The following is a 56468-nucleotide window of genomic DNA, read 5'->3' as shown; positions in this document are numbered from 1 at the left end:
CATGGTCGACCCCGGCGGGGCTTCGGCGACGCTCGCCCGGGTGAGCGAGCGCGGCCGCACCGTGTGGAAGGGCGCGGCCGGCACCGCCGTCCTCGGCACCGGAGCCCCGGTGAACCCCGACGGCCTGTTCCGGATCGGCAGCGTGACCAAGACCTTCGTCTCCACCGTCGTCCTGCAACTGGTCGGCGAGGGGCGGCTGCGGCTGGACGACCCGGTGGAGAAGCTGCTGCCGGGCGCGGTGCCGAACGGCCGGAACATCACCCTGCGCCAGTTGCTCGACCACACCAGCGGCCTGTTCAACTACACCGAGGACGACCTCTTCGGCTACCAGGAGGACCCCGTCAGGTTCCGGGAGTGGCTGGAGACCGGTCGTTTCACCAGGTACACCCCGCAGCAGCTGATCGCCGTCGCCAACGCCCACCCGCCGTACTTCGAGCCGGGCCGGGGCGCGCACTACTCCAACACCAACTATCTGGTGGTCGGGCAGATCGTCGAACGGGTCACCGGGCACAGCTGGCAGCAGGAGGTGGAGCGGCGGATCGTCCGCCGGCTGGGCCTGACCCGCACCTCGATGCCGGACCACTCGACGACGATCCCCGGCCCGCACGCGCACGGCTACTACGACCTGCCCGCCGGGCCCGCGGACACCACCGAGCTGGACCCGAGCATGGCGGGGGCGGCCGGAGCGGGGATCTCGACCACCGCCGACCTGACCACGTTCGTCACCGCGCTGATCGGCGGGCGACTGCTGCCCCGGCCGCTGCTCGCCGAGATGATGACCGTCACCCCGCAGAGCGGCAAGGACACGTACGGTCTGGGCCTCCAGCGCCTGTCGACGCCCTGCGGCCCGGTCTGGGGGCACGCGGGCGGCATCCCCGGCTACAGCACCTTCGTCTACACCGACGGTGACACCCGTCGGCAGTTCGCCGCCTCCGTGAACGCCTTCGACATGTCGGACCCGGCGGCCACCGACGCGGCCTTCGAGAAGCTGCTCGCCACCGGTACGTGCGGAGGCCCGCCGCCGCCCACCGCGGCCGTTCCGATTCCGGTTCCGGCTCCGATCGCCGACCCGGTCGGCTGACGGCGCCGAGCGGGGTGCCATCATGGCCCGCACCTGATGGGCAGTCGTCACAAGGAGGACGAGAGATGGCAGAGCCGCTGATCGCCGAGGTCGGGGGCCGGGTCCCGGCGGTCGACCCGACCGCCTTCGTGGCGCCCAACGCGGTCGTCGTCGGCAGCGTGACCGTCGGCGCCGGGGCGAGCGTCTGGTACGGCGCGGTGCTGCGCGGCGACGCCGAGACGATCACGGTCGGCGCGGGCAGCAACGTCCAGGACAACTGCACCCTGCACGCGGACCTCGGTTTCCCGCTGGTGCTGGGGGAGCGGATCTCGGTCGGGCACAACGCCGTGCTGCACGGTTGCACGGTCGAGGACGACGTCCTGGTCGGGATGAACGCCACGGTGCTGAACGGCGCCCGGATCGGGGCCGGGTCGCTGGTCGCGGCCGGCGCCGTGGTGCCGCAGGGCATGGTGGTCCCGCCCGGTTCGCTGGTCGCCGGGGTGCCGGCCAAGGTGCGCCGCGAGTTGACGGAGGAGGAGCGGTCAGGCATCAAGTTCAACGCGGAGGGCTACGCGCTGCTGGCCGACGGTCACCGCGGGCTCCGGCCGGTTCCGTTCCGGGCCGCCGCGTCCGGCCCGGAGGCCGACACCGTCTGACGGGCCCGCCCGGTGGTTCAGCGGAGGGTCGTGCTCCCCGCGCCGATCCGGTCGTCCGGGGCCGGCGCGGGGGCCGGCACCGCCGTCGAGGCCGAGGCCGAGGTCGAGCCGGCGGTCGGGGCGGCGTCCGGGGTCGGGCCCGCGCCCGCGACCGTGCTCGGGAGGTCCGGTGCCCCGGCGCCCCGCCGGGCGGCGGCCCAGGCCGCGACCGCGATCACCGCACCGGAGGCGGCCAGGCCCGAACCGACCAGCGGCGGCGAGGTCCAGCCCAGCCCGGCGTCCAGCGCCAGCCCGCCGAAGTACGCGCCCTGGGCGTTGGCCAGGTTGAACGCGCCCTGCACGGTCGCCGAGGCCAGCGTCGGCGCGCCCCGGGCCTCGCGCATCACCAGCGTCTGCACGGCCGGCACGATCGCGAACCCGAACAGCCCCACCAGCACCACCGTCGCCGCCGCCGACCACTGGGCCCGCGCGGTCACGGCGAACAGCGCCAGCACGGCGGCGAGCAGCAGGAACGCGACGCACACGGTCGGCCGCAGCGCGCGGTCGGCCGCGTAGCCGCCGATCACGTTGCCGATCGTCATCCCGACCCCGAACAGCGCCAGTACCAGCGTCACCGACCCGGTCGCGAAGCCGGACACCTCGGTGAGCAAAGGGGTGATGTAGGAGTAGCAGGCGAAGAAGCCGCCGCAGCCGAAGACCACGGTGGCCAGCGCCAGCCACAGCTGTCCGCTGCGGAACGCGCGCAGCTCGTGCCGCAGACCCGACTGGGCGGGGGACGGCAGCGCCGGGACCAGCCGGGCGATCGCCACGGCCCCCGCCGCGCCGATCACGACCACCACCAGCATCGTCGCCCGCCATCCCAGGTGCTGCCCGAGCAGGGTCGCGCCCGGCACGCCGACGACATTGGCGAGGGTCAGCCCGGAGAACATCACCGCGACCGCGCGGGCCCGCCGGTCCGGGGCGACGAGTTCGGCCGCCGCGACCGCCCCGGCGCCGAAGAAGGCCCCGTGCGGGAGGCCGGTGACCAGCCGGGCGGCGGCCAGCGTCCAGAAGTCCGGGGCGAGCGCGCAGAGCAGGTTCCCGGCGGCGAAGAACCCGGCCAGGGCGACCAGCACCGCCTTCCGGGGCCGTCCCGCCGCGAACGCGGTGAGCAGCGGTGCTCCGATCACCACGCCGAGCGCGTAGGCGGAGATCAACCAGCCGGCCTGTGGGATCGAGACGTCCAGGTCGCCCGCGACCTGGGGCAGCAACCCCATGGCGGCGAACTCGGTGGTTCCGATGGCGAAGGCGGTGACGGCCAGGGCGACCAGCGCGAGAGGCAAGGGGGTGCTCCGGAAGAACGGACAGGGGAGGTCAGGATTGTTCGGGCCAAATCCTAATCCGATCGGATGACGGCGCTGTGTGGAGCACAAGGCGGTCCCGTGACGGACGGGAGTCGCCCGCCGGGCGTCCGCGCGCGAGACTGGTGACATGTGCCGCAGTATCAAGACGCTGAGACCACCGGTGACGCCCGACGCCACCGAGGAGGACTACCGAGCGGCCGCGCTCCAGTACGTGCGGAAGGTGTCCGGGTTCCGGGCCCCGGCCGCGCACAACCGGGAGGCGTTCGACCGGGCCGTGGACGCGGTGGCCGAGGCCACCGCGCACCTGCTCGGCGAGCTGGAGGTACGCGGTGCGCCCGCCCGTCCGGCCGGGGCCACCGCCTGAGGCCGAACACCGGGAAGTCGCGGACCGGGAGGTCGCGGACCGGGCAAGGCCGCGGGCCGGGCAAGGCAGCTGTCCGGTCGAGCCCGCGGGCCGGTCGAGTTCGCGGGTGGGCCATGTCGTGGGCCAGGCACGTCTTGGGCCGGGCACGTCGAATGCCGGGCACGTCGAACAGGGAGCAGGAGGTCGGTGATATGAGCCCCGTCACCCGCTACGCACTCACCTTCCCGGGCACCCCCGGCACCCAGGCCCCGCAGGACGTGGTCGTGGTCGAGCGCACCAGCGCCGCCGGGCCCGGCGGCCATCCGGTTTACGAGGACGCCAGCGGCATCGTCCGGGCCGAGATCAGCGACGCGGGGGAGGTCCGGATGCTCGCGACCGGCGGTCACCAGAACCCGCACGTCCCCGTCCACGCCGAGCCGCTGCCCTGATCCGCTCCCTGTTTCGGATCGTCGCGTTCGGACCGGCACGCGTTCGGACCGGCACACCCGGTGGCCGGTTCGCGACGTCGAGCCTGCGCCCCCGCGCCGGGTCGGGCAGACTGCCGCCATGACCACAGCACGCTGGCAGGGCACGGTCGTCGCCGAGAGCGAGGACACCGTCGTCGTCGAGGGCAACCACTACTTTCCGGCCGACTCCGTCCGCCCGGAGTACCTGCGCCCCTCCGACACCACCACCGTCTGCGGATGGAAGGGCACGGCCGAGTACTACTCGCTGGACGTCGACGGCCGCACCAACCCGGACGCGGCCTGGTTCTACGCCGCCCCCGAGCCCGCGGCGGAGCACATCCGCGGCCGGGTGGCGTTCTGGCGGGGAGTCGAGATCACCGACTGACGGGTACGGCGGCCGGAACGGCCGAGTGCCCGAGTGCCGGCGTGGCGCGGCGGTCGGTCGGGTGCCCGGGCGGGCCGCCGGGACTGTCGGGCCGGACGCCCGTGACGCCGCCGATCGGCCGTAGGGACGAGGCCGTGGCCCCCCTGTCGCAGGACCGGGACACCTGCGGCGCGTACCGCCGCGCCGTGCCGGGTACGGCCACAGCATGGCAATCTTCAGGAAACCGGGGCGCTCCGGACAGCCCGAGCCGACCCCGGACCGCGTCGCCGACGAGCTGGCGGGCCTGGTCGAGGAACTCGAACCGGCTGCTCCCGGTGCGCCCCCCGAGGGCGAGGCCGGGGAACTCGCCGAGTACCGGGAAGGCGTCGAGCGCGGCCGGCGGCGAGGCTCCCAGCTGGTCACCGACATCTCCCGCCGGCTCGGCAGCGGCAGCCGGGCGGCGGCCAAGGGGGCCGCGTTCGGCGGCCGCGCGCTGGCCGACCAGCTGCTCCAGGCCGCCCCGCGCATCCCCGTCCGCGACCTCGCGACCCTGCGCGCCCAGCACCCCGGCGCCACCGACCCGGAGCAGCTCGCCGATCTGCTGGTCACCGGCGCCGGCCGGGCCTCCAGCGCGCTCGGCGCCGGTGTGGGCGCCGCCGCGATGCTCCCGGTACCGCCCGCGATGCCGGTGGAGATCGCCGCCGAGACGCTCGCCGTGGCGGCCGTCGAGGTCAAACTGATCGCCGAGCTGCACGAGGTCTACGGCCTCCCCGCCCAGGGAACGGCCACCCAGAAGGCGAGCGCCTACGTCACGGCCTGGGCCAACCGGCGCGGTATCGACGGCTCGCTGCTCGTCAAACCGGCCGGTCTGGCGGCGATGGCGCTCGGCAGCGAGGTCCGCCAGCAGGTCCGCCGCCGGCTCACCCGCAGTTCGCTGCGTCGGCTGCCCTCGCTGACCCCGTTGCTGGTCGGCGCGGGCATCGGGGCCACGGTCAACCTGCGGGACACCCGCAAGGTGGCGCGCGAGGTCCGCGAGGACCTGCGCGGCCGTCGGCCGGTCGACCCCGGGTACTGGGCGGCCGCCGCGCCGGCCCCGCGCCCGACGGAGAAGGAAGCCGGCGAGGGCGGCGGCAGGGGGATCGGCAGGGGCACCGGGAACGGCCTCGGGAAGGCGTTGGGGAAGGGCCTGGGCAAGGGGCCCGGGAGGGGGCTCGGGAAGGGCGGCGGGGCGGAGTCGGACGAGCGGCCGTGACGCCGTCCGCGGTTCGCCGCCGCTACCCGCTGTGACGCGAAGCGCCCGCCCCGGACGACGCAGTGCCCGTGCCGGACGACGCAGTGCCCGCCCCGGACGACGGGGCGGGCACTGCGGTCGGGGCCGGGTCAGGCGGTCGGGGCCGCCGGGGCGCGGGAGCCCTTCCCGGTCTTGACGGCGTTCACCATCGCCTGGTGCACCGCCCGCGCGGTGGTCTCGTCGGCCGCCGCGACCGGGCTGCCGGCCACCGAGTACCAGTCCAGCGCGCCGGTGTACTGGACGGTGAGCCGTGCCTCGCCGTCCACCCAGGTGGTGTGCACGGTGAGGTCGCCGGAGATCGGACCGACCTCGACCGTGGTCACTCCGCCCGGTCCGCTGATGATCGACTGGGTGGTCCAGGTGGCCCAGGAGGCCCGGGGGTCGACCGGCGGCTCCACCGGCCCAGCCGACCGGCCGGCCGCCGTGCCCTGCTGCTGTTCGGTCATGCGCCCATCCTCTCCGGCCGGTCCGTCGCCGTACGGGCGGTGGGACCGGCGGTCGCGGAGGCCGCCCGCAGATCGGGCGGCCTCGTGGCAACGTCTCGGTTACTCGCTGGCGGCTCTTCGCAAACCTGTCGGTGCGGACGGATCAGCCGCTCGCCCCCGGTTCATCCTCCGATTCGCCCTCCGCCTGGGAGGTGTCCTGCGCGTGCAGGTTCTGCATCGAGGTGATGCCCTCCTCGGGGTCGGCCGCGCGGACGTCCTCGTCCCGGTCGACGCTCACCTCGGAGCGTGCGCTCATATCGGTCATCGCGGGCTCCGTCTCCTCGGCCGGCCGGGGCGTCCGGGCCCGCCGCGCTACGCCGAGGTGGCGGGCGGCCGCCGGGCCGGTGCTCTGTTTCGCACCTCCAGCCTGCCTCCGCGCCCCGGCGAGGGCCAACCGGACCCGGTCGGCCCCCGCCGCCGCTGGGCGTCCGGCCGCCGTCGCCGGCGCCCGGACAACGCCGTTCGGAGCCCGGCGGCGCCGTCGCTCGCCGCCGGAACAGTGCTCACCACCGGAACAGCGCTCCGCCGGAACAGTGCTCACCACCGGACCGGCAGCGAGCCCAGCCCGTAGATCAGCGCCTCGGTGCGGAACTCCAGCTCCTCCTCCGGCACCGCCAGCCGCAGCCCCGGCAGCCGCCGGAACAGGGTGGCCAGCGCGATCTGCAGCTCCGCCCGGGCCAGCGGCTGCCCCAGGCACTGGTGCACCCCGAAGCCGAAGGAGACGTGCCGACGGGCCTCGCGGCCGAGGTCGACCTCGTCGACGCCCGGGTGACCCTCGGTGGCGAAGAGCCCGTCGTCCCGGTTGGCGGTCGACAGCATCGCCATCACGCCGTCCCCGGCCCGGATCAGCGTGCCGCCGAGCTCGACGTCCTCCACCGCCAGCCGGGGGACCCCGGTGTGCACGATGGTGAGCAGCCGCAGCAGCTCCTCCACCGCGCCGGGCACCGCCGCCGGATCGGCCAGCCGGGCCACCTGCTCCGGGTGGCGCAGCAGCAGGGCGGTGGAGAGCCCGATCATGTTGGCGGTGGTCTCGTGCCCGGCGACCAGCAGCAGCACCCCGGTCGAGGCGATCTCGCGCAGGGTGAGGTCCTCGCGGGCCACCAGTCGGCTCAGGATGTCGTCCCCGGGCTCGGTCCGCTTGCGTTCGGCGAGCCCGCTCAGGTAGTCCAGCAGCTCCTCCTGCGCCCGGGTCACGTCCCGGTCGTCGGCCTCGGTGCTGAGCAGCAGCCGGCTGTTCGCCTGGAACGCCTCGCGGTCCTCGTACGGGACGCCCAGCAGCAGGCAGATGACGAGGGAGGGCACCGGCAGGGCGAAGTCGGCGACCAGGTCGGCGGGCCCGGCCGGGCCGCTCCGGGCGGTCATCCGGTCCAGCGCCTCGTCGACGATCTGCTGGATGCCGGGGCGCATCTCCTCCACCCGCTTGACCAGGAAGTCGCCGGTGACCATGCGGCGCAGCCGGGCGTGCTCGGGGTCGTCGAGGCGGAGGAAGGAGGGGTTGGCGGCGACGAGTTCGCGCCGCCCCTCGGTGAGGAAGGGAAACGCGGGCAGGCGGGCGTCGGCGCTGAACCGGCGGTCCGAGAGCACCGTCCGGACCTCCTGGTAGCCGGTGACCAGCCAGCAGGGGGAGCCGTCCGGGAGTTCCGCGCGGCTGACCGGGCCGGTGCCGGCGGCCTCGGTGTAGGCGGGCGGCGGCGCGTACGGGCAGCCCGAGTCGTGCCGGGCCGGGATCAGGGTGACGGGGGCGGTGGGAGTGCTCAAGGTGGTCTCCTCGCGTGACAGGTGGATCCGTGGCAGGCGGTGGGAGACGGCGGGCCGAGGGCGGGCCGACGGTGGCCGCACCGGGCGGTTGTCGTCGGGCGTCCGTCGGGCGCGTCCGTCGAGCGGCCGACGAGCGGTCGCTAGGCGGCGGTACCGGCTCCGTCGTCCTCGGTGACGGTGATGGCGCCGCCGGGGCACAGCTCGGCGGCGAGGCGCACGTCGGCGAACCGCGGCGCGGGTACGGGGCTCAGCAGGACTCTCACCAGGCCGTCCTGGTCGTCCTGTTCGAAGATCTCCGGCACGGTCATGACGCACTGTCCCGAGCTGCAGCAGCGATCCCGTTCGACGTTCACGTGCATCGCGGACATCCCTCCTGGTGTGGCACCGGATCCTCCGGGCCGTGCCGCCCCCGCTGTCGTCGTCAAACTAACCCCGCCTCCCGTCGCACACGAAGAGAGCGTGGCCGTCCCGCGCAGAATGGCCGATTTGCCTCTGCTCGTGAACGAGTGTGGGGAAGAAGAAGTTTGATCAGCCGTCAGACGGGTTGTCCCGATCCGGGGTCCCCTCGGTGGCCGCACCGGGAAACGCTCCGGTGGCCGCCATCCCCTCCGGGGCCACCGTCCCCTCGGCGGCCGCGATCTCCCGGACGGTCGCGACGGTGTCGGCCTCGGCCGCGCTCTTGTCCGGCCGGTAGCGCACCACCCGGGCGAACCGCAGCGCCAGTCCGGCCGGATACCGGGGGCTGCGCTGGACCCCGTCGAAGGCGATCTCCACGACCAGCTCCGGCCGCACCCGCACCGTCCGGGCGTCCCGCTCGACCTCGCGGGCCAGCAGGGCCTCGGTCTGCCGGGCCAGGGTCTCGTCGGTCAGGCCCTTGAAGGTCTTCCCGAGCATCACCCACGGGCCGAGGCCCGGCTCGCCGCCGGCCCGCGCCCCCAGGTGCAGATTGCTGAGGAAGCCCTGCCGCCGACCGCTGCCCCACTCGGCGGCCAGCACCACCAGGTCCAGGGTGTGCCGGGGCTTGACCTTGATCCAGCCCGCGCCGCGCCGGCCCGCCCGGTAGCCCGCCGCCGGGTCCTTCACCAGCACCCCTTCGTGGCCGCGTGCCAGGGTGGCGCGGAAGAACGCGAGGGCCTCCTCCCGGTCCCCGGTCTCGGTGCGGGCCACCCGCAGTCCGGCCGGGACGGCCCCGGCAAGGGCGGTCCAGCGCTCCCGGCCGGGCCGGTCCACCAGATCCTCGCCGTCCCGGTGCAGCAGGTCGAAGAAGTGCGGGCTGAGCGGGACTTCGGCGCGCAGCCGCTCCGGGTCCCGGCGGGCCGCGGTGCGGGCGGCGGTCTCCTGGAAGGGGCGCGGGCGGCCGTCCGGGCCGAGGGCGATCGCCTCGCCGTCCAGGACCGCCGACCGCACCGGCAGCGCCAACGCGGCCTCCACCACCTCGGGCACCCGGGCGGTGATGTCGTCCAGTGACCGGGTGAAGACCCCGACGTCCCCGACGTCCCGGTGCACCTGGACCCGGATCCCGTCCAGTTTCCACTCCAGCGCGGCCGGTCCGGGGAGGTGGTCCAGCGCCGCGCCGACGTCCGGCGCCGAGGCCGCCAGCATCGGCCGCACCGGACGGCCCACTTCCAGCCGGAAGGCGGTCAGCGCCGGTTCCCCGCCGGTCAGCGCCGCCTCGGCGACCGCCCGCGCCGAACCCCGGAACATCAGCGCCCGCCGCACCGTCGTCGCCGCCACTCCGGCGGCCCGGGCGACGGCGTCGGCGACCACCGCGTCCAGGGCCCCCTGCCGGAGGTCGCCGATCAGGACGGCGCGCAGGAAGGACTGCTCGACCTCGGTGGCGCGCTCGAACAGCCCGGCCAGCAGCCGGTGCCGCTCGGCCCGGGCGCCCGTCCCGTGCACGGCCGCGATGGCCTCCAGGACGCGTTCCGTCTCGCGCACCCCCAGCTCCGGGGCGGCGGCGGGCGGCGGCAGCTCGCGCAGGGCCGCCGGGCCGAGGCCGGTGCGCAGCCGCTGCGACTCGCCCGAGAGCAGGGCGACGGCCGAGGGCGCCTCGTCCGGGCCCAGCTCGCGCAGGCAGTCGGCCAGCAGCTCGGTCTTGGCCCGGCGTCCCGGCTCGGCGGCCACGGCGCGCGAGGTGAGAGCCAGACGGCGGAGCAGCATCGGGGGGCCTCCTCGACGGGCGCACGGCGCGAACGCGGTGAGCGGGCGCCCCCGGGGAACGGCGGGCGGGCGTCCAGGATCGGTGATCCGGCCCGCCCGCGCGCGGCGGGGGCGTCGGGGCGTCGGGCGTCGGGACAGCGGGAGGCCGGGGTACCGGGACGTCGTGGCATCGGGACGCCGGGCCGCTGGGGCCTCCGCCCGGGGAGACTGCCACTCCGTAGCGGAGCGGGCGCGCACTTGGCCGTGTTGTCGATCGGCGCGGGTCCGACGGGGCGTCATGCTGGCCGGCGTTCACCTGTGCGCGCACGGAACCGACCGAGCCGCTGACCGAGCCGCCGGCCACCCGCCGGACCACCCACGAGGAGCGCCCCATGCCGCCGACCAGGACCACGCGGACCTCCGAGGGCCGGACCGCCGAGGGCTTGAGCGTGAGCGCCCCGACGGGCGCCGACTTCGCCGCCTGGCGTGAGCTGTTCCGGGGCTACTGCGGGTTCTACGGGGTGCCCATGCCGCCGGAGAAGGCCGAACTGGTCTGGTCGTGGCTCACCGATCCGGCGCACGAACTGGACGGCCTGCTGGTGCGCGACGCCGACGGCATCCCGGTCGGGCTGGCGCACTACCGGCCGTTCGTCCGCCCGCTGCACGGTGCGGTGGCCGGCTTCCTCGACGACCTGTTCGTGGCCCCCGCCGCGCGCGGCACCGGAGCGGTCGACCTCCTCCTCGCCCGGCTGCGCGCGATCGCGGCGGAGCGCGGCTGGAACACCGTCCGCTGGATCACCGCCGACGACAACCACCGGGCCCGCGGCAAGTACGACCAGGTCGCGACCCGGACCATGTTCGTCACCTACGACATGCCCCCGGCCGGTGCCTGACCGGCCCAGGGCCTGACCGGGCCGGTCCCGCCCCCGGTGGCATTCCCGGTGGCACTCCCGCTGACGGGCCCGGCCGTGGGCGCGGGACCACGGCCCACCGTCGACCGGCCGGTTCGTTCGGAAATCAGTTCGCACTTTTCTGTTATCCGCCCGCCGCTCCGTGGTCTCCCAGGTGTCGGCGGTCGTCCGACCGAACCGACGGACCAGAACATCAGGAAGCGTGCGCAGGTGAACAGCGAAGACCGGACCACCATCCTCCCCGTGACCGGGCGCCCCGACGGGCCCGACGGCGCCGACGGGCGGTCCGCGCGGCGTGCCGCCGAACGGCGGCGCGGCCACGGCCGGCGCCGCCGCCGCGGCGCGATGGGACCGGTGGTGGCCGTGGTCGCGGCCGTCGCCGGCACGAGCGTGATCGCCGCGCTGACCGGCGCCGGGTACGCGGTGTTCCGCGGCGAGGAAGGCAGCGACAACGGCTCCCGGGCGGTGGCGTACGAGCCGCTGATCGCCGCCGAGGCCGGGGACGTGAACGGCATCCAGGTGCCCGGCGCGGGCGGCGCGCCGGCTCCGGACCCGGCCGCGACCGACCAGGCCCGCGCGGCCACGGCCACCCCTCCGCCCAGCACCGGCCCGGCGACGCCCGCCCCCTCGGCCGGCACCCCGGGGTCCACCTCCTCCACGGCCCCGGCCACCGCGTCCGGGACGCCGCGCCACCCGAGCACCGGCCCGAGCGCCGGTACCACCCCCGGCGGCACGGCCGGTGCCCCCGACCCCGGGAAGCCGACCGCCGCTCCCACCACCGCCCCGACGACGGCCCCCACCACGGTCAAGCCCTCGCCGACCGCTCCGCGTCCGACCGCCACCACCGCGCCGGGCGGTTCGTCCAACAGCTCCTTCGCCCAGCAGGTGGCTGACCTGGTCAACGCCCAGCGTTCGCAGGCCGGCTGCGGACCGCTCACGGTGGACCCCAAGCTCACCACCGCCGCCCAGTTCCACAGCGACGACATGGCGGACCGCAACTTCTTCGACCACGTCAGCCCCGAGGGCTACCACGCGGACCACCGCATCGAGGCGGCCGGCTACCGCTGGAGCAGCTGGGGCGAGAACATCGCCCGCGGGCAGAAGGACCCGGCGGCGGTGATGGAGTCGTGGATGAACAGCCCCGGCCACCGCGCCAACATCCTCAACTGCTCGTTCAAGCAGATCGGTGTCGGCGTCCGGACCGGTTCGGGTGGGCCGTGGTGGACCCAGGTCTTCGCCTCGCCGTCCTGAGCCTCCCCTCGTTCTGAGCCTCTCCTCGTTCTGAGCGTTCCGACGTCCTGAGCGTTCCGACGTCCTGAGCGTTCCGATCTCCTCCGAGGAGTCACCGTTCGGGCCCGCACGGGCCCGGCCGGTGGCCCCTCCGTCGGACGATTTTCCGAATCCGCGCGAATTGTTGTTATCTGAGCACTCCCCAGCGGTCTCCGAGGAGGCAGTGGCGGACGGACGACAGCCGGACGGAGTGCGGACCCATGAACGTTGACGTGCAGAGCAGGGCCGGGACGACCCTCGTGCGCGCGGCCCAGGCGGGCGACCCGCAGGCACGCGAGGCGCTGGTCGCGGCCTGGTTCCCGTTGGTCTACAACGTCGCCGGCCGGGCGTTGAACGGCCACGCCGACGTGGACGACATCGCGCAGGAGACCATGATCCGGGCCCTCGACGGCCTGGAGGGTCTGCGCGACCCGGCAGCGTTCCGGTCCTGGCTGGTCGCGATCACCATGAACCAGGTCCGCAGCCGGTCGACCGGCCAGCAGCAGGCCGTCGTCGGCGGTCTGGACGAGAGCTGGGAGCTGGCCGACCCGCGCGCGGACTTCACCGACCTGACCATCCTCAGGCTCGGTCTCTCCGGCCAGCGCCGGGAGGTCGCCGAGGCCACCCGCTGGCTGGACCCGGACGACAAGGAACTGCTCGCCCTCTGGTGGCTGGAGGCATCCGGCGAACTCACCCGGGTCGAACTCGCCGAGGCACTCGACCTGACCCCGCAGCACACCGCGGTCCGCGTCCAGCGGATGAAGAAGCAACTGGAGGCCGGCCGGGTGGTGGTCCGGGCGCTCACCGCCTACCCCCGTTGCCCGGAGCTGGCCGAGGTGATGACCGGCTGGGACGGCACGCCGAACTCGGTCTGGCGCAAGCGCATAGCCCGGCACATCCGCGGCTGTCAGAGCTGCGACGGCCTGGGACGCGACCTGTTCCCGGCGGAGGGGCTGCTGGCCGGGCTGGCACTGGTCCCGGTGCCGATGGACGCGCCGAGCGGGCTCGCGTTCCAGGCCGCCGGAGCCACGGCCGGGACGCCGCCCACCGGTGCCGGCGGGGTCCCGGGCGACGGCGGTACCGGCGGTGCCGGTGCCGGCACCGGTACTCCGCCCACCGACCCGGCCGGCGGACCGGGCGGCTGGACGGACCTGGCCCGCCGCAAGGGCGTGCTGGCGGGCGGGGCGGCGGTGGTGGTCGCGGCGGCGACGCTCGCGATGGTGTGGCCCCGGCCGGCGCAGCCGGTCGCGCCCGCGCCGGAACCGACCGCCCCGGCCAGCGCTCCGGACGCCCCGGCGCCGCAGGCCGCGACTCCCGTCCCCCCGACACCGGAGACCGCGCCGCCCACTCCGGTCACGGCCGCCCCGGTCGAGGTGCCGCCCGTGCCGAGCAGCCCGGCGGCCGTCACCCCGACCGCGACCCCGGCCGTCGCCCGGCCGACCACGACCCCGCCGAGCCTGGAGCGGCAGTTGGTCGACCTGGTCAACGCGGAGCGCGGCCGACGCGGCTGCGGCCCGCTGCGGATCGATCCCAAGCTGCACGCGGCCGCCCAGAAGCACTCGGACGACATGGTGGCCCGGAACTTCTTCGACCACCTGGCGCCCGACGGCACCCGAGCGGACGCCAGGATCAACGCGGCCGGTTACCGCTGGTCGCAGTGGGGCGAGAACCTGGACCGCGGCCCGAGCGCCCCGGCGGTGGTCTTCTCCCGCTGGATGGACGGGGGCATCCACCAGTCCAACATGCTGGACTGCGCGTTCAAGGACGTCGGGATCGGTGTCACCACCGGTCCGGCCGGGCTCTACTGGACCCAGGACCTCGGCGCCCCGCTCGGGTGACGGGGTGGGCCGTGCCGCTCACCGGACGGCCGACCGTCGGACCCGTTGGGCCCCGTTCGACCTGCCGGACCTGTCCGAGCAGTCGGACCTGCCGGACGCGTCCGACGGGTCGGCGCGGTCGGACCGTCAGGACGGGAGGCCGACCAGCCCCGGGGCCTCGCCCGTGACGTGGCCGGTCGCCTGGCCGACCACACCGCCGGCGTCACCGACCTGCCCCGGGAGCGCGTCCGAGGCCGAGGCGAGCGGCCCGCCCTGGAGCGGTCCGGTCAGATCGCCCTGGCCACCGAGAGCGGAGGCGTGGGCGGCGGGAGCGGTCAGGGAGGCCACGACGCCGACGGCGAGCGAGGCGACGGCCAGCATGCTGCGCTTCTTCATGCCCTGTCCAACGAGACTCCGCCACCCGGGTTACGGGAGCCGGTCAGCCCGTCGAGGTGATCGCGCTGTTCGTGGCCGGGCCGAACAGGCGCACCGAGGTGGCGAACCGGTCCACCGCGGCGAGGGTGTCCTGGGTCGGGTGCCGCAGACAGACCGACAGGTCGATCACCTCCGGCTGCCCGTTCGGGACGATCACCTGCTGCGCGGTGAGCTGGCGGCTGCCGCCCTGGGTCGCGCACTCCTTGTCGACCCCGGTCTCCCGGACCAGCACCGACCGGCCCACGGCCTCGGAGACCGCCTTCTCGCCGCGGACCACCCGGACCGAGACGAGCACGGAGTCGTCGAGCAGCCCCCCCGCGGCGAGGCAGACCGGGTCCTGCTTGCCCTCGCGGATCTGGCAGCCGGGCTCCCGGGTCAGTGCCTGGGAGGAGACGTAGCCGGCGCCGTCCGACTGTCCGGCGGCGGGGGCCAGGGTGAGGTCGAACCAGGAATCCGGGACGTCGACGATCACCCCGTCCAGCACGGTGAACCTGGTCGCCCTGACGGGGAACGACCCGTCACCCGTCGGGTCCCCCACCGCGGCGGAGGCGTTGGACGAGGGGCTCGCCGTGGGGGCGGTGGACGACGGCTCGGACGGGGCGGCCGCCGAGGTCTCGGGGACGGCGGCGGCCGGCGAACCGGCGGGAGGGATCGCGCCGAGGGTCGGTCCGGACGCGGCGGGACCCAGCCCGGTGCTCGCCGGACCGGGCGCGAGCGCCGGGGCGGCGGCCAGTACCGCCGCGGTCAGGCCGACGGCGAGGCCGGCCGCGAGCGCGGTCCGCCGACGGCGCCGCCGGGCCAGGGCGGCCCGCGCCAGCACCCGGTCCATCCGGTCCGCGGGCGCAGGCAGGTGGGGCGCGGCCAGCTGGAGCAGGACCCGCAGCTCGTCCGCCACCTCGTGGTCGTCGGCCACCGGGTCGTCCAGGGCCGTGTCGCGGTCGAGGGCGGTCTCGCGTTCCCACGCGGCGAAGTCATGCTCCGTCACGACGACCCCCGTCCAGCAGCAGTTCCCTGGTCGGAAGCTTGCCGCGCAGCGACTGCAGGGCGCGGTGCGTCTGGCTCTTGACGGTGCCCGTGCTGCAGCCCAGCGCCTCGGCGGTGTCCTCCACGCTGAGGTCCTCGAAGAACCTCAGGACCACCACGGCGCGCTGCCGCGCCGGGAGCGCCCGCACCGCGGCGGCGACCACCTGGCTGGTCACCACCTCCTCGAACGGGTCCGCGACCGTCGGTGGTTCCGGCAACCGGTCGTGCGGCAGCTCGCCCTGCCAGCGGCGGCGCCACCAGGAGACGTGCGAGTTCACCAGGACCCTGCGGACGTACGCCTCGGGCCGGTCGATCGCGACCTGCTCCCAGCGTGGCCAGACCTTGGCCAGGGCCGTCTGGAGCAGGTCCTCGGCCAGGTAGGGGTCTCCGGTCAGCAGCCAGGCCATCCGGAGCAGCCTGGGGCTGCGTGCGGCGACGAACTCCTCGAAGTCCGGTCTCGCTTCGCTCATCCCGCCGCCCCCGCCATGCCGCTCCCGCCGCCGTCTCCGTCATCCGCGCCGCCACGTCCGTGGCGGCGGTCCCACCGGTCGGCCGTGGCCGCCTGGTCCTCGCTCTCGTTCTCACGGCTGCTGAACGCGCTGGGGTCGGCGCCGGGTTGCCTGTCCGACCGGGCCATTTTCGCGGGTGGCCAGGTCGGGGCCCACAGCGGGGTCGGTCGGGGCGGTCCGCGCCGATGCCACCGGCTCGCCGCGAAGGCGGGCCAGGGGCGGGCGCGGGGGCGTCGCCGGGGTGGCACGAGGGCGGCACAGGTCGGGCACGAACGCTGGACGGCCCGCGAGCCGGCCGGGACTCGGCCGGGCGGCGAGCGGGCCGTGGTCACCACGATCCGCCCGCCACCGGTACCCGCCAAGGGCGCGCGAAGGGCGCCCGGGCGCACCGGCCGGGCGCGCCGGGTGCGACCCGGCTCCGACCCCGCGCCGGTTCGCGACCGGCCCGGTCTCCGGTCGACCTCGGGACCGTGGCGTGGCTGGTCACCGGCCCCCGGCCGCCGGATTTCGCCCGGCGTCTGCCGTCTGCCGCCTGCCGCCTGCCGTCAGAGCGTTCCCGACCCCTGCGGCACACCTCCCGTCCGCCGTGCGGCGCCGGGAACGACCGGATCCACCGTCCAGTCGGGGTGCCCCGGCATGGGTGGCGTCCGCTCGCCGTAGAGCCAGTCGTGCAGGAAGCCCCCGAGGGCCTGCCCGGACACCTCCTCCGCCGTGCGCACGAAGTCCGCGGTGGTGGCGGAGCTGTTCCGGTGCCGTCGCAGGAAGGACTGCTCGATCCGGTCGAACACCTCGGTCCCGACCCGCTCCCGCAGCGCGAACAGCACCAGCGCGCCGCCGGTGTACCGCTGGCTGTCGAACAGTGTGGCGGCGGTCGGCGCGGCCACCGGCCCGGAGTCGTGGCGCCACTGGTCGCCCTGGGCGTAGACGCTCCGCATCCGGTCGGCGAGGGTGGTGAAGCCGCCGGAGTCCGGCCAGCCGCGCTCGTAGCGGTACATCAGTCCGTAGAAGTCGGCGTGGCCCTCGTTCAGCCAGAGGTCGGCCCAGGTGTCCGGGGTGACGCTGTTCCCGAACCACGAGTGGACCAGCTCGTGCATCATGTGCGAGCCGATCTGCCGCTCGGGCTGGCGCAGGAAGTTCGGTTTGTAGAGCGTGAGCGTCTGCGTCTCCAGCCCGGTGAAGTCGAACGCCGCCGGGTCGTCGGTGTCGGCGGGCAGCAGCCCGTACGTCTCGAACGGGAACGGTCCGAGGTGCCGCGTGGCCCAGTCCAGCTGGCCGGGGGTCAGGGCGAGGGCGGGCTCCAGGTCGGCGGCCCGCGCGGTGGGCACGACGTCGCGCAGCGGCAGCCCGTCGGGGCCCCGGCGCTCCCGGACCGTGTAGCGGCCCACCGAAGCCTGGAGCAGCTCCGTGGCCATCGGTTCGCGCGACCGGTAGCGCCGGGTGGTGGTGCCGTCGGCGTGCGGCTCGGTGGCGGTCGGCAGGCCGTTGGCCACGCCGAACAGCTCGTCCGGCGCCGTGACGGCGACGGTGAAGCGGGCCTTGTCGCCCGGCCGGTCGTTGCACGGGAAGACGGTGTGCGCGCCGTTCGGCTGGCCGGCCACCGCGAAGCCGTCGGGCGTCACCACCCAGCCCGTGTGGGGCAGCGCGGCCCGCGGGTCGGCGGTGTACTCGACCTCGACCCGCAGCGCGGCACCGGCCCGGACCGGCCGGGCCGGGACCACGGTCAGCTTCTCGTCGTGCGTCCGGAAGCCGGCCGGGCGCCCGTCGACCCGGACGGTGTGCACGTCCAGGCCGAGCGCGTCCAGCTCCAGGCTCGGCAGCTCGGTGTGCGCGCGGGCGGTCATCGCCATGGTGGCGTCGACCGTCCTGGTCGTGGGGCGGTAGGTGAACGCGAGATCGTAGGCGCGGGCGTCGTAGTCGGTGGTGCCGAGCGCGGGGAAGACCGGGTCCCCGGTCCCCGGCTGACCCGCGCCCGGGCTGTCCGCGCCCGGGCTCTCCGCGGCCGCCGGGGCCAGGCCGAGCGGTACCGCCGCGAGCGCGAGCGCGGCGGCGAGGACGGAACGGTGCCAGGACAAGGTGATCACCTCTCTCGTGTCTCTCATGTCTCTCGTGTCGGAGGGTCCCGGGCCGGCCCCGGGCGGGTCCGGTTCCGGTGAGCGACCTTCCGGGCACGGAACGTAGCAGAGCCCTCCGACAATCCCCGCCCCCATGGCGCCGACCTGCCCGGACCGCCCCGGACCCGCGCGTCCCGGAGGCGGCGACACGCGCCCGTCCCCCGGACGGACCACCATGGTGGCCGAGTGGCTGCGGAGTGTCATACCTTCGAAGAGCCCCACCCCCTGACGGGCGGGGCCACGGCCGTCGGAGAACCTGGCCAGGTCCGGCGGCCGTACTCATGCCCGCGTGCGGAGCCCGTACTCCTTGCATCCGCTCCGCACGCGCGCAGGGCTTTCTGTCGCGCTGCTGTTCCGTCGCGCTGCTGTCCGGTCCTGCTGTCGTTCCGCCGCTCGTACCGTTCCTCCCCGCTCCGTCGGCCACCTCGTAGGCTGGGCACCCGTGCCGGTCGCCCGCAGCCCCGCCGGCGCACCGGACCGGCAGGAGCAGCCCCGTGACCAGCCCGCACTTCGTGGTGATCGGCGAGTGCGTCGCCGATGTCGTCCGCACCGACGGCGCGGCCGACGTCGTCCACCCCGGTGGCAGCCCGGCCAATGTCGCCTACGGGCTGGCCCGGTTGGGCGAGCCGGTCGCGCTGCTCACCCAGCTCGCCGACGACCCGTACGGTCGGCTGATCCGCGCGCACCTGGAATCCGTCGGAGTCACCCTGCTGCCCGGGGCGGCGGCGGAGGCAGCGGAGTCGGCGGAGGTGTCGGGGGCGGCCGGCGCCGTGCGGACCCCCTCGGCGGTGGTGCGGCTGGACGAACAGGGGCGGGCGCACTACGCCTTCGACATCGGCTGGACCCTCCCGCCGGTCGAACTGCCCTTTGCGCCGGGGCACTTGCACATCGGTTCGATCGCCGCCGTCACCGCGCCGGGGGCGGCGGCGGTGCTGGCTCTGGTCGAGCGTTGGCACGGCCGGACCAGCGTGAGCTACGACCCGAACGTGCGGCCCGCGCTGATGGGCGAGCACGGCGAGGCCGTCCGTCGGGTGGAGCGCTGTGTGGCGCTCAGCGACCTGGTCAAGGCCAGCGACGAGGACCTCGCCTGGCTCTACCCCGGCCGGGATGCTGAAGAGGTGGCCCGGCACTGGCTCGGCCTCGGTCCGGCCGCCGTCGCGGTGACCCGTGGACCGGCCGGTGCCTTCGCGCTCACCGCCGACGGTCGCCGCGCCGAGGCTCCCGCCCGCGCGGTCGAGGTCGCCGACACCGTGGGCGCGGGCGACGCCTTCACCGCCGCCCTCCTGCACGCCCGCCACGTCGGCGCGAGCCTCGACGCCGCCCTCACCCGCGCCACGGCCGCCGCCACCCTGACCGTCACCCGCCCCGGCGCCACCCCGCCCGACGCGGCCGAACTGGCCGCAGCCCTCGCCTGAGCACTTATTGGCGCAATGTCCAATAAGCCCTCCTTGGCCAATTGACCAATAAGGGAGTGTTTCACGTGTTCGCCTCTGCCAGCTTCTTGAAGCAGGTCGGAGTCGCTGCGAGTCCGAGGAGGGCGGCGAAGTGGTAGCTGATGCGTTTGTGGTGGATGGCAAGTCGGCGGTAGCCGAAAAGCCAGGTGGTCGAGCGTTCGGTTTCCCAGTGGTGGTGGTTGGGGCGTTCTGGGGTGTCGATTCGCGGGCGGGCGATCCTCGGGATGATGCCGCGGTCGCGCAGCCACGCGAGGCGCTCGCTGGAGTGTGATGGGACGGCTGGGGCCGGCGGGACAGTTCGGACATCGGAGGGGAGATGGAGCCCGCCGCCCGGTTTGGCCCGTCGACCGGATCCGGAGCGGCCGACGGGCCTCCCTTTGCGCGCTCACGCCAGCGGCGCCCACGACGGCTGAAGTCCAGTCGGCTTCCCCCCGCGAGCCGAGTTCATCCAGAACGGCTCGGCGCAAGCGCCGCCATCGGCCGGCCTTCGCCCTTGCCGCGAACCGGCGATCCGCCGCCGCCGCCAGCACGACGCCGAACGAAGGCAGCAGGTGGCCGATGGCGGCATGTGCGTGTCGAACGGTGAGGGCGAGCTGATCGCCGTCCATCTTTTCAGTCGCCCACGTACCCCGCCCACTTGTACCGGCTGGGCGATGACCGGGACGGGGTTTCCGCCGACCACGGCCGACCGCAGGATCGTCCGCCGGTAGCGCGCCGAAATGGTACCGCCCCGGCGCACGACCCTCTGTAATTGCTGACCTCTTTGGTCCGTGAGCCTGCAGCCCCTTTGACCAGCTCTGCCATCGCACCTCTTCCCGTTCGGACGTCTCTCGACATCCAACCGGTCCAGGCACTGTCACTGCCAAGCTGATGAACCTATGCGGTCACAGCACTAGAGGACGGATATCCAGCCGCTGCAGAACCAGAAGGCAGGCCCCCCGGGCTGTTCAGAACAGACCTGGTAGGCGGAGACGATCTCGGGGGTCCACACCTGGCCGGAGCCGCCACCGTTGCCGTCAGGGTCCTTGATGAAGTCGACGACTCCGTTGATCATCCGGTAGTTCGTCCGGAATCCGGCATCATCGGAACGCTGGTCGTAGGCGAAGACCCTCCTGTTGTTGTCGCCAACGCCTCCATGGCCACAATTCTCGGTGCGCAGGATGCCACACCTGTTGACGTGGGTGTTGCCGTCCCATGCGTTGGCTGCTGGAGCCTGGGCCACGCCCACTCCTGCCATCATGGTGATTCCTCCGAGAACTGCGGCAAGCCGCGCGCTCGTCTTGATCATCATTCTCGCCCTTCCACTGATGGCGCTGGAAGTCGCATGGTTATGGGCGACTTCTCCCCTTGGAGGGGAGCCTACGGGACGGTTCGGATTCCAAGTAGAGAGAAGGCATCGGTTGTCGGCCAACTTCTGACGCGCCGGTGGGAGAGTGACGGATTATGTCAAGAGTGCAATTTGTGGAACCTTTGATGGCGAATTGATCCTCTTGGGGACCTGTCTTATGTGGTGCCGGGATGGCCTGGGACATGATCGACTCTTATGGGGGTGATTTGTCGCAGAATCTGGCTCCTGATGACCTGTGGACGTTGGTCCAGCCGTTGATGCCGTCGTTCATGCTGTGCCAACAGGGTGGTGGGCCGGCGCCGTTGGATGAGCGTGCGGTGCTCACCTCCGTGGTCTACGTGCTGACCGGCACATGCCGCCATCCGCCACCTGCTGCCTTCGTTCGGCGTCGTGCTGGCGGCGGCGGCGGATCGCCGGTTCGCGGCAAGGGCGAAGGCCGGCCGATGGCGGCGCTTGCGCCGAGCCGTTCTGGATGAACTCGGCTCGCGGGGGGAAGCCGACTGGACTTCAGCCGTCGTGGGCGCCGCTGGCGTGAGCGCGCAAAGGGAGGCCCGTCGGCCGCTCCGGATCCGGTCGACGGGCCAAACCGGGCGGCGGGCTCCATCTCCCCTCCGATGTCCGAACTGTCCCGCCGGCCCCAGCCGTCCCATCAGAGGCGAACGCGCAAGGCCCTCTTGTTGGGCAATTGGCCAATTATGTGGGGCTGACTCACCGGCGGCGATCCGTCAGGGCGAGGCGTTCGCAAGGATGGCGGTCCTGTGCCGCGGTGCGCGCGAGGCGCCCCGTCGTGCGACGCCGAGGAGTCCGGGTCGCCCGCCCAGGCCGTCCGCGCATCCGGCCCGTTCAGGCCGTTCGACGGCGTAGTGGTGCTCGGTGGGGCGGCGCTGGTCACCGCGCCCACCGAGCGGGCGGCCGAGCGGTTGCGGCGGGCGGCGGCCGAGTTGCCGCCCGCCGCGCTCGGCGACCCGGAGCGGCTCGGCCGACTGGTCCCGCTCGCCCGGGTGCTCGGGCCGGCGAACCTCGCCTACCTCGACGCGGCGGCGTTCGTCCCGGTCGATCCCGCACAGGAGCCCCACGCCATGGCCGAGTCGGCACTCGACGAGCCGGCGGTCCGGGCCCTGCTCGCGCGTGCGAGCGAGGAGGACCGCGGGGAGTGCGGCCTGGCCGATGTCACCTCGCCGCTGTTCGTCGTCCGTGACGGTGACCGGACGCTCGCCGCCGCCGGTTACCGCGTCTGGCGCGGTGGCGTGGCCCATCTCTCCGTGCTGACCGACGCGGCCCACCGCTCCCGCGGCCTGGCCCGGGCGACCGCCTCGGCCGCGGTCGCACACGCCCTCGCGGCCGGACTGCTGCCGCAGTGGCGGGCCCGCCCGGTGGCGTCCCGCCGGGTGGCCGCGGCGCTCGGCTTCCGCGATCTCGGCGTACAGCTCAGCTGCGAGTCGGCGGACTGACCGCTGTCCGGCGGTGCGGCCGGTACGGCGCGGTCGTCAGACGGACCGGTAGCGGCCGACCATGACGTTCGCGCTGGTCATGAGGCATGGCGGTACCGGAGTGGAGCGACCGGCAGTGCTTCTCGGGGCTTCAGGACGGCCGCCCGCCGAACTGCCAGTCGTGCACTTCGACGGTGGCGTACCGGTCCGGAGGCAGGACGGCGCGCGCTGTCTGCGGGTCCGGTGCTCGGAGCAACGCCGCCGTGCCCAGCCAGGTCGTGCCGCTGTCGGAGAGCAGCGGCCCGTAGGCGATCAGCTCGGTCTGGCCGGGCGGCACCACCAGGTCGGTGTCCTGTCCTGCGCCGAGGCCGAACACCAGGTACCGGTTGCCGCCGGTCCGGCCACCGGGGAAGTCCCACATGGTGCGCCCGAGCATGTTGCGCCATCGCCGCACCATCACGTCCCGGTACATGCCGGCCTGGTAGCAGGGCTCCTCGAAGGCGAACGCGCGGGCGGCGGCGGGATCCGGGAGGTCGACGATGTGCACGCTCCCGGTGGCCGTGTCGCCGTCGCCGGAGAGGGTCGGGCCGCGGGCGATCAGCTCGCGCGCGTACTGGTCCATGTATGACCAGTGCTCTTCCAGCATGTCCTCGCGCAGCCCCTCGGAACCGGGCCGGTCGCGGTGGTAGATGAAGAACTCCATGCGCGTAGGGTCTCGTCGACGGGGTGGTCCGTCGAGCGGTTTTCCGGTGCTGGGATCGCCGGTCGAAGGACGGACGCGGGCCGTGAGGTCGGGGCAGACGGTCGGGCCTCGGGGCCGAAGCCGCGGTCGGCCGTGGGGGACGACCGCCCAACCGGGCACCCGGCGCCGGCTTCGCGCCGCGAAGCACAGTAGGCCGGTCAGCCGGTCAGCCGGTCAGCCGGTCAGCCGGTCAGCCGGACGGTCAACGGCAGGGCGTCGGCGGGTGTCCGGGCGCAGGTGGCCAGGATGAGGCGCGGGTGGTGGGCGAGGCCGTCCACGCGGGCGTCCGCGAGCCGCGTCCGCGAGCTGCTGCCGCGCGGCGCGCACGGCACGGTCGAACGGCGGGTCGCGGAGCGGCTCAGCCGTCTGCCCGGACCTCGCCCGGCGGCCGCTCGGGAGCGAGCTCCTTGCCGTACCAGACCTCGGCGTACGGGCTGTTGCCGTACGCGGGGATCTCGCGGTAGCCGTGCCGGGTGTAGAGCGCGCGGGCCTCGACCAGGTCGAGCCGGGTGTCGAGGACGATCCGCCCGGCGCCGAGGGACCGTGCCGCCTCCTCGACGGCCGCGAGCAGTCGGCTGCCGCCGCCGGTGCCGCGCCGGGAGGGCCGGACGTACACGCGGGTCAGTTCGACGGTCGTGGCGTCGAGCACCCGCAGGCCGGCGCAGGCGTCGGCCCCGCCCGCGTACCGGCCGAGCAGGAAGACGCCGGTGGGCGGGGCGAGGTGGTCGCTGGGAGTGTCGGCGAGGCCGGTCTCGATCTCCTCGGCCGTGCCGTCGCGGTCGAAGTGGAGTCGGTAGTAGCGGTTGGCGACGTCGGTGAAGTACTCGCGCAGCAGGGCCAGGGACTCGGTGTCGCCGACCGGGGCGGGCGCGACCACCCAGGCGTCGCCGTTGGTGGCTCCGGTGGTTTCCCCGGTGGAGGTCCCGGTGGTGCGCTGCTGCTGCCGCGTGCTCCTCGTCATGGGCGCATTATCGGGCGCCGTCCGCGACCCGCGCCAACCCTTTTCGATCATCGCCGGGACCGTAGCCGCAGGTCGGGGGCGCGGCCCGGGGTGGGCCGGCCGGGTGACGGGTGGATTGGACGACCGGCGTGGCGGGGGAGCAGTGGGGTTATGGACAGACCATCAGATAATCGCATTAATGGGGGTTTGGCGGGACCCCGACGCCGGCGGGGCCGGGGCGGGCTGGTCGTGGCGGTGTGCCTGGCGGCCGCGGTCGCGGGGTGCGGCGGCTCGGCCGGGGACGGTGCGGTGCCGTCCACGGCCCGGGCCGGGGCGAGTGCGGCGACCGACCGGGGCGGCCCCCGGCCCGCGGCGGTCCCGGCTGCCGCGGCCGCCCTGGCCGCCCCTGCGGTCCTCCCGGGGCCGGCCCGGGCGGAGGAGGAGACCAGCGGCGAGGCGGTGGCCCGCCGTGCCGAGGCCACCCGTGCGGCGCTGGAGACCGCCCGGCGCTGGGGCCTGGCCCGGCCGCCGCTGGCGGCCCCGCAGCCCCCGTCGGCCCGGCCCGAACTGCGCGCCGCGCAGGGCGTCAAGCTCGCGGACGGGCGGCCGCCGGTGGTCTACCGGGTGCCCACCGAGGAGCGGATCGTCTTCCTGACGGTGGACGACGGCGCCGAGAAGGACCCGGAGTTCAGCCGGATGGCGGCCGAGCTCGGCATCCCGCTGTCCACCTTCGTCGCCGACTACCTGGCCCGCTCCGACTACGGCTACTTCCGTCGGCTGGCCGCGCAGGGCGACGCGGTGAACAACCACACCATCAACCACCGCAACCTCAAGGTCCTCGACTACGGGACCCAGCGCGACGAGATCTGCCGCCAGCAGGACCAGTTGGAGGGGCAGATCGGCAGCCGCCCCCGGCTCTTCCGGCCACCCTACGGCGAGTACAACGACGACACCCTGCGGGCCGCCGGCTCCTGCGGCGTCGAGGCGGTACCGCTGTGGAACGAGGAGGCGTTCCCGGACCGGATGGAGTACCGCTACGAGGACCAGCGGCTCCACCCGGGCGACATCGTCCTGACCCACTTCCGCGGCACCGACCTGTGGCCGGGGAGCATGCCCGACCTGTTGCGCAAGGTGGTCGACGAGGTCACCGCGCAGGGCTTCGCCCTGGCCCGGTTGGACGACTACCTGTAGCCGGGTGCGCGGGTGCGCGGGTGCGCGGGTGCGCGGGCGCCCCGCCCGTACGGGCGCCCGTACACCCGGGCCCCTGTACGCCTGGGCCGCCGCACAGCCGCACAGCCGCACAGCTGTACACCCGCACACCCGGGCACCCGCACAGCCGTACACCCGGGCGCACGCGCACCCCGGCCGCCATCACGCCCGCCTCAGTCCAGCGAGAGCGCGTCCAGGTACACCCAGGCGCCCTCGTGCCGCACGAACCGGCTGTGCTCGGTGAGGACGCCCTCCTCCCGCCCCTCCGTGTAGTGGGCGCGGAAGGCCACCGTGCCCTCGGAGTGGAACGCCCCGCCCTCGCCGGTGGAGAGCACCTCCAGCCGCACCCAGCGCAGCGCCGGGTCGAAGTCCACGCTCTCCGGCCGGGTGTCCGGGTGCCAGGTGCGCAGCAGGTAGGTCTCGTCGTGGGCGGCGAAGGCGCTGTAGCGGGAACGCATCAGCGCCTCGGCGGTGGTGGCGGCGGCCTGGCCCCGGTGCAGTCGGCCGCAGCACTCGGCGTAGCTGCCGGGCAGGCCGCAGGGGCAGGGGGAGGAGGGGAGCAGGCGCGGCGCGGGCGTGGTGGCGCGGGGCGCGGAACGACGTCGGGACATGCGGTCCATTCTGGCCCCTCGGCGCGACGCCCGCGGCCCGGACCCGAAGACCGGGCGCGGAACCGGGCAAAGCCCGCGATATCGCCTTTGACCTGCGCCGATACCGGAACCGAAGTGGCGGATCGGCCCTTCGGAACCCTAGAGTCGGCCCGCTCGCGGCAGGTCCGCGGCGGTGGTGGGGCGGGCGGAGGCCGGTCCCGGTGCGACCTTTGTCCTTGGTGGGGGAGTGGTTCCAGTGCTGTGTGCGGTCTGCGGGGCTCGGCCGGTGACGGGGAGCGGCGGGCGGTGCTACGCCTGTGCGGAGGCCATGTCGCACTGGCCCCGGGACTTCCGGTCGCCCAGGGTCGCCGCGCTGGTTGCGGGCGTGCTGCTGGTGCTGAGCGGTCTGCTGGCGGTGGCCGTGCTCGTGGGCAACCTGTTCGAGGTGCGGGCGATCGACATGCTGCTCGCGGACCCGGGGAGTGCGGAGGGCTTCGACCTGCTGGAGTCGCTGGCCGGGCTGGAGGGCCTGGTGAACGGTCTGTCGGCGTTCCTGCTGCTGGCGACGGCCGTGCCCTTCGTCGTCTGGTTCCACCGGATCCGGGCGAACGCCGATCTGTTCCTGCCGACCGGTCACCGGCTCGGGTCGGGGTGGGCGATCGGGGCGTGGTTCACGCCCGTGGTCGCGCTCTGGTTCCCGTGGCAGCTGGTGGTGGACTGCTGGAGGGCCAGCGGCCCGATCGATCCGGAGGGCCGGCGGCGGACCGTGTCGCCGTGGCTGGTGGCGGCGTGGTGGACGGCCTTGATCGGTTCGGCGGGGGTTCCGCGGATCGCCCACGTCCTGGTCCGGACGGGGCCCGACGACGGGGCGGCCGACGAGCGGCTCGAAGGAATGCGGACGGTGCTCCAGGTCGAGATCGCCGGGAACGCGCTGCGGTTGGCGGCGGCCGTGCTGGCGGTGCTGGTGGTCTGGCGGCTGACGGAGATGCAGGTCGCGCGGGCGGCCGTGGTGGTTCCTCCGGAGGACCGGCCGGTGCCGCCCCAGGACTCCTTCGGGGCGAGGCCCGTGTCGGGTGCCGTGGGCTGATCACCCGCTCCCGCTCTTCGTGTGCCGGGCCCGGAGGTGTTCACCGACACCTCCGGGCCCGGCGTTCGTGCGTGCAGGCGTGCATGCGTCCCGCCGGTCCGCCCCGCCCCGCCCCGGGACCGGGCCGTGACCGCCGTCCCGGGCGCCCGGGACGACGGGCGGTGGAGGGTGGAGCGGAGCCCGGTGCGCGCCGGGTGGCCGAGCCGTCCCCGGAGCACTCGGAGCATCCCGTGAATGCACACCGTTTGCACACATACTCCCGTTCCGACCGCTCGCCCCTGTCGCCCCCGGGGCTGCTGCCGGAGAGTGCGGCGAGGGGGTGGGGCGCGAGGTGGGGCAGGGTGCGGCGAGGGGGTGCGGCACGGGAGTGCGAGGGTGGATTGCCGGACAATTATTGACTGCCCTCGGACAAGATTGAGTCCGGAAATCTGCTTGCGGTGCCAGTAGGGCGCAAGTGTGCGCCAACTGACGAACCGTCGGCGAAACGCTATCGGTACGGACCGGCGCTGCCAAGGGGGCTGTCAATCCGTGTGATATCGCCGACGAACCGTCAGGCGCGCGCACCGCTGACCAGGCCGGGAGAGGTGATCTTTCCGGCATATCGAACGAGTGACGGAAATGTGCTGGTGATTCGTAGATCTTTACCCCACCATCTCCGAGGGCACACCGCCCATTTCTCGCCGACCACAAGTCGATGCAGCAGCACCCTCGGGAGAGAAGCGATGAGTTCGACGGGACTTACACCACTTGATCCGGCAGCACCGCTGGCCGAACTGGTGGCCGCGCAGGTCAGAAGAACCCCGGACGCCACGGCCGTGATCGACGGCACACGCCGGCTGACCTACCGTGAACTGGACGCCGCGACGGCCGCGGTAGCGGGCCGGCTGGCCGCCGCAGGCGTCCGGGCGGAGACCTTGGTCGGCGTATGCCTGCCGCGAACGGCCGACCTCGTGGTCGGCCTGCTGGCGGTGCTGAGGGCCGGCGGAGCCTACGTGCCGCTCGACCCGGCCTATCCGCGCGACCGCCTCGAACTGGTCGTCGGCGACGCGCAGGCCCCCGTCGTGCTCACCGACCGGGCCCACGAGCACCTGCTCGACGGCGCGGGCGCCACCCTCCTGCACGTCGACGGGGACGGCCCCGCCGCCCCGCTCGACCCGGCCGCCGCGCGCCCCACCACCGGCGACGCGGCCACCGACGCACTGGCCTACGTGCTCTACACCTCCGGTTCCACCGGCCGCCCCAAGGGCGTCTCGGTCACCCAGCGCGGCGTCAACGCCATGCTGCGCTGGGCCGTCGGCACCTACACCGCCGCCGACCTCACCGGCGTGCTGTTCGGCACCTCCGTGTGCTTCGACATCTCGGTGTACGAGCTGTTCCTCCCGCTCTCCGTCGGCGGCACGATCGTGGTCGCCGAGAACGTCCTCGCCCTCCCCGAGCTGCCCGCCCGGGACGAGGTCACCCTGGTCAACACCGTGCCCAGCGCGATGGCCGCGTTACTGCGCGGCGGCGGCGCGGATGCCGCCGGCGGACTGCCGGCCGGCGTACGCGTGGTCAACCTGGCGGGCGAGGCGCTGCCCCGCCACCTCGCGGACAAGGTCCACGTCCAGCCCGGGGTCGAGCGCCTCTACAACCTGTACGGACCCACCGAGGACACCGTCTACTCCACCTGGTCGCTGGTCGCCCGCGGCGGGACCGGCGAGCCGGTCATCGGCCGCCCGCTCGCCGGCACCCTCGACCACGTCCTCGACGAGCACCGGATACCCGTGCCGGACGGCGGCATCGGCGAGCTGTACCTCTCCGGCGAGGGCCTGGCCCGCGGCTACCACGGCCGCCCCGACCTCACCGAGGAGCGCTTCGTCCACGTCGACGGCCTGCGCTGCTACCGCACCGGGGACCTCGTCCGCCGACTGCCGGACGGCGACCTGGAGTACCACGGGCGGGTCGACCACCAGGTGAAGGTCCGCGGCTTCCGGGTCGAACTCGGCGAGATCGAGGCGGTGCTCGCCACCCACCCCGCCGTCGAGGCCGCCGCCGCCGTGGTCCAGCGCGACGAGGCGGGCGACTACCTCGCCGCCTTCGTCCAGCCCGCCCCCGGCACCGCCGCACCGGCGCCCGCCGAACTGCGGGCCCACTGCGCCGCCGCCCTGCCCGGCTACATGGTGCCGCTCGCCGTCGCCGTCCTGGCCGAGCTGCCGCTCACCCCCAACGGCAAGACCGACCGCAAGGCGCTGCCCCCGGCCGCCCGGAGCCGCGGCGGGCACGAGCTGTTCGTCGCCCCCCGCACCCCCGCCGAGATCCGGATCGCCGAACTCTGGCAGGACCTGCTCGGCGTCCCCGAGGTCGGCGTGCACGACGTCTTCCTCGACCTCGGCGGCCACTCCCTGCTCGCCGTCGGCCTGCTGGCCCGGGTCGAGCGCGAGTTCGGCACCCGGGTGCCGCTCGCCGAGTTCTTCGCGGCCCCGACCGTCGCCGCGCTGGCCGTCCGGGCCGCCAACGGCGGCGGCGGACGGGCCTCCGTGGAACCGCCGAGGCGGGAGGCCCACCTGCCAGCCCGCGCCACCGAGTTCCAGCGCGAACTGTGGCTGCACGAGGCCGTGCAGCCCGACAGCCCGCTCTACAACGTGCCGGTGCGGATCCGCGCCGAGGGCACCCTCGACCGCGAGGCCCTCGGCCGCGCGCTCTCCGAGGTCGTCCGCCGCCACGAGTCCCTGCGCACCGCCCTCTACGGCGACCCGAACCCGACCGAGGACGACGACGCCGTCGCCGACGTCCGCCCGCCGTACCCGGTCGAGGTGCCGCTGCTCGACCTCACCGGCCCGCACGGACAGGTGGCCGACGAGGAGGCGATCGACGACGCGCTGCGGGCGGAGGCCGCCCGCCCGCTCGACCTCGCCGGCGGCCGGCTGCTGCGCGCCCTCGCCCTGCGCACCGACACCGACCGGCACGAACTGCTGCTCACCGTGCACCACGCCGCGACCGACGGCTGGGCCGCCGGGCTGCTGCTCGCCGAGGTCGCCCGCGCCCTGCGCGAGGGCGAACTGCCCGAGCCCGCGCTCCAGCTGTCGGACGTCGCCCGCTGGGAGCTGCGCGACGTCGAGGCCGGCCGCGAGGGCGCCGAGCGCTGGGCCGAGCGGCTGCGCGGCGTCGAGGCCGACCAGCACCTGCCCGGCGACCGCCCGCACCCCAACCCGCAGGACATCGCCGGCCGCCGTCTCGCCCGCCGACTGGACGCCGCGTTCGTCGAGGGCGTCGGGAAGTGGGCCGCCGAGGAGGGCGCCAGCCTCTACACGGTCGTGCTCGCCGCGCTCGGCGGAGTGCTGCACCGCTACACCGGCCGCACCGATGTCGCCGTGCTCAGCCCCTTCGCCGTCCGCCCGGTGCCCGAGCTGGAGACGGTGATCGGCTCGCTGATCAACACCGTCGCGCTGCGCTTCGACGTGGCCGGCGCCGACACCTTCCGCGAGCTGGTCGCCCGGGTCCGCCCGGTCGTCCTGGAGGCCGCCGACCACAGCGGCCACCCGTTCGTCGACCACGCCCGGCGCTACGGCGGCTCGCCCGGCCTGACCGCCTCGCCGATCTCCCAGGTGCTGCTCGCGGTGCAGAACCACCCGGTGGCCGGCGTCGAACTGCCCGGGCTGAAGCTCACCTTCGTCGCCGAGGTGTGCAACAGCACCGCCAAGACCGACCTCTCGCTGTTCCTGGAGTTCCCGGCCGACGGCCCGCTGCTGTCCGCCGAGTACCGCACCTCCCGCTACGAGGAGCGGTCCGTGCGCGCCGCGCTCGACCACCTGGTCGCGCTGCTCGCCGCCGCCGTCGCAGAGCCCGACCGACCGCTCGGCGAACTGGTCATGCTCTCCGCCGCCGAACTCGCCGCGCACGAGCCGGTCAACCGCACCGGGGTGCCGATCCCCGACGCCCCGCTGCACCGGCTGGTCGCCGACCGGGCCGCCCTCGCCCCGGACGCGCCCGCCGTGTCCGCCGCCGACGGCACCCTCGACTACGCCGGACTCCTCGACACCGCCGACCGGCTGGCCCATCTGCTGGGCGCCCGCGGCGTCGGTCCCGGCCACCTGGTCGCGGTCGCGGTCCGGCGCGGCCGGCTGCTGCCCGCCGCCCTGCTCGGCGTGCTGCGCAGCGGCGCCGCCTACCTGCCGCTCGACGTCGACCAGCCGCTCGCCCGCAACCGGGCCGTGCTGGACGACGCCGGTGTCACCGTGGTGGTCGCCGAGGAGGCCACCGCCGGGGACGAGCTGCTGCGCGGCCGCGAGACCGTCCTCGTCGACGGCTCCGCGCACGCCGCCGCCCCCGCCCAGGCGCCGGACGTCACCGTCGGCCCGGAGGACCCGGCCTACCTGCTGTACACCTCCGGCTCCACCGGCCGTCCCAAGGGCGTCGCCGTGCCGCACCGCGCGATCGTCAACTTCCTCACCTCGATGGGCCGCGAACCCGGCCTCACCGGGCGGGACGTGATGGCCGCCGTCACCACCGTGACCTTCGACATCGCCGGTCTGGAGCTGTGGCTGCCGCTGGTCACCGGCGCCCGGGTGGAGATCGCCGACCGGGCCACCGCCACCGACGGGGCCGCGCTCGGCGCCTGGGTGGAGAAGCAGGGCGTCACCCACCTCCAGGCCACCCCCGCCACCTGGCGGATGCTGCTGGAGGCGGACTGGGGCGGCCGCCCCGGGCTCACCGCGCTGTGCGGCGGCGAGGCGCTCACCGCCGACCTCGCCCGCGCCCTGCTCGGCCGGGTCGGCGCGCTGTGGAACCTCTACGGCCCGACCGAGACCACCGTCTGGTCCACCGTCCAGCGGGTCACCCCCGAACTCGCCGCCCTCGGCGGTGTGGTGGCCCTTGGCGCCCCCGTCGCCAACACCCGGCTGCACCTGCTCGACGGCTCCGGCCAGCCGGTCCCGGTCAACGGCATCGGCGAGCTGTGCATCGCCGGCGCCGGTGTCGCGCTCGGCTACCACGGCCGGCCCGAGCTGACCGCGGAGCGCTTCACCGCCGAACCGGGCCGCACCGACGGCGCGTTGATGTACCGCACCGGTGACCTCGCCAGCCGCCGCGCCGACGGCCGGCTGGAGTACCACGGCCGCGCCGACGCGCAGGTCAAGCTGCGCGGCTTCCGGATCGAGCTGGGCGAGATCGAGGCGGCGCTGACCGCCCTGCCCGGGGTCGCCGCCGGCGCCGCCCGGCTGGTCGAGACCCCGGCCGGACCGGCGCTGGCCGGCTACGTCGTCGCCCCGGACCTGACCGAGGACGCGGTGCGCACCGCGCTGACCGAGCGGCTGCCCGACTACATGGTGCCCGCGGGGCTGGTCCTGCTCGACGCGCTGCCGCTGACCCCCAGCGGCAAGGTCGACCGGGCCGCGCTGCCGGTGCCGCAGCTCGGCGGGGCCGGCGCCCCGCCCGAGGGTGACTGCGAGGAACTGCTCGCGGAGCTGTGGACCGAGGTCCTCAAGGTCGAACGGGTCTCCCGGCACGACGACTTCTTCGCCCTCGGCGGGCACTCGCTGCTCGCGACCCGGCTGCTGGCGCGGATCCGGGACACCTTCGAGACCGAACTGCCCCTGCGCGTCGTCTTCGAGGACCGCACCCTGGCCGCCCTGGCCCGCCGGGTCGAGGAGCGCCTGCTGGAGGAGATCGACGACCTCGACGGCCTCGGCAGCCTGGACGAGACCGCCGGGAGCACCCTGTGAACCAGCACCCTGTGAACCAGAACCCTGTGAACCGCCCCACCGACCTCGGAGCCACCGGCGACACCGGCAGGACCGGGGCCCTGGACGTATGCCCGGCCGCCGGCGACACCGGCGCCCTGACGGGGGAGACCGCATGACCGACCACCGCACCACCGGGCCGACCCCGGACCGCCGACCGGTCCAGGACCAGGCACAGAACCAGAGCCAGACCCACCAGACCCAGACCCAGGACCAGACACAGACCCAGGTCCCGGCCCAGCAGCCGGACCAGGCCGCCCGCCGACAGGAGCTGCTGCGCCGCCGCCTCGCCAAGGCCAAGGCCGCCAAGGCGGCGGCCGCCGCCGGCGGCGCCGGGCACCGCACCATCACCCCGCGCCCCGAGGGCACACCGGCCCCCCTGTCCTCGGCCCAGCGCCGGATGTGGTTCCTCGCCCAGTACGAACCGGACAGCGCCGCCTACCACATCCCGCTCGCCCTGCACCTCGACGGCGAGCCCGACGAGGTCGCCCTCGCCGCCGCGCTCACCGACGTCCTGGACCGGCACGAGGTGCTCCGCACCGTCTACCCGACCGTCGACGGCGAGGTGCGCCCCGAACCGCGACCCGCCGGGGAGTCCGTCCTCACCACCGACGACGTGCCCGCCGACCGGATCGACGACCGGCTGGCGGCCGAGGCCCGCCGCCCCTTCGACCTGGCCGCCGACCTGCCGCTGCGGGCCGCCCTGCTGCGCACCGGCGATGGCGCCGTGCTCAGCCTGGTGCTGCACCACATCGCGGCCGACGGCTGGTCGATCGGCGTCCTGTTCGGCGACCTCGCCACCGCCTACGGCGCCCGCCGCGAGGGTCGGGCCCCGGCCTTCGAGCCGCTGTCCGTCCAGTACGCGGACGTCGCCCACTGGCAGCGGACCGAACTCGCCGCCGAGCTCGACCGGCAGCAGGAGTGGTGGCAGGAGCGCCTGCGCGGCGCGACCGGCACCGTCACCGTGCCCGCCGACCGGCCCCGGCCGGCCGTCGCCGGCACCGAGGGCGCCCGGTTCACCGCCGCCCTCGGCGAGGAGCGCACCCGCCGGATCCGCACCCTCGCCGAACGGACCGGCAGCACCGTCCACATGGTGCTGCTCGCCGCCCTGCAGACGGTCCTCGGCCGGTACACCGGCAGCGAGGACGTCACCGTCGGCACCCCGATCGCCGGGCGCACCCGCAGCGAGACCGAGCCGCTGGTCGGCTGCTTCGTCAACACCCTGGCGCTGCGCACCGACCTCTCCGGCGACCCGACGGTCCGCGAACTCCTGGAGCGGGTCAAGGACGCCACCCTCGGCGCCTACGGCCACCAGGACCTGCCGTTCGAGCGACTGATCGACGCGCTCGGCCTGGAGCGGGAACTCGCCCACACCCCGCTGTTCCAGGTCCTGCTGAACGTCCACAACCAGGCCGAGGCCCGCCCCGAGCTGCCCGGCCACACCGTGCGCTGGCGGCCGATCGGCACCGACACCGCGAAGTTCGACCTCTCGGTGGCCGTCGTCGACAACGGCGGCGAGCTCGCCGCCGACCTGGTCTGGCGCACCGAGCTGTACGAGGAGGCGACCGTTCGCCGCTTCTTCGGCCACCTCACCACGACCCTCGACGCGATGGCGGCCGACCCGGACCGCCCGCTGGCCGGCCTGCCCCTGCTCACCCCGTCCGAGCAGCGGCAGCTCACCGAGTGGAACGACGAGGCCCCGCGCGGCTGGGACCTCGGCGGCACCCTGCACGGCCTGGTCGAGGAGCAGGCCCGCCGCACCCCCGACGCGCCCGCCGTGCGCGGCGCCGACGGCGTGCTCGACTACGCCGAACTCGACCGGCGCGCCAACGCGCTGGCCCACCGGCTGCGCGCCCAGGGCGTCGGCCCGGACCGCCCGGTCGGCCTGCTGGTCGAGCGCTCCACCGCCCTGGTCGTCGGCATGCTCGGCATCCTCAAGGCCGGCGGCGCCTACCTGCCGCTGGACCCGGTCTACCCGGACGGGCGGATCAACGCCCTGCTCGACGCCGCCGACGTCGCGGCCGTCGTCACCACCGAGGACCAGCGCGGGCGCCTCACCGGCGGCCACCCGGTGGTCGTCCCCGACGGGGCCGGACGCCCCGACGCGCCCGAGGTGGACGTCCGCCCCGAGCACCTCTGCTACCTGCTCTTCACCTCCGGCTCCACCGGGACCCCGAAGGGCGTCGCGGTCGAGCACCGCAACTACCGCAACTACCTGCACGGCCTGCGCGAACGGATCGGCGGCGACCAGACGGGCTGGAACTGGGCCCTGGTCTCCACCTTCGCCGCCGACCTCGGCACCACCAACGTGTTCGGCGCGCTCACCGGCGGCGGCTGCCTGCACCTGCTGACCCGCGACCAGGCCACCGACCCGGACGCCTTCGCCGCCTACACGGCGGAGCACCGGATCGACGCCGTCAAGCTCGTCCCCAGCCATCTGGAGGGCCTGGCCGCGCACGGCGCCGGCCTCGACACGATCCTCCCCGCCGAGTTGCTGATCTGCGCGGGCGAGGCGCTGCGGCCCGACCTGGTGGCCCGGATCCGCGCCGCCCGTCCCGACCTGACGCTGCACAACCACTACGGGCCCACCGAGACCACCGTCTCGATGCTCGGCGCACCCGTGCCGGCCGACCTCGGCGACGCCGTCACCGCACCGCTCGGCCGCCCGTTCGGCAACGTCACCGCGCACCTGCTGGACGCCCGCCGCCGTCCCGTCCCGGTCGGCGTCCCGGGAGAGCTGTACGTCTCCGGCGGCGGCGTCGCCCGGGGCTACCTCGGCCGCGAGGACCTCACCGCCGAACGCTTCCTGGAGGTGGACGACCGCCGCTGCTACCGCACCGGCGACCTGGTCCGCCGCCGTCCGGACGGCGCGATCGAGTTCCTCGGCCGGATCGACCACCAGGTCAAGATCCGCGGCTTCCGGGTCGAGATCGGCGAGGTCGAGGCCGAACTGACCGCCCGCCCCGGGATCCGCGAGGCCGTGGTGGTCGCCCGGGGCGAGGGTGCCACCGGCTCCCTGGTCGGCTACCTGGTGCCCGCCGACCCGGCCGCCGCCCCCGACCCGGCCGAACTGCGCGCCGCGCTGCGCACCCGGCTGCCCGACTACATGGTCCCGGCCGCGCTGGTGGTCCTCGACGCCCTGCCGCTGAACGCCAACGGCAAGGTCGACCGGGCCGCCCTGCCCGAGCCGGCCGCCGTCCAGCCCGCCGCCGGCGGCGGCGAGCTCACCACCGGGACCGAACACACCGTCGCCGCCGCCTACCGGAAGGTCCTGGCCGTCGAGGAGATCGGCGCCGCCGACGACTTCTTCGCCCTCGGCGGCGACTCCTTCTCCGCCGTGCACACCGTCCGGCTGATCGGCGACGGCCTGTCGGTGATCGACCTGTTCCAGCACCCCACCGTCCGCGAACTCGCCGCGCTGATCGACGCCCGGGCCGGCGGCACCTCCGACGACGGACCGCGCACCCTGCTGCACAAGCTCACCCGGGGCAACGCCCCGGCCCGGATCAACGTCGTCTGCGTCCCCTACGGCGGCGGCAGCCCGATCACCTTCCAGCCGCTCGCCGACGCGCTGCCGTCCGACCACCGGCTCTACGCCGTCGAGCTGCCCGGCCACGACCCGAGCCGCCCCGACGACGAACTCGCCGAACTCGACGCGCTCGCCGACACCCTGACCGCCCAGGTGCTGGAGCGGATCGACGGGCCGGTGCTGCTCTACGGCCACTGCCTCGGCGGGGCGCTCGCCACCGCGCTCGGCTCCCGGCTGGAGGCCGCCGGCGTCGACCTGCGCGGACTGGCCCTCGGCGGCACCTTCCCCGCCGCCCGGCTGCCCGGCCGCTTCGCCGAGTGGATGGCCCGGCGGATGCCCGGAGACCGGGCCCTGTCCAACCGCGGCTACCTGGAGTTCCTGCGCGCGATGGGCGGCTTCACCGACGTCTACGACCGGGCCGAACAGGACTTCCTGGTCCGGGCGCTGCGTCACGACGTCCGGCAGGCCGAGGAGTTCTACACCCGCGCCTACGGGGACGGGCGGCCGGAGAAGATCGACGCCCCGATCCTCTGCGTGGTCGGCGAGAAGGACCGCGCCACCCTGCTCTACCAGGAGCGGTACACCGAGTGGGAGCACTTCGGCGACACCGTCGACCTCGCGGTCGTCCCCCGCGCCGGGCACTACTTCCTCAAGCACCAGGCCGGTGAACTCGCCCGGGTGCTCGCCGGGTTCGCCGCCACCGGCGAGGTGGCCGAGCAGGTCGCCGAGAAGCGCCCGGCCGCCGGGGCCGACCTCGGCACCTTCGCCAAGGTCGCGGTCGGCCAGTTCGTCTCGATGATCGGCACCAGCCTCTCCACCTTCGCCCTCGGCGTCTGGGTCTACCAGCAGACCGGCTCGGCCTTCGACTTCGCGATGATCTCGTTCATCGCGGTGCTGCCGGCCGTCCTGCTGCTGCCGATCGCCGGCGCGATCGCCGACCGGGTCGACCGGCGCAAGATCATGATCGTCACGGACACCGTGGCCGCCGCCGCGATGCTCGGCCTCGGCGTCCTGCTCTGGACCGATCTGCTGGAGGTCTGGCACATCTACCTGGTGGCCTGCGTGGCCTCCACCTGCGGGGCCTTCCAACGTCCCGCCTACCTCGCCGCGATCACCCAGCTGGTGCCCAAGCGCTACCTCGGCCAGGCCAACGGACTGGCCCAGCTCGGCACCGGCGCCGGCGACATGATGGCCATCCTGGCCGGTGGCGTGCTGGTCTCGCTGGTCGGCCTGCACGGCGTCGTGCTGTTCGACATGGCGACCTTCCTCACCGGCGTCACCTGCCTGCTGCTGGTCCGCTTCCCGAACGCCATGTTCGACAAGCAGGAGGAGCCGCTCTGGCGGGAGGTCGTCACCGGCTGGCGGTACATCGCGCGTCGGCACAGCCTGGTCGCCATGGTGGTCTTCTTCGTGGTGTTCAACTACCTGTTCGCCGTCGCCACCGTGCTGGTCACCCCGATGGTGCTGGCCAACGGCACCCCCTTCCAGCTGAGCGTCGTCACCGCCCTCGGCGGCCTCGGCGCGATGGTCGGCGCCCTGGTCATGGGGCTCTGGGGCGGCACCAGCCGCCGCTCCGTCGGGATGATCGGCTTCACCTCGGTGGTCGGCCTCGCCGCCGTCGTGACCGGCAGCCGCCCCGAGACCGCCCTCACCGCCTGCGGGCTCTTCCTGCTCTGGGGATCGATGATGATCCTCAACTCGCACTGGATGTCGCTGATCCAGACCAAGGTCGGGATGGAGCTCCAGGGCCGGGTCCTGGCCACCAACCAGATGCTCGCCATGTCGATGATGCCGCTCGGCTTCCTCACCGCCGGCCCGCTGTCCGACCACGTCTTCGAGCCGCTGATGCGCCCCGGCGGCGCGCTCGCCGACTCCGTCGGTCTGGTCATCGGCACCGGACCGGGCCGCGGCGCCGGACTGCTGCTCGTCGTGGTCGGCCTGCTGCTCACCGTCTGGGGCCTGCTCGGCCTCGCCTACCGGCCGCTGCGCCTGCTGGAGGACATCCTCCCGGACGCGCTGCCGGACGCCGAGATCGGCGACAAGGACGCCATCCAGGCCGAGGCCGACCGGCAGCTCGCGCTCACCGAGGCCGCCCGCGCGGCGGGCCGGCGCCGCCGCGGCGCCCGGGCCGGGGGAGCGGACCGGCCGCCGTCCGGCGCCGTCCGGGTGCCCGGCCCGGCCGGGGCCCCGGAACCGGTCGAGGACGACCCGGCCGACCGGGTGCACGCCGCCACCGGCCGCCGGTAGCCGCCCGCGCACGACGACGCGCCCCCGCCCCCTCGGAAGGGGGCGGGGGCGCGTCCGTCACGGCAACCCGGGCAAGAGGCCGGGAGGCGGGCTCCGGAGCCGAGGTCCGTGGAGCCGAGGTCGTGGAGTCAGACCGTGGAGACAGGCCCTGGAGGCCCGTAGCCGCTACTTCGCGCGCTTGAAGGAGTAGTTGAACTCCGCCGTGCCGAAGGCCCGCATCAGCCGGATCCAGAACGGCATCATCATCTCCATCGCCCGGGCGCCCGTGATGTCGCCCAGGTCGATCACCGACTCCGCCGGCCAGCCGAAGGTGCCCAGCAGCGCCACCGTCCGCGCCTTGGCCCCCTCGTCGTCACCGGCGACGAACATGTTGTGCTCCCCGGCGAGCCGGGACGGGTCCACCATCACCGGCGCGGTCACCGTGTTGAGCGTCTTCACCACCAGGGCCTGCGGGAACTCGCGCTGGATCCGCTCACCGACACTGTCGGTGTTCACCGGGTCCAGCGTCAGCTCGCCCTCGGCCGAGAAGACCAGCGGGTTGGAGAGGTCGATCAGGAGCTTGCCCGCCAGCCGCTCCGCGCCCGCCGCCCGCAGCGCGTCCAGGGCGACCGTCCCCGGCGTGGCGTTCAGGACCACCTCGCCGAACTCCGCCGCCTCCGCGAAGGTCCCGTGGTGGCCGGTCGGCCCCGCCTGCTCGGCCCAGGCCGCCGCCGCCTCGTTGTCCTTGCTGCGCGACCCCAGGGTCACCTCGTGCCCGAGTGCCACCAGCTTGTCGGCGATCGTCCGCGCGACCCCACCCGTACCGATGATTCCGTACCGCACCGCTGTTCTCCCCGTTCGTTGTTCGACGTGCCGGGGACGACGATAGATCAACTTCGGTGGCGTGTCCGGCGAACGGCGCGAACGGCCGCCCGCCGACTGGACCACTTCCGCTGGTGGGCCCGCCCGGCCCGCCGAACCATGGCGCCATGAACCGCACCACCCCCGGCCCCCGCCCGGCCGCCCGGCCCCGCCCGCGCCGCCGCCTGCCGCGCGCCGCCGCGCTCCTCACCGGCCTCGCCCTGCTCGCCCCGCTCGCCGCCGGCACCGCCCGCGCCGACGTCACCACCATCTCCTTCGGCAACGACCGCACCGCCTGGGACCGCGACGAACCGCTGCTCGACCCGACCGAGGTCGACCGGTCGGACTTCGGCGTCCGCTTCTCCACCCAGCTCGACGGCCAGGTCTTCGCCCAGCCCCTGGTGATCGGCGACACCGTCGTCGTCGCCACCGAGACCAACCACGTCTACGGCGTCGACGCCCGGACCGGGAAGATCGTCTGGCACCGCGAGACGGGCCCGGCCTGGGCCTCCGCCGCCATCGGCTGCTCCGACCCCGGACCCAACGTCGGCACCACCTCCACCCCGGTCCACGACCCCGCCACCGGCACCGTCTACCTCACCAGCAAGGTCGACGACGGCCCCGACGACCACCACCCGCACCACTACGTGCACGCCCTCGACGCCCGGACCGGCGTTGAGCGCAGCGGCTGGCCCGTCACCGTCCAGGGCGACCCGGTGAACGCGCCCGGGAAGCCCTTCAACGCCTACCGCTCACTCCAGCGGCCCGGCCTGCTGCTGCTCGACGGCCGGCTCTACTTCGGCTTCGGCTCGCTCTGCGGCATCGGCGACTACATCGGCACGGTGGCCGGCCTCGACACCCGCACCCGCCGGCTCACCCTGTTCTCCACCGTCGCCGGCTCCGACACCCAGCGCGCCTCGGTCTGGATGTCCGGCGGCGGCCTGGTCTCCGACGGCCCCGGCCGGTTCTTCCTCACCACCGCCAACGGCCAGGGCGCCGGCGCCTCGCCCGCCCCCGGCCCCGGCAACCGCCCGCCCGGCGGCCTCGGCGAGTCCGTGATCCGCTTCGCCGTCGACGCGGACGGCGGCTTCGCCCCCGCGGACTTCTTCAGCCCCACCAACAACGCCACCCTCGACCGGAAGGACACCGACCTCGGCTCCGGCGGCCCGGTCGCCCTGCCGTCCGGCTTCGGCACCGCCGCCCACCCCCACCTGCTGGTCCAGGTCGGGAAGGACGGCCGGATCTTCCTGCTCGACCGCGACGACCTCGGCGGCACCGGCCAGGGCCCGAACGGCACCGACAAGGTCGTCGGCCTCACCGGCCCCTTCGGCGGCGTGTGGGGCCACCCCGCGGTCTGGGGCGGCGACGGCGGCTACGTCTACACCGTGGAGAACTACGGCAAGCTGCGCGCCCTCAAGTACGGGGTGACCGCCGCCGGCACCCCGCAGCTGAGCAGCGCCGGCACCAGCGCCGAGGACTTCCTCAAGATGTCCGGCTCGCCCGTCGTCACCTCCGACGGCAGCCGCACCGGCTCCGCCCTGGTCTGGGTGATCTGGTCCGGCACCGGCAAGTACGGCGAGGGCGGCGAACTGCGGGCGTACGACCCCGTGCCGGTGAACGGCACGCTCAAGCTGCGCCGCTCCGTCCCGCTCGGCACGGTGAGCAAGTTCTCCGTGCCCGCCACCGACAAGGGGCGGATCTACATCGGCACCAAGGACCACCGCCTGGTCGCCCTCGGCCGCCCCGGCGCCTTCGCCTGACCCCGTTCGCCGGGTCCGTCACGCCCTAGTCCTCCCCGGCGGGCCGCCCGCACCCGGGCCGCCCGCACCCGGGCGGCCCGCCGGGCGCGGCCGGGCTCAGCCGCCGTCGCGGAGCCGGGCGGTCACCGTCTTGGGGCGCTGGTACTCGTGCAGGGCGAGGGTGGACAGGTCGACGCCCTGGCCGGAGGCGCCGCGGCCGCTGTGCGGGAGCTCGGCGCTCTGGGCGAGATGGCAGTTGATCCAGGTCTCGCCCGCGTCCAGCCGGGCGGTCAGGTCGAGGGCGGACGACAGGTCGGCGGTCCACACGCTGGCGGCGAGGGCCTGCGGCACCCCGTTCGCGAGCGCCAGCGCGGCCTCGACGGTGGGAGCGTGCTGGACGGTCAGCAGCGGGCCGAACACCTCCTCCACCACCGCCGGGTCGTCGTCCGGGAGGTCGGCGAGCAGCCGGGCGGGACGCCAGAGGCCGTCGCCGCGGCCGGGCGCGGCGAGCGAGCGCTCGGCCGCGGAGGCGGCGACCAGCCGGTCGTACCGGGCGGCCTGGTCGGGGTTGTTGAGCGGGCCGAAGTCGCGGCCCGCCTCCCGGGCGCCGAGGGCGGCGGCGAGGGCGGTGACGGTCCGCTCGTAGTTCTCGGTGAGGGTGATCACCCGGGCGGGCGCGGCGCAGCTCTGCCCGGCGTTGTAGGTGCACGCGGCGGCGAGCGCGGACCAGGTGTGGCCGGGCGCGTCGGGCAGGACGAGGACCGGGCTGTTGCCGCCGAGCTCCAGGCTGACCCGGCGGTGGCCGGCCCGGGCGGCGATGTCGGCCCCGGCGGCCGCGCTGCCGGTGAAGGCGATCAGGTCCACACCGGCGGCGACCAGCAGCCGGCCGCTCTCGCGGTCACCGGCCAGGGTGGTCAGCACGTCCTGGCCGAGTGCCTCGGCGGCGTGGACGGCGAGCAGCGCCGCCGAGTCGGGGGTGCTCTCGGCGGGCTTCACCACCACGGTGTTCCCGGCGGCGAGGGCCGGGGCGCAGCGCCAGGCGGCCATCAGCAGCGGGTAGTTCCACGGGACGACGGCCGCGACCACGCCGACCGGTTCCCAGCGGACCCAGCTCTCGTGCCCCGGCAGGTAGCGGCCGGCGGCGGGGGCGGTGCCGGTGCGGGCGGCCCCCGCGTAGAAGCGGAACAGGTCGGCGACCTCGCGGACCTCGGCGGCGGCCTCGGCCTCGGGCTTCCCGGTGCCGGCCTGCTCCAGCACGGTGTACTCGGTGAGGTGGCGTTCGATCAGGTCGGCCAGTGCGTCGAGGCGGCGCTCGCGCTCGCGCGGGGTGAGCGCGCGCCAGCGCGGCCCGGCGGCCCGGGAGCGGGCCACGGTCCCGGCGACCTCGGCGGCGCGGGCCGGGACGAGGGTGCCCCGGGTGTGGCCGGTGCGCGGGTCGGTGAGGTGGATCTCGGGGGCGGCGGGAACGGTGGACGGTGCCATGACGGGGCCTCCGGGCCGGGTCAGTGGGAACGGGGGACAGCGCGGGGAGAGCAGTCGGCGGCGGAACGGACCGAACGGACCGACCGGGTCGAGCGGGTCGAGCGGGCCGAACGCGAGGCTGCGCGGCGCGGGGGGCCGAGGGGGGTCACAGGTCGTAGGCGCGCAGCCAGAGTTCGAGGGTGAGCACCAGCCAGAGCTTCCCGCCCTGGCGCGGCAGCAGCGTCCCCTCCCGGCGCATCCAGGTGCGCACGGTGTCCGGCCGCACCAGGCCGCGCTCGCGCGCGGTGCGTCCGAGCAGCAGCTCGGCGGACAGGTCGCGCAGCGGCCCGTGCAGCCACTGCTGGACCGGGACCCGCATCCCGCTCTTCGGCCGGTCCACGACCGCGGCCGGCAGCAGGTCGCGGACGGCCTCCTTGAGGATCCACTTCTCCACCGTGCCGCGCAGTTTGAGGGTCGGCGGGGTGGCGAAGGCGTGGTCGACGACCCTCCGGTCGAACAGCGGTGAGCGACCCTGCACCCCGCGCGAGGCGGTGAGCCGTTCGACCTTGGTGAGGATGTGGTGCGCGCCCTTGGTCCGCAGGTTGCAGTGCAGCAGCTGGTTGAGCAGGGAGTGCATCGGCCCGGGGGTGAGGTACGGGGCGACGAAGCGGCGCGGCTGCGGTTCGTCGTCCAGCGCCCGCAGGGCCTCGCCGGTGAGCAGCAGGGGCAGGTCCTCGTAGCACTTGCGGTAGGAGCGCAGGTACGCCTCGGCCCGTGCCTCGGGGGCGGGATCGTCGCGGTGCATCTCGTGGACCAGCATCGGCAGGTTCTTCGGGCCGCCGTAGACCGGGTCGCCGCCCTCGCCGTTGAGCGAGACGGTGATCCCGTCGGCGGCGACGGCCTCGGCGAGCATCAGATTGGGCACGGTCAGCGGGTCGCCGACCGGGCTGTCCAGCAGGGCGACGGTGTCGGCGAGCCGGGCGGCGACCTCCTCGCCGGAGACGGTGAGGATCCGGTGCCGGGTGCCGCAGTGGTCGGCGACCAGTCCGGAGTACCCCAGCTCGTTGGGCAGGCGGTCGCCGAAGCTGATCGAGTAGGTGTGCACCGGGTGGTCGTGCAGCCGGGCGGCGAGCGCGGTGACCAGCGAGCTGTCGACGCCGCCGGACAGCAGCACGCCGACCGGGCCGCCGGCCGGGAGCCTTCGCGCGGTGGCCCCTTCGAGCAGGGCGCGCAGCTCCCGGGCGTACTCCTCGGGGGGCGGCGCCTCGCCCTCGGGAAGGCGTTCGGCGGGCTCCCAGAACGACTCCTGGTGGGTGCCGCCGTCGGCGGCGAGCCGCAGCACCCGGCCGGGCAGCGCCTCGCGCACGCCGCGCAGCAGGGTCTCCTCGCCGGGCAGGTAGGCGAAGGTGAGGAAGGAGCGGACGGCGGCGAGGTCGAGGCCGGTGCCGAGGGCGGGCCAGTGGCGCAGGGCGCGGAGCGAGGTGGACGCGGCCCAGCAGCCGTCGGCGCGGGCGTGGAACAGGGTGCGGGCGCCCGCGTGGTCGCGGATCAGGACGAGATCGGCGCCGTCGACGACGGCGAGGGCGAACATCCCGTCGGCCCGCCGAAGCCCGTCCGCGCCGAGTCGCAGCCAGAGCCGGAGCAGCAGTTCGCCGTCCGGCAGGTCCGCGGGGGCGGGGGAGCCGGCCGCGGTGAGGGCGGCGAGCAGTTCGGGCCGGTTGTGCAGGGTGACCTCGCCGACGGCGGTGCGGCCGTCGACGGTGAACGGGCCGGTGGCGAAGCCGGGTTCGGCGGGGAGGAGGGCGGCCTGGGCACCGTTCGGCGCGGTGGCGCCGGTGAGTGCGGCGAGGTGGGCGCGGGCCCGGTCGGCGTCGGGGCCGGCGAGGGCGCAGCAGCGGGGCATGGTGGAGCGGTGCCTTTCGTCGGACGGCGGCCCGCAGGTGGATCGCGGGCCGCCGGCGGGGTGGCCGGGCGGTGGGGCCGGCCGGGTGGCGGCCTGGGCGCCGTTCGGGGCGGTGGCTCAGCCGAAGTCGTCGCCGTCCCAGCCGTCGTCGCCGTCGCCCCAGTCGCCGAAGTCCTCGGTGGAGCCGGGGGAACCGTCGTCCCCGTGGTGGTCCCCGTCGTGGCCCCCGGAGCGGTCGTCGTCGGCCGATATGTCGGCGCCTCCGCCGCTGCCGCCGTCACCCCCGGAGGAGGAGGACTGCTGGCGGGCCTGCTGGCGCAGTTCCTCCTCCTCGGCCTCGGACAGCGCCGAGGGCGGCAGCTGGGCGGCCGTGATCGCGGCGACGCCCGCCACCCCGAGGGCGCCGACCACCACCCCGAGCCGTCCGCCGAAGGAGCTGCGGTTGAGCGTGACCAGCCCGCCGCCCCACACCGTGCGGCCGTAGCCGATGTCACGGCCGTACTCGGCGGTGCCGTCCGCGAACCGCCGCTTGACCAGGTCGCGGCCGAGCGGCTCGTCGGTGCCGGAGCGGCCGAGGCTGTCGTGCCAGTGGATCTGCCGGTGGGTGCCGCGCCGGCGCCACTCGCTGCGGCCGTCCTCGTACCGGCGGTGGACTTGGCCGTCCGCCAGCAGTTCGTCGCGGTAGCCGAGATGGCGTGCGTTGCTCATGGGTGCGGGGTCCTCACAGACTCGGGCAGGTCGGACGGTGCGTACGGCTCGGAGGGTGCGGACGGGGCGGGGTGACGGTGGACGGCGCGCCGATTCAGCCGGCCGGCCAGCTGAGGAAGCCGCTGCCGCGCACGGTGCGGACCCGCCGGTGCAGCGAGGTCCGGCGCGGACCGGCCGTCCCGCCGCCCCGGAGCCGGCGGATCACGGTGTGCAGCAGTCGGGCCGGGGCGACGGCGGCCAGTTCGATGGTCCGGCCGCTGCCCAGCCAGGCCCGTTCCTCGGGCCGCAGCCCGGCGGGCAGCGGCCCCCGGTGGCCGTGCGGCCCGCGCCCGGAGGTCAGGTGCAGGGTGTTGGCGTGCCGGGGCACCAGGCCCATCGACCGCACCCGGACACCCGTGGGCCCGGCGTCCGCCGACCCGGCCGCGGTCACCGGGGCACCGGCGGGGCCGTAGGCGGCCCGGACCTGCTCGAAGCAGGCCAGCCCGGACGGGCTGGCGTCGTGCAGCACGTGCACCACGGCGCCCCCGGCCCGCTCCAGCGCGCCCACCAGCCGCTCGTCCAGCGGGAGTTCGTCGGCCGGGACGATCGGGCAGGCGGCCTCCAGGTGCAGGTCGTTGGCGATCAGCATCGCGGTGATCTCCCGGCTCTGGCAGACCAGCAGCCGGGGCAGCCCGTAGTCGTAGAGGTCGGACTCCTCGGCGGCGTCCGCGCGGGGCCCGGCCGGTCGGGGCGCGGCCGGCGGCAGCAGGCCGGGCAACTCGTCCCGGCGCGCGGCGAGCGCGGCGGCGAAGCGGGCGTACCGGACGGGCGGTGCCAGCGTGTACGGGATCCGGCGCGGTCCGGCGTGCAGCGGCTGGAGCACCCGGCACAGCTCGTAGTAGAGCTGCCGCTCGGTGTACCGCAGCCCGCCGGGTGCACCGGCCCGGCCGGCGGCGACGGTCAGCGCGCCGTCCAGGAGCGGACGCAGCGTCATGGGGTTCCTGCCTTTCGTCGTCCCCGCGCTCATGCGGGGCCCCTGCCGAGGTCCGGGCCGGCCGCTCGCGCCCCGCCGGTGCCCCCGGGCGTGCCGTCCGGCTCGGGTTCGGGCCAGCTCATGAAGCCGACGGCGAGCGCCCGGCGGCGGGTCTCCAGCGGGTTCTCCGGCCGGCCCGCCGCCGGGGAGCGCACCGGTCCGGTCCGCGGGGCGGCCGGGTCCCGGGGCGCGGGCGGCGCGGTGATCCGCTCGGCGGCCCGGTCGGCGATCGCCAGCAGCCGCTTCGGGGGCAGCGCGGCGAGCGGGGTCCACCAGCCCTGGGCGAACCAGTCCCGCTGACTGCCGGTCAGCCCGGGCACCGCCCGTTCCAGCCGGACGTAGAGCTCCTCCGGGCGGTACAGGTCGCGCAGCAGCGTGTACCTGGTCTCGTCGACCAGCACGGTGCGCACCGACAGCCCGGCGTCCAGCACCCGCAGACCGGGGCGGGCGGCGCGCGCGTCGGCGGCCAGCAGGTGGCCCTGGGGGGAGGCGTCGTGCAGCACCACCAGCGGCAGTCCGGCCGGGACCTCGCGCAGGTCCCGCACCAGCAGCGCGCGGTGGCGCTCGGCGTAGCCGTTGGCACGCAGGAAGGCGGTGACCGTCCGGTCCGGGCAGAGCAGGGCGAGGGCCGGGGCGGCGGGCGGCGGTCCGGGCGGGACCAGGCCCTCGTCCACCAGCCCCGGCGGGAGGGCGCCGTAGGTGGTCCGCCACCGGTCCAGCACGGTGCTGCGGAAGACGTCCTCGGTCCAGCGGGAGTGCACCGATTCGTCCGGTGCGGGGACGTCCGCCAGCATCGACTGGCGGATCCCGGAACCGATCAGCAGGACGGCCGGCAGCAGCAGCCAGGGGCCGAACGGGGTGAGGATCGTGGTGAGGGCGATCAGGGTCAGGATGGCTCCGGGGACGATCAGTCCGGCGGCGACGCCCTTGTCGCCCCGGAACTTCTGCGGCGGGCGGCCCCGGTGCTGGAGGGAGTGGTTCAGCTGCCCCGCGGTGACGGTCAGCCGGCCCCCGTCGGAGAGCTTCCCGACGGCCTTGCGGATCCGGACGTCGTGCAGCCCGGCGCCGTCGATCTTGGGATCGAGCGCGAACTCCTCGCGGCAGTAGCCGCAGCGGCGCTTGGTCCGCTGGCGCTGGATCAGGTCCTTGGAGCAGTGCGGGCAGATCATCGCGGTACCTCCGGCACCGGCCAGCTGAGGAATCCGACGTTTCCGTGCAGCGCCCGCTCGGCGGCCCGTTCGGCCATCGTCAGCAGGCGCTTGGGCGGCACCGCCACCAGGGGGCTCCACAGCCCGCCGGCGAGCCAGGCGTGCTCCCCCTTGGACAGCCCCGGCAGCCGTGCCAGCAACTCCTCCAGGGGCTCGCGCTCCTGGTGTTCGTACCGTTGGACGGCCCGGTCCCCGGCCGCCACCGCGGTGCGGGCCGACAGCCCGGCGTCCACCACCGGGACGGCCGGCCGCGCGGCCCTGGCCTCGCGCGCCAGCAGGAGGCCCTGCGGGGAGGCGTCGTGCAGCACGATGACCGGCAGGTCGTCCGGCAGCTCCGCCGTCGTGGTGACGATCACCGCCCGGTAGCGCTCGGCGAAGGTGTTGGCGTGCAGGAAGGCGATCACCGTCCGGTCCGGGCAGAGCACCGCGAGCGCCGGCGGCCCGTCCGGTACCGGGGGCCGGACGGCGGCGTCCTCGACCACACCGGCCGGGAGGCCGCCGTAGACCTCGTCCCAGGGGTTCAGGACCATGGTCCGGAAGTCCGCGTCGCTCCATTCGAGGCGCTGGACCAGCGTCGTCGTCCAGGCGTCCTCGTACCGCCGCAGCAGTTCGCGCCGCGACTGCCACTGCCGCTCGGCCTGTTCCCACTCGGCCCGGATCCGCCCGCGTCGCAGCAGCCGGACGGCGTCCTTCGCGATCACCCCGAGCATGACCAGGCCGAACAGGCCGGCCACGACGGCCAGGATGATCGCGGCCGGCAGCCGGGTGATCAGTAAGTACGCGACGGCCACCAGCCCGCTGCCCATGCCGAGGCAGAAGGCGAGCACACCGACGCCCTCGAACCGGGGCTCGGCCGGCCGGCCCGGCGGGTCCGTGCGGGGCAGGGTCGCCGGCCGCCCGCGTTCGTGGTGCGCCCAGCGCAGCTGTGCGACCGTCAGCACGACCCGGCCGCCGTCGCCCAGCCGCTCGACGGTCCGGCGCAGCCGCTGGTCGTGCAGCCCCCGGGTGAGCTTCGGTTCCAGCGCGAACCGCCGGTTGCAGCTCCAGCAGGTGCGGCCGGTGCGGGTTCTGCCGGGCAGCTCGGCCTCGCAGCGCGGGCACTTCATCGCGTGGACTCCTCCAGCGTGGCCGCCAGCCGCCGCAGCCCGGCGGCGAGACGCTCCCGGCGGCCGACCGTGCCGATCCGCTGCCCGTGCTCCACCGCCCGCAGCGCCTCGGCGAGTTCGGTCTCCGAACGGCGCTCGGCCTCGGCCGCGGTGATCGCGTAGTCCTCGTGGTCGATGCCGTACCCGGTGTTGGCGGCCAGGATGTTGAGCGGCTCGCGGCCCCGGTTGGCGAAGGAGTGCGGCATCAGCTCGGGTATGCGTATCAGCAGCCCCGGGGTCAGCGGTACCTCCACCACCCGGCGCCGTTCCGCGTCGTACAGCCCGCAGGCGGCGTGGCCGAGGCTGAGCACCAGGTGCTCGCCGCCGTGCGCGTGCGGCGTGAACGCGCTGCGCGGGGCGACGATGCCGAGTTTGTAGGTGGCGTTCGAGGGCCGCTCCGGCGAGGTCTTGGCGTCACCCACCAGGTAGTGGGCGAACTGGCCCTCGTCGATGAAGCGCAGCAGTTCCTCGCCGGCCGGCCCGTGCGCGGCCTCCGGCCCCAACTCCCTTGCGCCGTCCCGGTCCGCGAGCAGCACCCGGCCGTCCGGGCGGAGCCGGTACAGCTCCGCGCCGGCCGGCAGTCGCCCGGCGAGCCGTTCGAGTTCCCGCAGCCCCGATCGTACGGACATCGGCCACCCCACCCCCACGTCGACCCGTGCGACGTCACCCCCGGTGACGCGGGGCGTCGTGCGGCCGGTTCCCGCCGTCCGGGACCGACGTTCCGGATCTTACGCACACGGGGTGACATCGCCCAGGGGCGGCCGGGGCCGGGTCCGCGGGAGCCCGCGGAACCGGGTCGGGCGGGCGGCGGGCTCAGCGGCCGCGGGCCACCACGAAGCCGGGCAGCGCCAGCAGGAACGCGCGGGCCTCCTCGGCCTCCTCGGCGTCCCCGCTTCCGTCGCTCCCGTCGTCGGCCGGCCCGGGGGTCCCGGCCAGGACGGCGTCGATCTCCCGTCCGGCGGCCGCGACCAGTCCGGCCGCCGCCTCCCGGGCGTGCGCCACGCAGTCGTAGGCCGTCATCCGGTCGAGCAGCCAGGCCACGTCCTCGGCCGCCCCGGGGCCGCGCTGCGACCGGGTGAGGCTCAGGTACCGCACCACCCGGGCGCGTTCGGCCGGGGTGGCGCGCTCCAGCAGCTGGATGAGCATCAGCGTCCGCTTGCCCTCCCAGAGGTCCCCCGCGATCTCCTTGCCGTACTCCTCGGCCGCGCCGACCAGGTTGAGCACGTCGTCCTGAATCTGGAAGGCGGCGCCCAGGTACCAGCCGAACCGGTCCAGCCGGGTGGCGTCCGCGCCGGCCCCCTCGGCGACCAGCAGGCCGGAGCGGCACGGGTAGAGGAAGGTGTACCAGGACGTCTTCTTCAGGCACATCCGGTAGTAGTCGGCGCTGGTCAGACCGCAGGCGTTGTCGCGGATCCAGGCGATCTCCAGCGCCTGCCCCTCCAGGGACTGGCGGCACATCAGCTCGGTCTCCTCGAACAGCCGCCAGGCCACCTCGCCGCCGAGTGCCCGCCGGTTGGCCATCACCCGGCGCAGGCCGAGCAGGTTGGTCGCGTTGCCGACGTTCAGCGCGACCTCCACCCCGTACCGGGCGGGCAGCGTGGGCTCGCCCCGGCGCAGCTCGCTGCCGTCCTGGATGTCGTCGTGGACGAGGAAGCCGTTGTGGAACAGCTCCACCGTGACGGCCGGGTTGAGGGCCCGTTCGGGGCGGCCGCCGAACGCGGCGCAGGTGGCCAGGCAGAGCGCCGCGCGCAGGCCCTTGCAGGGGCGGGTCGGGTAGTCGGCGGCCAGGTCGTAGAGGTAGGGCGGGCTCTGCTCGGGGATGTGGCGCAGCAGTTCGGCGAGGGTGCGCTCGCGGTACCGGGCCAGGACGCGCTCGACCAGCGGCGCGCCGACGGCGGGGCGTTCTACCGCGGGGTGTCCGACCGCGGTGGTCACCCCCGGGGCCTCTCGTCGGGTGCCGCGCCGTCGCCCCCGTGGGCGCCCGCGCCGTCGGCCGCGCGCGGGTCGCCCTGCGGTCCGAAGGCGCTCCGCAGGCCCTGGTTGGCGAGGCCGGGGGCGAGCGCGCTCAGGCCGAGCAGCAGGTCGAGGACGTCGTGGGCGTTGGCCGCGAGCCGCTGGGCCTGCTCGGACACGTCGCCGGCGGTGTTGGCGAGGACCCGCTCGCTCACCGCGTCGATCAGCTGATGGGTGTTCTCCGAGACCCGGCCGACCAGCCGGTCGAACTCCTCCTGGTCGACCCGGTGCTCACCGGTGAGCCGGGCGCTCGCGGCCTTGGCGTCGGCGAGCCCGGCGGACAGCTCCCGTTCCAGGACGGCGGCCGCCTCCATGACCGCGCGCGAGCCCTGCTCTCCCACATCGCTGAACCGACCGGCATCGGGCATGGCTGACCTCCTGGTTCGCACCCCGGTCGCGGGCCGGGGCGGGCCGGGCAGGCGCGTGGCGGGGCGCCGTACCGATCGCTGATGGTACACGGATGTGTGCGGAGCGTGTCCACGGCGTCACGGGGTCGGCGTCGGGTGTGCGCGCGTTCCGTGGTGCGCCGGAGTCGCCCCGGCGCGCGGCGGCGCCCGTGCGCCGGGTGTGGTCCGGGTGGCCCGGCGAGTCGGGGCTTCCCGCCTCTCCGGTCACTGATAGTGATTGCCTGATCGCGGAGCGATCCGCCAGGGGGTGGAGGACGGCAGCACCGGACAGCACGGGACAGCAGAGGACAAGGAGCGCTCATGGGTGGCAGACAGCGTCCGCCGAAGGCGCGGGGCGCCCGGCCGGAGCCGAACCGGCGGACCGGCCGGCCGCCCGGCCCGCGCGCGGACCGGGCGGCGGTGGACCCCGGGCTGGAGATCGCCCGGCTGGAGGGCTACCTCGCCTGGGAGGCGGAGGTCGCGGCGGCCCGGCGCGACGCCCGGGCCTTCGCCGACCGTTTCCCCTGGCTCGCGCCGGACGACCGGGAGGTGCTGGAGGAGGCGTACGCGGAGGACCGCCTCCGGTACGCGGAGGAGGTGGTCGACCGCGCGGTGGGCCGCTGCCGCGCGCTGGCCGCCCGCTACCGCGCCGAGTGCCGCCGAATCTGCGCCCGCTGGGCGGCCGTGTGCCTCGGGGTGGCGTTCGCCGCGGCCCTGCTCGCCGCCGTCCCGGCGGCCCTGCACGGCTGACCGGCCGCCGGAACGACCGGGCCCGCCGGACACCGGTCGGTGTGCGGCGGGCCCGGTCCCGCGGTCCGCCGCCGACGGGGCGGACCGCAGGGTGGACGGCGGGCTGGACGGTGGGCCGGACGGGATCAGTGGTGGCCGTGGCCGCTGCTGATCTCGTGGTGCTCCTCGGCCGTCGGCTTGGCGATCTGGCTGCCCTCGCCGTAGAACCCCCGGGCCAGCTTGGCCCGGGTGCGGGCCAGCAGCCCGGCCTTGCGGGCGACCCCGTTCTCGTCCACCTCGGCGGGCAGCTCGAACGGCTCCGGCTGCTCGTGCGCGGTGAGCGTGTGCAGCCGCTCCGGCGGCAGCGCCGCGTGCACCTCGATGAACTCGCCGTGCTGCAGCCGCCTGATGACGCCGGTCTCCCGACCGTGCAGCACCTTCTCCTTGTCACGGCGCTGGAGGCCCAGGCACCAGCGCTTGGTGATCACGAAGACGATCACCGGCCCGACGAAGAAGCCGATCCGGGCCGCGTTGGTGATCGAGTTGATGGACAGGTGGAGGTGGGTGGCGAGCAGGTCGTTGCCGCCGGCAGCGAGCAGGATCAGGTAGAGGCTGATCCAGGCCGCGCCGAACGCGGTGCGCACCGGCGCGTTGCGGGGCCGGTCGGCGATGTGGTGCTCGCCCCGGTCGCCGGTGATCCACGCCTCCAGGAACGGGTACGACCAGATCGCCACCAGTACCAGCGGGAAGATCATCAGCGGGACGAACACGCCCAGGTTGATGGTGTGGCCCCAGAGGCCGATCTCCCAGCCCGGCATGATCCGGATCAGGCCCTCGGAGAAGCCCATGTACCAGTCCGGCTGGGCGTCCGTGGACACCTGGTCCGGGCGGTACGGGCCGTACAGCCAGATCGGGTTGACGGTGGCGATCGCGGACATCACGGCCACCAGACCGAACACCAGGAAGAAGAAGCCGCCCGCCTTGGCCATGTAGACCGGCATCAGCGGCATGCCGACCACGTTCTTGTTGGTCCGGCCGGGCCCGGCGAACTGGGTGTGCTTGTGGTAGAAGACCAGGATCAGGTGGGCCACCAGCAGGCCGAGCATGATGCCCGGGATCAGCAGCACGTGCACGGTGAACAGGCGCGGCACGATGGCGGTGCCGGGGAACTGGCCCCCGAACAGGAAGAACATGATGTAGGTGCCGACGAGCGGCACCGCGAGGATCGCGCCCTCCATGAACCGGATGCCGGTGCCGGAGAGCAGGTCGTCGGGCAGCGAGTAGCCCATGAAGCCGTCGAACATGCCGAGGATCAGCAGGCCCGCGCCGAACAGCCAGTTGACCTCGCGCGGCTTGCGGAACGCGCCGGTGAAGAAGACGCGCATCATGTGCACGAACATCGCGGCCACGAAGACGATCGCGGCCCAGTGGTGGATCTGGCGGATCAGCAGGCCGCCCCGGATGTCGAAGCTGATCCGGATCGTCGAGGCGAACGCCTCCGACATCGGGATGCCCTGGAGCGGGACGTACGAGCCCTCGTAGGTCACCTCGCCCATGGACGGGATGAAGAACAGCGTCAGCCAGACCCCGGTCAGGATGATGATGACGAAGGTGTAGAGGCAGATCTCGCCCAGCATGAAGGACCAGTGGTCCGGGAAGATCTTGCGCAGATTGGACTTGGACAGGCCGTAGATGCCGAGCCGTCCGTCGGCCCAGTCGACGAGTGCCTCCACCTTGTTGGCGGGCGCCGCGCGCGTGCTGCCGACCGGCCCCGGGCCGGACTGCTGGTCGGCTCTCACGACGGGCTCCCCGGTGTCCGCCGCGGCATGTCCTGGACGCCCGGCCGCGTCACGGCCGGCCGGTGGAGTGATGTGATCATCGGACCTCTCGATACGGGGGTTCCGGGCAGGCCGGCGCGCGGATCCGGCGACCCGCCGCCCCCGTTGCTCAAAGTGATGGAGCGCTTACTCTGTCATGCTGTCGGGAGCGCGCCGACTGTGCACGTCCATCGGCCCGTCCGGCCGCTCGTGTCGGCCCGTCCGGGGGGTCCGGGGACCCTGACGGGGGTGGTGACGAGGGTGGTGACGAGGGCTGCGGTCGGGCGCGGCCGGGCCGTGACGGGGCGTCCGGGGGCCTCCCCGCCGCGCTCCGATGCTGCGCTCGGGTGCTGTTGACGGCGCGCCGGGGCGTCACGGCGCGCGCCGTGCCGGGGGAGGGCGCGGGACCGGGCCTACGCTGCGCCAATGGTGGATCACCGGGAACTCTTCGAGGACGTGACAGCCGACCTGGCCCGGGCCGGCTTCGACATCGACGGCGGGCCCTCCGGGCTGCGGCTCGGCCATGGCCCGCAGGGGGTGCTGATCGACTGGCCCCGGGCCGGGCAGGTGCCCGCCGAGCAGCCGCCGCCCGCCGAGGGCATCCGGGCCGCGGTGACCGGCGCGGTCGCCGCCGTGCTGCGCGAGTCCGGCTACCGGGTCGCGACGGCCGGGCCGGACGGACTGCTCGTCACCGCCGACCGTCCGGCCCGGGTCGCCGCGGCCGACGCCCCGGGCGACGGTGGGCGCGAGCCGGTCGGGGTCCCCGAGCAGTGGTGGGGGTGAGAGGGCGGGCCGCCGGAGGTCCGCTCGCCCCGGGACCGGGGGAGCACACCCGCCGGTGACGGCGCGGAGGCGCCCGGGGACCGGTTCCGACGGTCCCCGGGCGCCTCCGGCGGTGGGGTCAGGAGGTGCCCCCGCTCCCGCCCCCACCACCGCCCGTGGCGGCGGCGATCGCGGCCGCCAGCTCGTCCACGCCCTGCTCCCTCAGTACGCCGTAGTGGTCCCCGGCCAGCCGGACCTCGGCCGGGGCGGCCGACCGGCCGGAGCTGCCCTCGATGAACGAGTAGTCGTCACCGGTGGCCTTGAAGACGGTCACCGGGGCCGCCAGCCGCCGCTCGGCCAGCTCGCGGAAGGTGTACTCGAACTCGTAGGTCTCCCCGACGACCCGGGTCACCCGGCGGATCAGCTCCTCGTCGAGCTCCGGCAGTCTCCGGTGCACGAAGGCGGCGAAGCCGTCCTCGTCCCGCACCTCGGCGAGGCACTCGGCCAGCCCCGGTCCGCCGACGGAGCCCGCGAACACCGAGTGGAGGATGGTCAGGTACCCCGGGTTCCGGTAGGAGGACTCGCGTCCGTACCGCTCCCCGTCCGCCCTGCGCAGCTCCGGGTTGCCGGGGCAGATGAGCATCAGCGCGGTCACCCGCTGGCCGGCCCGCTCCAGCTGCCAGGCCGCCTCGAAGGCCACCCGGGCGCCGAAGGAGTACCCCCACAGGGTGTAGGGGCCCTCCGGCCGGACCGCCCGGATCTGCGCCAGGTCGGCCGCCGCCATCTCCCGGACGGTCGGGTACGGCGTCTCCCCGGGGTTGATGCCGTACGCCTGGACGCCGTAGAACGGCCGGCCCGAGCGCCCGGCGAGCGGACGCAGGTTCATCGGGTAGCCGCCCAGCCCGGGCCAGCAGAACACCGGGTCGCCGGTGCCGCCGCGGTGCAGCGGTACCAGCCGGGAGGCCGAATCCCCGCCGACCGCGGTGCTGTCAGGGGTGCCGTCCGTACGGGTGCCCCCCGCGCTTCCGGTCCCGGCCGGGTCGGTCCCGGCGGTGTCGATCCGGGCCGCCAGCTCGGCGAACCGGGGGCACTCGAACAGCACCTGGAGCGGGAGCCGGACGCCGAACTCCCGGTTCACCCGGTTGACCAGCGCCACCGCGATCAGCGAGTTGCCGCCCGCCGCGAAGAACTCGTCCGCCGTGGAGACGGTCCCGTACTTCAGCGCGGCGGCCCAGATCCCGGCCAGCCGCCGCTCGGTCGGCGTGGCCGGTGCCACGAACGGCGCTCCGGTGGTGGCGTCCCGCACCTGCTCGGCGGCGGCCAGCGCCTTGGCGTCGACCTTGCCGTTGGGGGTCAGCGGCAGTTCGTCCAGCACCAGCACCCGGTTGGGAACCATGTAGTCCGGCAGCAGGGCGATCAGTTCGTCCCTGATCAGCTCCGCCGGGCCGCGCATGTGCACGGCGTCCTCCCGCATGCCCTCGCTGCGGATCTGCTCCTCGCTCACCCGGCCGCCGAGGAAGAAGTACGACGCTCCGCCGGCGATTCCGCAGTCCGCGAGCACCGCGTCGATCCGCCGGGCGGCCGGCAGCGGGTGGCCGGTCCTGGAGCTGTAGCCCGAGGACATGAAGCCGAAGCCGAGGCCGTTGCGCTGCAGCCGGTGCAGTCGGAGGCCCAGGCCGACGTACTCCAGCCACGGTTCGACGGCCCGGCTGACCGCGGTGATGCCGAAGCCCGCCCGCCGGTGGACCTGCTGGTTGATCGCGACGACGTGCCGGGACTCCACCACCTGGTCGGAGATCCGGGTCAGCTCGCCGTCCTCGTACCGGTACAGTCCGGCCGGCAGGCCCTCGACCCCGCCCGGGTGGGCCTGGACGAAGAGCTCGGTGTCCTCCCGGCGCGGCCGTCCGTCCTCCGCGACGATCGCGAAGCTGCCCAGGTAGAAGTCCTCCTCGGCGACGTCCAGCCGCCGCTGGACCGAGGGCTCGTGGCCCAGCGGACGCACCGCCAGCCCGTAGTCCGGCAGCACCTCCTCCAGCACGCCCAGCATGTGGCCGGTCTCGAACTCCAGTACCTCCTGGATGTTGTCGCGGTACACCGGCTCGATGGCACCGCGCCGGCCGAGGAAGTGCAGCACCAGCGGCGCGCCCCCGGCGGCCCGGTCGCCGACCCGGACCAGGGCGTGGTCGACCGGGTGGTAGTAGTGCACGCCCGCGGCGAGGCCGTGCGAGCCGTCCGTCTCCAGGTACAGCTGGGTGGCGTACAGCGCGCCGGGGGAGGCGTAGGCGTACTTCGGCAGCAGCCGCTCCGGGCTGTGGAACTGGCCGAACCAGCGCAGCACCGGGCCGAGTTCGGCGAGGGTGACGGCGGCCGTCGGTCGGCCCGGCGCGGTGGACTCGGTGGCCGGGCTGAGCGCGGGGGCCGGGGCGGCGGTGCGGGGCGGGGCGGCGAGCAGCGCCAGTAGGTCCTCCCGG

Annotated in this window: 46 protein-coding genes (2 of these 46 cut by a window edge); 20 read left to right on the top strand and 26 right to left on the bottom strand. The window is 74.9% G+C overall.

The genetic code is table 11. From position 1 onward, the window contains the following. Window positions 1–1081: the 3' portion of a serine hydrolase domain-containing protein gene (locus ACIQ9P_RS09955; protein WP_402352597.1), read on the top strand. Its footprint begins 188 nt before the window's first position; the window shows 1081 of its 1269 coding nt (coding positions 189–1269); its start codon lies beyond the left edge, outside the window; it ends in the stop codon at window positions 1079–1081. A gap of 65 nt (window positions 1082–1146) precedes the next feature. Further along, window positions 1147–1716, top strand: a complete 570-nt coding sequence (locus ACIQ9P_RS09950) for a gamma carbonic anhydrase family protein (protein ID WP_402352594.1) — start codon at window positions 1147–1149, stop codon at window positions 1714–1716. Between the two features lie 17 nt (window positions 1717–1733). Here ACIQ9P_RS09950 and ACIQ9P_RS09945 read toward each other — a convergent pair whose 3' ends face one another. Continuing rightward, entirely contained in the window at window positions 1734–3038 is a 1305-nt protein-coding gene (locus ACIQ9P_RS09945) for an MFS transporter (RefSeq protein WP_402352591.1), read from the bottom strand. A 148-nt stretch (window positions 3039–3186) separates the two neighbouring features. On the opposite strand from ACIQ9P_RS09945, the gene ACIQ9P_RS09940 reads away from it, so the two are divergent. The 4 genes from ACIQ9P_RS09940 (at window position 3187) to ACIQ9P_RS09925 (ending at window position 5485) form a co-directional block, all read left to right on the top strand. After that, the gene (locus tag ACIQ9P_RS09940; RefSeq protein ID WP_402352588.1) at window positions 3187–3423 is read left to right on the top strand and encodes a DUF2277 domain-containing protein; all 237 of its coding nucleotides are present in this window, start codon (window positions 3187–3189) and stop codon (window positions 3421–3423) included. A gap of 191 nt (window positions 3424–3614) precedes the next feature. Next, on the top strand, window positions 3615–3851 hold the full coding sequence (locus ACIQ9P_RS09935; RefSeq protein WP_402352585.1) for a DUF6296 family protein: 237 nt from the start codon (window positions 3615–3617) through the stop codon (window positions 3849–3851). A 118-nt stretch (window positions 3852–3969) separates the two neighbouring features. Then, on the top strand, window positions 3970–4254 hold the full coding sequence (locus ACIQ9P_RS09930; protein WP_030394757.1) for a DUF427 domain-containing protein: 285 nt from the start codon (window positions 3970–3972) through the stop codon (window positions 4252–4254). A gap of 205 nt (window positions 4255–4459) precedes the next feature. Further along, entirely contained in the window at window positions 4460–5485 is a 1026-nt protein-coding gene (locus ACIQ9P_RS09925) for a hypothetical protein (protein WP_402352582.1), read from the top strand. A gap of 128 nt (window positions 5486–5613) precedes the next feature. On the opposite strand, the gene ACIQ9P_RS09920 is transcribed toward ACIQ9P_RS09925, so the two are convergent. The 5 genes from ACIQ9P_RS09920 to ACIQ9P_RS09900 form a co-directional block, all read right to left on the bottom strand. Then, entirely contained in the window at window positions 5614–5970 is a 357-nt protein-coding gene (locus ACIQ9P_RS09920; RefSeq protein ID WP_402352579.1) for a hypothetical protein, read from the bottom strand. A 142-nt stretch (window positions 5971–6112) separates the two neighbouring features. Next, window positions 6113–6274 carry a hypothetical protein gene (locus ACIQ9P_RS09915; protein WP_402352576.1) on the bottom strand — a complete coding sequence of 54 codons (162 nt, stop codon included), beginning with the start codon at window positions 6272–6274 and terminating at the stop codon, window positions 6113–6115. A gap of 272 nt (window positions 6275–6546) precedes the next feature. Beyond that, window positions 6547–7767 (bottom strand): cytochrome P450, encoded by a 1221-nt coding sequence (locus tag ACIQ9P_RS09910; RefSeq protein ID WP_402352573.1) that lies wholly within the window; start codon window positions 7765–7767, stop codon window positions 6547–6549. A gap of 140 nt (window positions 7768–7907) precedes the next feature. After that, the gene (locus tag ACIQ9P_RS09905; protein ID WP_402352729.1) at window positions 7908–8126 is read right to left on the bottom strand and encodes a ferredoxin; all 219 of its coding nucleotides are present in this window, start codon (window positions 8124–8126) and stop codon (window positions 7908–7910) included. A gap of 169 nt (window positions 8127–8295) precedes the next feature. Next, entirely contained in the window at window positions 8296–9927 is a 1632-nt protein-coding gene (locus ACIQ9P_RS09900) for an ATP-dependent DNA ligase (protein ID WP_402352570.1), read from the bottom strand. Window positions 9928–10298: 371 nt separating this feature from the next. On the opposite strand from ACIQ9P_RS09900, the gene ACIQ9P_RS09895 reads away from it, so the two are divergent. The 3 genes from ACIQ9P_RS09895 to ACIQ9P_RS09885 all read left to right on the top strand — a co-directional run bounded on the left by ACIQ9P_RS09895 (window position 10299) and on the right by ACIQ9P_RS09885 (window position 13924). Further along, complete coding sequence (locus tag ACIQ9P_RS09895) at window positions 10299–10799, top strand: GNAT family N-acetyltransferase (RefSeq protein ID WP_402352567.1); 501 nt, start codon at window positions 10299–10301, stop codon at window positions 10797–10799. A gap of 228 nt (window positions 10800–11027) precedes the next feature. Next, window positions 11028–12068: a CAP domain-containing protein gene (locus tag ACIQ9P_RS09890; protein ID WP_402352563.1), complete on the top strand. Its 1041-nt coding sequence runs from the start codon at window positions 11028–11030 to the stop codon at window positions 12066–12068. A 239-nt stretch (window positions 12069–12307) separates the two neighbouring features. Then, window positions 12308–13924, top strand: a complete 1617-nt coding sequence (locus ACIQ9P_RS09885; RefSeq protein ID WP_402352560.1) for a sigma-70 family RNA polymerase sigma factor — start codon at window positions 12308–12310, stop codon at window positions 13922–13924. A gap of 126 nt (window positions 13925–14050) precedes the next feature. Here ACIQ9P_RS09885 and ACIQ9P_RS09880 read toward each other — a convergent pair whose 3' ends face one another. From ACIQ9P_RS09880 to ACIQ9P_RS09865, 4 genes are all read right to left on the bottom strand, one after another. Beyond that, window positions 14051–14299 carry a hypothetical protein gene (locus tag ACIQ9P_RS09880; RefSeq protein ID WP_402352557.1) on the bottom strand — a complete coding sequence of 83 codons (249 nt, stop codon included), beginning with the start codon at window positions 14297–14299 and terminating at the stop codon, window positions 14051–14053. Window positions 14300–14342: 43 nt separating this feature from the next. Beyond that, entirely contained in the window at window positions 14343–15323 is a 981-nt protein-coding gene (locus ACIQ9P_RS09875) for a hypothetical protein (protein ID WP_402352554.1), read from the bottom strand. Beyond that, window positions 15310–15831, bottom strand: a complete 522-nt coding sequence (locus ACIQ9P_RS09870) for a SigE family RNA polymerase sigma factor (protein WP_402352551.1) — start codon at window positions 15829–15831, stop codon at window positions 15310–15312. The genes ACIQ9P_RS09875 and ACIQ9P_RS09870 overlap by 14 nt, the downstream gene beginning before the upstream one ends. Before the next feature lie 584 nt (window positions 15832–16415). Continuing rightward, complete coding sequence (locus tag ACIQ9P_RS09865) at window positions 16416–17969, bottom strand: M1 family metallopeptidase (RefSeq protein ID WP_402352548.1); 1554 nt, start codon at window positions 17967–17969, stop codon at window positions 16416–16418. A gap of 506 nt (window positions 17970–18475) precedes the next feature. Here ACIQ9P_RS09865 and ACIQ9P_RS09860 point away from each other — a divergent pair. After that, window positions 18476–19396: a PfkB family carbohydrate kinase gene (locus ACIQ9P_RS09860; RefSeq protein WP_402352545.1), complete on the top strand. Its 921-nt coding sequence runs from the start codon at window positions 18476–18478 to the stop codon at window positions 19394–19396. Between the two features lie 931 nt (window positions 19397–20327). On the opposite strand, the gene ACIQ9P_RS09855 is transcribed toward ACIQ9P_RS09860, so the two are convergent. Next, window positions 20328–20726, bottom strand: coding sequence for a hypothetical protein (locus ACIQ9P_RS09855; RefSeq protein WP_402352542.1), 399 nt, complete (start codon window positions 20724–20726; stop codon window positions 20328–20330). A 227-nt stretch (window positions 20727–20953) separates the two neighbouring features. On the opposite strand from ACIQ9P_RS09855, the gene ACIQ9P_RS09850 reads away from it, so the two are divergent. Next, window positions 20954–21259: a hypothetical protein gene (locus ACIQ9P_RS09850; RefSeq protein WP_402352539.1), complete on the top strand. Its 306-nt coding sequence runs from the start codon at window positions 20954–20956 to the stop codon at window positions 21257–21259. Between the two features lie 282 nt (window positions 21260–21541). After that, the gene (locus ACIQ9P_RS09845) at window positions 21542–22234 is read left to right on the top strand and encodes a GNAT family N-acetyltransferase (protein ID WP_402352536.1); all 693 of its coding nucleotides are present in this window, start codon (window positions 21542–21544) and stop codon (window positions 22232–22234) included. A gap of 130 nt (window positions 22235–22364) precedes the next feature. Here ACIQ9P_RS09845 and ACIQ9P_RS09840 read toward each other — a convergent pair whose 3' ends face one another. Continuing rightward, entirely contained in the window at window positions 22365–22916 is a 552-nt protein-coding gene (locus ACIQ9P_RS09840; protein ID WP_402352533.1) for a YciI family protein, read from the bottom strand. A gap of 397 nt (window positions 22917–23313) precedes the next feature. Beyond that, complete coding sequence (locus ACIQ9P_RS09835) at window positions 23314–23916, bottom strand: GNAT family N-acetyltransferase (protein ID WP_402352530.1); 603 nt, start codon at window positions 23914–23916, stop codon at window positions 23314–23316. 186 nt (window positions 23917–24102) lie between these two features. Here ACIQ9P_RS09835 and ACIQ9P_RS09830 point away from each other — a divergent pair, with 186 nt between their 5' ends. Then, window positions 24103–25086 carry a polysaccharide deacetylase family protein gene (locus ACIQ9P_RS09830; RefSeq protein WP_402352527.1) on the top strand — a complete coding sequence of 328 codons (984 nt, stop codon included), beginning with the start codon at window positions 24103–24105 and terminating at the stop codon, window positions 25084–25086. A 191-nt stretch (window positions 25087–25277) separates the two neighbouring features. Here ACIQ9P_RS09830 and ACIQ9P_RS09825 read toward each other — a convergent pair whose 3' ends face one another. Continuing rightward, a complete protein-coding gene (locus ACIQ9P_RS09825) occupies window positions 25278–25715 on the bottom strand; it encodes a YchJ family protein (protein ID WP_402352524.1) in 438 nt (145 codons plus the stop codon). Between the two features lie 307 nt (window positions 25716–26022). Between ACIQ9P_RS09825 and ACIQ9P_RS09820 the strand changes: the two genes are divergently transcribed. From ACIQ9P_RS09820 to ACIQ9P_RS09805, 4 genes are all read left to right on the top strand, one after another. After that, a complete protein-coding gene (locus ACIQ9P_RS09820) occupies window positions 26023–26781 on the top strand; it encodes a DUF4328 domain-containing protein (protein ID WP_402352521.1) in 759 nt (252 codons plus the stop codon). Between the two features lie 722 nt (window positions 26782–27503). Further along, a complete protein-coding gene (locus ACIQ9P_RS09815; protein ID WP_402352518.1) occupies window positions 27504–32480 on the top strand; it encodes an amino acid adenylation domain-containing protein in 4977 nt (1658 codons plus the stop codon). After that, complete coding sequence (locus ACIQ9P_RS09810; protein WP_402352515.1) at window positions 32477–32617, top strand: hypothetical protein; 141 nt, start codon at window positions 32477–32479, stop codon at window positions 32615–32617. Before ACIQ9P_RS09815 ends, ACIQ9P_RS09810 begins: the two co-directional genes overlap by 4 nt. Then, entirely contained in the window at window positions 32614–38274 is a 5661-nt protein-coding gene (locus tag ACIQ9P_RS09805) for an amino acid adenylation domain-containing protein (RefSeq protein WP_402352512.1), read from the top strand. Before ACIQ9P_RS09810 ends, ACIQ9P_RS09805 begins: the two co-directional genes overlap by 4 nt. A 165-nt stretch (window positions 38275–38439) precedes the next feature. On the opposite strand, the gene ACIQ9P_RS09800 is transcribed toward ACIQ9P_RS09805, so the two are convergent. Further along, window positions 38440–39096 carry an NADPH-dependent F420 reductase gene (locus ACIQ9P_RS09800; RefSeq protein WP_402352510.1) on the bottom strand — a complete coding sequence of 219 codons (657 nt, stop codon included), beginning with the start codon at window positions 39094–39096 and terminating at the stop codon, window positions 38440–38442. 146 nt (window positions 39097–39242) lie between these two features. Between ACIQ9P_RS09800 and ACIQ9P_RS09795 the strand changes: the two genes are divergently transcribed. After that, window positions 39243–40874 carry a PQQ-binding-like beta-propeller repeat protein gene (locus tag ACIQ9P_RS09795; protein WP_402352508.1) on the top strand — a complete coding sequence of 544 codons (1632 nt, stop codon included), beginning with the start codon at window positions 39243–39245 and terminating at the stop codon, window positions 40872–40874. 96 nt (window positions 40875–40970) lie between these two features. On the opposite strand, the gene ACIQ9P_RS09790 is transcribed toward ACIQ9P_RS09795, so the two are convergent. The 9 genes from ACIQ9P_RS09790 to ACIQ9P_RS09750 form a co-directional block, all read right to left on the bottom strand. After that, the gene (locus ACIQ9P_RS09790) at window positions 40971–42335 is read right to left on the bottom strand and encodes an aldehyde dehydrogenase family protein (RefSeq protein ID WP_402352505.1); all 1365 of its coding nucleotides are present in this window, start codon (window positions 42333–42335) and stop codon (window positions 40971–40973) included. 145 nt (window positions 42336–42480) lie between these two features. Then, entirely contained in the window at window positions 42481–44217 is a 1737-nt protein-coding gene (locus ACIQ9P_RS09785; protein WP_402352502.1) for an asparagine synthetase B family protein, read from the bottom strand. Window positions 44218–44334: 117 nt separating this feature from the next. Continuing rightward, entirely contained in the window at window positions 44335–44925 is a 591-nt protein-coding gene (locus ACIQ9P_RS09780; RefSeq protein WP_402352499.1) for a hypothetical protein, read from the bottom strand. 94 nt (window positions 44926–45019) lie between these two features. Continuing rightward, entirely contained in the window at window positions 45020–45898 is an 879-nt protein-coding gene (locus ACIQ9P_RS09775) for a hypothetical protein (protein WP_402352496.1), read from the bottom strand. A gap of 29 nt (window positions 45899–45927) precedes the next feature. Then, complete coding sequence (locus ACIQ9P_RS09770) at window positions 45928–47106, bottom strand: hypothetical protein (protein ID WP_402352493.1); 1179 nt, start codon at window positions 47104–47106, stop codon at window positions 45928–45930. Beyond that, window positions 47103–48251, bottom strand: a complete 1149-nt coding sequence (locus ACIQ9P_RS09765) for a hypothetical protein (RefSeq protein WP_402352490.1) — start codon at window positions 48249–48251, stop codon at window positions 47103–47105. Before ACIQ9P_RS09765 ends, ACIQ9P_RS09770 begins: the two co-directional genes overlap by 4 nt. Continuing rightward, window positions 48248–48919 (bottom strand): cupin domain-containing protein, encoded by a 672-nt coding sequence (locus tag ACIQ9P_RS09760; protein WP_402352487.1) that lies wholly within the window; start codon window positions 48917–48919, stop codon window positions 48248–48250. The genes ACIQ9P_RS09765 and ACIQ9P_RS09760 overlap by 4 nt, the downstream gene beginning before the upstream one ends. A gap of 184 nt (window positions 48920–49103) precedes the next feature. Next, complete coding sequence (locus ACIQ9P_RS09755; RefSeq protein ID WP_402352484.1) at window positions 49104–50225, bottom strand: polyprenyl synthetase family protein; 1122 nt, start codon at window positions 50223–50225, stop codon at window positions 49104–49106. Then, window positions 50222–50671 (bottom strand): hypothetical protein, encoded by a 450-nt coding sequence (locus ACIQ9P_RS09750; protein WP_402352481.1) that lies wholly within the window; start codon window positions 50669–50671, stop codon window positions 50222–50224. Before ACIQ9P_RS09750 ends, ACIQ9P_RS09755 begins: the two co-directional genes overlap by 4 nt. A gap of 339 nt (window positions 50672–51010) precedes the next feature. Here ACIQ9P_RS09750 and ACIQ9P_RS09745 point away from each other — a divergent pair, with 339 nt between their 5' ends. Further along, window positions 51011–51439: a hypothetical protein gene (locus ACIQ9P_RS09745; protein ID WP_402352478.1), complete on the top strand. Its 429-nt coding sequence runs from the start codon at window positions 51011–51013 to the stop codon at window positions 51437–51439. 125 nt (window positions 51440–51564) lie between these two features. Here the strand turns inward: ACIQ9P_RS09745 and ACIQ9P_RS09740 are convergent, their stop codons facing one another. Next, a complete protein-coding gene (locus ACIQ9P_RS09740; protein WP_402352475.1) occupies window positions 51565–53217 on the bottom strand; it encodes a cytochrome bc complex cytochrome b subunit in 1653 nt (550 codons plus the stop codon). A gap of 444 nt (window positions 53218–53661) precedes the next feature. Between ACIQ9P_RS09740 and ACIQ9P_RS09735 the strand changes: the two genes are divergently transcribed. Further along, window positions 53662–54018, top strand: coding sequence for a hypothetical protein (locus ACIQ9P_RS09735; RefSeq protein ID WP_402352472.1), 357 nt, complete (start codon window positions 53662–53664; stop codon window positions 54016–54018). A gap of 118 nt (window positions 54019–54136) precedes the next feature. On the opposite strand, the gene ACIQ9P_RS09730 is transcribed toward ACIQ9P_RS09735, so the two are convergent. Continuing rightward, window positions 54137–56468, bottom strand: partial view of an amino acid adenylation domain-containing protein gene (locus ACIQ9P_RS09730; protein ID WP_402352468.1) — the 3' portion only. 1721 nt of this gene lie beyond the right edge of the window; the window shows 2332 of its 4053 coding nt (coding positions 1722–4053); its start codon lies off the right edge, out of view — the gene reads right to left on this strand; its stop codon occupies window positions 54137–54139.

It is taken from the genome of Kitasatospora sp. NPDC094019, assembly GCF_044764505.1.
Taxonomy (GTDB): domain Bacteria; phylum Actinomycetota; class Actinomycetes; order Streptomycetales; family Streptomycetaceae; genus Kitasatospora.
Note: the sequence above shows the minus strand (reverse complement) of the source record. Positions and strands in the feature narration are given on the sequence as shown.

Bases quoted from the DNA above. Each gene is read 5' to 3' on its own strand.
- ACIQ9P_RS09950 (WP_402352594.1), top strand. From the start codon at position 1,147: ATGGCAGAGCCGCTGATCGCCGAGGTCGGGGGCCGGGTCCCGGCGGTC.
- ACIQ9P_RS09940 (WP_402352588.1), top strand. From the start codon at position 3,187: ATGTGCCGCAGTATCAAGACGCTGAGACCACCGGTGACGCCCGACGCC.
- ACIQ9P_RS09935 (WP_402352585.1), top strand. From the start codon at position 3,615: ATGAGCCCCGTCACCCGCTACGCACTCACCTTCCCGGGCACCCCCGGC.
- ACIQ9P_RS09930 (WP_030394757.1), top strand. From the start codon at position 3,970: ATGACCACAGCACGCTGGCAGGGCACGGTCGTCGCCGAGAGCGAGGAC.
- ACIQ9P_RS09925 (WP_402352582.1), top strand. From the start codon at position 4,460: ATGGCAATCTTCAGGAAACCGGGGCGCTCCGGACAGCCCGAGCCGACC.
- ACIQ9P_RS09920 (WP_402352579.1), bottom strand. From the start codon at position 5,970: ATGACCGAACAGCAGCAGGGCACGGCGGCCGGCCGGTCGGCTGGGCCG.
- ACIQ9P_RS09915 (WP_402352576.1), bottom strand. From the start codon at position 6,274: ATGACCGATATGAGCGCACGCTCCGAGGTGAGCGTCGACCGGGACGAG.
- ACIQ9P_RS09905 (WP_402352729.1), bottom strand. From the start codon at position 8,126: ATGCACGTGAACGTCGAACGGGATCGCTGCTGCAGCTCGGGACAGTGC.
- ACIQ9P_RS09900 (WP_402352570.1), bottom strand. From the start codon at position 9,927: ATGCTGCTCCGCCGTCTGGCTCTCACCTCGCGCGCCGTGGCCGCCGAG.
- ACIQ9P_RS09895 (WP_402352567.1), top strand. From the start codon at position 10,299: ATGCCGCCGACCAGGACCACGCGGACCTCCGAGGGCCGGACCGCCGAG.
- ACIQ9P_RS09885 (WP_402352560.1), top strand. From the start codon at position 12,308: ATGAACGTTGACGTGCAGAGCAGGGCCGGGACGACCCTCGTGCGCGCG.
- ACIQ9P_RS09880 (WP_402352557.1), bottom strand. From the start codon at position 14,299: ATGAAGAAGCGCAGCATGCTGGCCGTCGCCTCGCTCGCCGTCGGCGTC.
- ACIQ9P_RS09870 (WP_402352551.1), bottom strand. From the start codon at position 15,831: ATGAGCGAAGCGAGACCGGACTTCGAGGAGTTCGTCGCCGCACGCAGC.
- ACIQ9P_RS09865 (WP_402352548.1), bottom strand. From the start codon at position 17,969: ATGAGAGACACGAGAGAGGTGATCACCTTGTCCTGGCACCGTTCCGTC.
- ACIQ9P_RS09855 (WP_402352542.1), bottom strand. From the start codon at position 20,726: ATGATGATCAAGACGAGCGCGCGGCTTGCCGCAGTTCTCGGAGGAATC.
- ACIQ9P_RS09850 (WP_402352539.1), top strand. From the start codon at position 20,954: ATGGCCTGGGACATGATCGACTCTTATGGGGGTGATTTGTCGCAGAAT.
- ACIQ9P_RS09840 (WP_402352533.1), bottom strand. From the start codon at position 22,916: ATGGAGTTCTTCATCTACCACCGCGACCGGCCCGGTTCCGAGGGGCTG.
- ACIQ9P_RS09835 (WP_402352530.1), bottom strand. From the start codon at position 23,916: ATGACGAGGAGCACGCGGCAGCAGCAGCGCACCACCGGGACCTCCACC.
- ACIQ9P_RS09825 (WP_402352524.1), bottom strand. From the start codon at position 25,715: ATGTCCCGACGTCGTTCCGCGCCCCGCGCCACCACGCCCGCGCCGCGC.
- ACIQ9P_RS09820 (WP_402352521.1), top strand. From the start codon at position 26,023: ATGTCGCACTGGCCCCGGGACTTCCGGTCGCCCAGGGTCGCCGCGCTG.
- ACIQ9P_RS09815 (WP_402352518.1), top strand. From the start codon at position 27,504: ATGAGTTCGACGGGACTTACACCACTTGATCCGGCAGCACCGCTGGCC.
- ACIQ9P_RS09805 (WP_402352512.1), top strand. From the start codon at position 32,614: ATGACCGACCACCGCACCACCGGGCCGACCCCGGACCGCCGACCGGTC.
- ACIQ9P_RS09795 (WP_402352508.1), top strand. From the start codon at position 39,243: ATGAACCGCACCACCCCCGGCCCCCGCCCGGCCGCCCGGCCCCGCCCG.
- ACIQ9P_RS09790 (WP_402352505.1), bottom strand. From the start codon at position 42,335: ATGGCACCGTCCACCGTTCCCGCCGCCCCCGAGATCCACCTCACCGAC.
- ACIQ9P_RS09785 (WP_402352502.1), bottom strand. From the start codon at position 44,217: ATGCCCCGCTGCTGCGCCCTCGCCGGCCCCGACGCCGACCGGGCCCGC.
- ACIQ9P_RS09780 (WP_402352499.1), bottom strand. From the start codon at position 44,925: ATGAGCAACGCACGCCATCTCGGCTACCGCGACGAACTGCTGGCGGAC.
- ACIQ9P_RS09775 (WP_402352496.1), bottom strand. From the start codon at position 45,898: ATGACGCTGCGTCCGCTCCTGGACGGCGCGCTGACCGTCGCCGCCGGC.
- ACIQ9P_RS09770 (WP_402352493.1), bottom strand. From the start codon at position 47,106: ATGATCTGCCCGCACTGCTCCAAGGACCTGATCCAGCGCCAGCGGACC.
- ACIQ9P_RS09765 (WP_402352490.1), bottom strand. From the start codon at position 48,251: ATGAAGTGCCCGCGCTGCGAGGCCGAGCTGCCCGGCAGAACCCGCACC.
- ACIQ9P_RS09760 (WP_402352487.1), bottom strand. From the start codon at position 48,919: ATGTCCGTACGATCGGGGCTGCGGGAACTCGAACGGCTCGCCGGGCGA.
- ACIQ9P_RS09750 (WP_402352481.1), bottom strand. From the start codon at position 50,671: ATGCCCGATGCCGGTCGGTTCAGCGATGTGGGAGAGCAGGGCTCGCGC.
- ACIQ9P_RS09745 (WP_402352478.1), top strand. From the start codon at position 51,011: ATGGGTGGCAGACAGCGTCCGCCGAAGGCGCGGGGCGCCCGGCCGGAG.
- ACIQ9P_RS09735 (WP_402352472.1), top strand. From the start codon at position 53,662: ATGGTGGATCACCGGGAACTCTTCGAGGACGTGACAGCCGACCTGGCC.